Genomic DNA, 57,671 nt, shown 5'->3' with positions numbered 1-57,671 from the left:
ACACGGCTTGGGTGCGCGGCCTTGGCGAACGACAACACGGTCGGCTCGCGCAGGTAGGCCACGGCGTAATCTTCGATGCGCAGGTCTTCAGCGGTGAGGCCGGCGCGCAGCAGTTTGGTCAGGCCGAGGAAGGAGTTGGCGTCATATTCCAGATGACCGCCGTCCTTCTCGTCACGTACCACAAATTCTTCGTAGCCGAGGAAGGTGAAGTGGTTGCCCACCAGCCATTCCAGGAAACTTTTGATCTCGGCCTTTTCTTCACCGTCGATGGTCAACGGGCTGTTATCGATGCTGTCCAGCAACTCCTGGACCTTGGCTTTCATCGGCTCGAAATCAGCCACGGCCACCCGCACTTCGCCCAGTACCTGCTCAAGTTCCTTGCTCAGGACGTTCAGCTCGGCGGCGTTGGCGCAGCGGTCGATCTCCAGGTACATCAGGGATTCTTGCAGGACGTCTTCGCCCTGGGTGCCCTTGGGCAGGATTTCCAGCAACTCGCCCTTCTTGCCACGGCGCACGCTGAGTACGGTGGTTTGCAGGGTATGGATGCTGTAGCCGCGACGGTTCAGCTCAGTGCGCACCGAATCCACGAGGAACGGCAGGTCATGGTGCAAGACCTCGACCGCAGTGTGGGTCGACTGCCAGCCGTGGCGTTCGTAGTCGGGGTTGTAGACCCGCACTTGCGGCTGGGTGTGATCAAAGCGCTCAAGCAGGCGCCAGGCAGACAGGGTGCAACCGGCCAGGTCGGACATGCGACGCTGGGTCAGCTCGTCCAGGGAAATGATGCCGAAGAATTGTTCAGCGAACAGCGCCACTTGTGGCAGTGCCTGTTCACTGATGTGCTGCGCCAGTGCCGCTTGCAGTTGATGCTGGAAGTCGGCTTTGCTGGCTGCGGTGAAGAACGCCATCTGTGGTACTCCGCTTGGGCTTGTTATTGATGGAAGCGTCGCGTGTTGTCCCCTGATGGGGAGGCCGTCATGTCTGTTCGCAGGTGCTGATGATAAGCACCATAGACGAATCAGGGTGACAGGTGGGTGAAGCTGGACAAGACCCTGAGGTCACATTCGACGTCCACTGGATGCACCACCGGCGGATGACGACACGACGGGCAGGCCAGAGTCACGCAGAAGGTACACCCGTTGCGCAGCTTAACGAGTGCGGCGAGCAGGCTGCTTACTGCACTGCGACATATTCGGTCAACACCCGGCAATGGGCGGTTGCACCAAGAGCAACCCCTCCCGCCAGTAAAGGGGTGGCTAGCGATTGAAAGTGGGTGGCCATGCAGGCACGGCGAGAGTGCTGACAGGTAAATATTCATACACTCGTACAATCTAATTCCCAGCTCCACGCAGGAACCGTATTTCAAAATTCAGTCACTTAGTGTGCGTAGGCAGTCATACCCATAAAGGCCCTATTACCACTCAACGAGGCTCAATTGAACGTACACTCTTCCGCCCTTAACGTCCCACCCGGTGGGAACCGTGGCTCTTTCTTCCAGCCCACTGCACGATCAAGTTCGGACAATGCCCCCGTTGCCTCCACGCCGCACTTTCCGGTGCCCTATTTCAAAGCGCCCCTATCCAGCAACAAGGCCGTCGAACAACTCATCAGCCAGTACAAGCAGCCCAAGACGGCAGATGAAATTACATCCATGGAAGTAAAGCGTCAGATAAAGGAAAAGTTCGGTAAAGATATTGACCCCGATAACACCTACTTAGTGAGCATTCAGTATGATCACCGCACCAATACCCCACCTTACAGCGGGGTCATTGTTCAAAAAATATCCCTGACCCAGGCAGCGAGGCTCAACCAGCAGGAAGAGCCTGACTTCCACGGGGCGATACGTTCAAAAGAGGACGGCCCTTTTGAAATAAGGAAAAGTTCAAAACATACAGATAAGCCTGACGCCTTTGGTAGGTTCCCGCGCCCAAATGAGACAGGGTTCACCAGCCACTTTCAAGGGATTTACACGGAGCCGCAGCAGGGGTCTGCGAATACCTATGATGCGAGCAACAGGGTCGATATCCCGGCAACTGAGTTCAAACAGATGGTATGGGATAACAGTTATAAATCCCCTTATGACCAGTACCTTAACAATTACTGGAACGGCAACTCCCGCCATGCCTACTCCGAAGCGGCGAGAGGCGCGTTTTTGAAAGCGTCACACGTTCAACACCATGACAAGTCTCTTACCGAAAACGATCGCCAGATTGCCATGGGTGTCGCGGGCATGCCGGCCGACAAAAGTTACCTATCCCTTAATCAAAATGACCTGACACAGCCCTACAAGGCTGACCCGAATCTGGAAACCAAATTCCTCACATTCAAAGGTTTCCCCATGCGCGCTTTTTACACCCAGGATAAGACCACGGGCAGGGTCTTGTTGTATCTACCTGGCCAGGCGTCTCCGTTGAAAGGCTTCGACTCCAAGAAAGAAATGAATAAATGGCTGGCCGAGCAAATGAAAGATCCGCAATTCGTCGAGAGTTTCAAACTTTACTTCCGCCCCGAAGACCTCGGTAATGAATTCCTGTCCAAAGGCATTGATGCACTCGTAGACAACACCCGCAATGTACTTAACGGTGACCTTCCTGCCTCCACGCAAGAAAAGCTCGGTTATTTTGACGAGGGTGGCCTATTCGATGGCCAGGTTGTCCAGGGAAGTCCATTCGAGGAACTCCAGCATCGCACCGAGGTAGACCTGAAAAGCGCCACTCGTTTTCAATTCGTCCTCAATCGCGACGTCAACGCAAAGACTGCGTTCAAGTACTTGAACTGGGCAAAATATGGGCTACTTCTTTTAGCCCCACTCGGAATCGCTTTCCCGCCGCTGGGCATTGCCCTGACGGCCACAAGCACAGCGGTGGGCACCGCGCAACTCGGCATTGGCATAGACAGCTATATCCACAGGCGCCCTGGGGCAGACAAGCTCATTGGCGAAGGTTCCGTGAAAACCCTTCTTCCTGTGTTCACCAGTGGTTTGGGGAATGCCTTTAAACCGTTAAGCAGCGCAATCAGTGCCTGGGCCTCCAAAACCTGATGCCCGCTTGATACAAAAGCCGACACAAAGCCCGATGCAATGGCAGAATCAAGGCCTGCCGGCCTTGAAGCCGCCTTTCCAGACAGGACTCTACATGCAACTGACCACCACCCACCTGCTCGCCACCCCCTGCGACGACGAAGAAGACAACATGGCCATGCTCTGCTGCCACGGTACCCATGGCGAGATGTTCATGCTGTCGCGTTATCCAGATGAGGACGAGGTTGAACTGACCTGGGACTACGAGCCTTCGACCCTGGAAGGCTTGAAGATCACCCTGAGCGCGACCACCCTCCTGGTGGAAATCGGTGCGGCGGACAAGGACGCATTGGGCGGCAGCGACCACCTGCAGATCAATCACGGTACCGCTGAGGCGGACTTGGCCGAGGTAGAAGAAACCCTGCAGAACATTCTCAAGGGCACTGGCACTTATATCCGCACGCCTTGATGGGCACCTGCTAAATCGCCATCGCGGCGATGCGGCGACCCGACAAGCCCGCCCCCACCTGTGGGAGGCCGGGCTTGTCGGGTCGCCGCATCGCCGCGATGAGACCCTTATAAACGCCAAAAACCTCAGACCTTTCCTACAGATCGCAAAAAAATACCCCCTGGTTCATTAGTCGCCAGCCCCTCCAATGCATTAAAGTAGGCCCCCCAGGCCTTGGCATTTTTCCCAATCCCCAGGCTCATCTTTCCAGGAACCGTCCTTGATGGAACATCGTGAAGCGCTGCTCGCGCTGCGAACCTTTCTTTCTACGCAGATTCTCGGCCAGGAAAAACTCATCGAGCGTTTGCTCATTGCCCTGCTCGCCGACGGCCATATGCTGGTAGAGGGCGCTCCCGGCCTGGCCAAGACCAAGGCCATCAAGGAGCTTGCCGAAGGGATCGAAGCACAGTTCCATCGTATCCAGTTCACCCCCGACCTGTTGCCCGCCGACATCACCGGCACCGAGATCTATCGTCCGGAAACCGGCAGTTTCGTGTTCCAGCAAGGGCCGATCTTCCACAACCTGGTGCTGGCGGACGAGATCAATCGTGCTCCGGCCAAGGTCCAGTCGGCCCTGCTCGAAGCCATGGCCGAGCGCCAGGTCAGCGTCGGGCGCAGCACCTACGAGCTGTCGCCGCTGTTTTTGGTAATGGCCACGCAGAACCCCATCGAGCAGGAAGGCACCTATCCCCTGCCCGAAGCCCAGCTCGACCGCTTCCTGATGCACGTCAAGATCGGCTTCCCCGATGCCGCCGTGGAGCGGCGCATCCTGCAACAGGCCCGTGGCGAAGCGCTGAATGGCGAGACAAAGCCCGAGCGGCGGGTCAGCCAGCAGGCGATTTTTGCCGCGCGCAAGGAAATCCTCGGCCTGTACATGGCCGACGCCGTGGAGGAATACCTGGTGCAACTGGTCATGGCCACGCGCACCCCGGCCAAGTTCGACGCGGAAATGGCCGAGTGGATTGCCTATGGCGCCAGCCCCCGGGGCTCGATTGCCCTTGATCGCTGCGCCCGCGCCCACGCCTGGCTGGCCGGGCGTGACTTTGTCAGCCCGGAAGATATCCAGGCGGTGCTGTTCGATGTACTGCGCCACCGCATCATTCTGTCGTTCGAGGCCGAAGCGGCCGGCATCGACCAGGACCGCGTGGTGCAGCGTATTCTCGACGTCGTAGCCGTCGCTTGATCTCCATGAATGCCGGCGACGGGATCCATGTCAGCCTCAGCGAATTGATCGAGATGCGCCACCGCGTGCGCGAAGTACAGCTGTTTTCCACGCCCAGCCAGCGCAGCCCGTTGATCGGCCTGCACCACTCCAAACTGCGCGGGCGCGGTGTGGACTTCGATCAGGTGCGGGTGTACCAGGCCGGCGACGATGTGCGCACCATCGACTGGCGCGTCACCGCCCGTACCCAGGAGCCCCACACCAAGCTGTTCCACGAAGAGCGCGAACGGCCGATCTTTATCATGGTGGAGCAAAGCTGCCGGCTGTTTTTCGGCTCCGGACTGATGTTCAAGTCGGTCCTCGCCGCCCAGGCCGCCAGCCTCATCGGCTGGGCCGCGCTGGGCCACAACGATCGGGTCGGCGGCCTGGTGTTCGGCGATAACGAGCACTACGAAATCAAGCCCCGGCGCAGCAAGCAAAGCCTGCTGCAACTGCTCAACCGCCTGGTACGGGTCAACCAGAGCCTCAACACCGAGAGCCGCCCCGAAGCCGACGCCCTGGGCATGGCCCTGCGCCGAGGCCGCGAAGTGCTGCGCCCCGGCAGCCTGGTGATTGTGATTTGCGACGAGCGCGCCCTGACCGAGGGCGCCGAGCAGCAACTGAGCCTGTTGTCGCGCCATTGCGACCTGTTGCTGCTGCCGGTCTCAGACCCGCTGGACCACGCACTGCCCGCCGCCGGGCTGCTGCGTTTCGCCGAGCGCGGCGCGCAATTGGAAATCGACACCTTGAACTTCGAGCTGCGCCAGGCTTACAAGGCCCAGGCCGAAGCACGCATCGCCCGCTGGGAATTGCTCGCGCAAAAACTGCGGGTACTGCTGATGCCATTGAGCACCCAGAGCGAAATGGTCGAGCAACTGCGCGAATACCTCAACCCGCAACGCCCGGTGAAAAAGCCATGAGCAGCCTGGACCAGTTGCAACCGCTGATCGCCCCACCGGCCATTGGCTTCTGGCCGCCGGCGCCGGGCTGGTGGCTGTTGCTGGCGCTGATCCCCCTGGCGGGCTGGGGCTTGTGGTGGCTGCGGCGCTTCCTGCCGAGCAAACGCCCCCTGGCCCGGGCCGAACAGCCCCTGGACCCGCTGCGTATTGCCGCCCTCGCGGAACTGGCGCTGATGCCCAAGCCCTACGACGGCGCACCGGCCGGCGCCTGGCTGCAGCAGCTCAACGGCCTGCTCAAGCGCCTGTGCCGCAACGACTACCCCTACAGCCAGAGCCACACCCTCAACGGGCGCAAATGGCTGGCCTTTCTCGATAACCGCTGCCCCGCCGCCGGCCTCACGCGCTGGATGGTCCTCGTCGAGGGCGCCTACAAACCCGAATGCAAGCTCGACGACAAGGCCATCGCCGGCCTGACGCAAGCGGTCGACACCTGGATTCGCAAACATGTTTGAGTTCGCCTGGCCGTGGGTCTTTGCCCTGCTGCCCCTGCCCTGGCTGATGCGGCTGATCCTGCCGGTGGCCGACAGCGGCGAGCCGGCCTTGAAAGTCAGCTTTCTCGGCGACCTCGAAGGGCTGGCCCGGCGCCGCGCGCGCATCAACCTGCCAGGCTGGCGCCAACAAGCGCCGTTCGTGGTGCTGTGGTTGTTGCTGCTGACCGCCGCCGCCCGCCCGGAATGGCTCGGCGAACCGTTGCCGATTGCCGCCAGCGGCCGCGACCTGTTGGTGGCGGTGGACGTGTCCGGCTCCATGGACTTCCCCGATATGCAATGGCAGGACGAAGACGTCAGCCGCCTGAACCTGGTCAAGCACCTGCTTGGCGACTTTCTCGAAAGCCGCGAGGGCGACCGCGTTGGCCTGATCCTGTTTGGCAGCCAGGCCTACCTGCAGGCACCGCTGACCTTCGACCGGCGCACCGTGCGCACTTGGCTGGATGAGGCACGCATCGGCATCGCCGGAAAAAATACCGCGATTGGCGACGCCATTGGCCTGGCCCTCAAACGCCTGCGGCAACGCCCGGCACAAAGCCGGGTGCTGATCCTGGTCACCGACGGGGCCAACAATGGCGGCGAAATCGACCCATTGACCGCCGCCCGCCTGGCCGCCGAAGAAGGCGTGAAAATCTACCCCATCGGCATTGGCGCCAGCCCCGAACAGACCGGCAGCCTGGGCATGCTCGGCCTCAACCCCAGCCTGGACCTCGACGAGCCGGCGCTCAAGGCCATCGCCCAGACCACCGGCGGGCAGTATTTCCGCGCCCATGACGGCGCCGAGTTGCAAGCGATCAAACAAACCCTCGACCAGCTGGAGCCGGTGGCGCAACAACCAACCCAGGCCCGCCCGACCCAGGCGCTGTATAGCGGGCCGCTGGCCCTGGCGCTGTTTCTCAGCCTGCTGCTGGTGATCCAGGAACGCTGGCCGGACAACGCCCTGCAACGGCTGCTCAATAAACTCTCGACCAAGGGCCATTTCCTGCAACAGCACCCGCAATGGCGGCAACGCCTTAAACGCCTGCGCTTGCGGAGGCGTCGATGATCGCTTTATGGCCGCACTGGTTCCGCCCCTGGTGGCTGTTGCTGCTGCCCGTCCTCGGCTGGTTGCTGTGGCAACTGTGGCATCGGCAAAAACGCGCCGGGCGCTGGCAGATGATCCTGCCGCCGGCCTTCCACGCCGCCCTGCTCAGTGGCGGCAATGGCCGGGAAAGCAAGTCACCATGGCTGTTGCTGGGCCTGGCCTGGCTGCTGGCGGTGCTGGCCTTGCTCGGCCCCGGCTGGCAGCGGGTCGAGCAGATCAGCCAGAAGCCCGCCGACCCGCTGGTGGTGCTGCTGGAGCTGACCCCAGAGATGCTTGCCACCGACAGCCCGCCCAATCGCCTGGAGCAGGCGCGGCGCAAGCTGGTGGATCTGCTGCAGGCGCGCAGCGATGCGCAGACCGCCATCGTCGTGTATGCCGGCAGCGCCCACACGCTGGTGCCACTGTCCGACGACCTGGCCACCAGCCGCAACCTGCTGGAAGCCCTGCGCCCGTCGATCATGCCCGAGGCCGGCCATCGTGCCGACCTGGCAGTGGAAAAAGCCCTGGGCCTGCTCAAGCACGGCGGCCTGGGCCAGGGTCGCCTGTTGTTGATTGGCTCGTCGCTGTCCAAGCAGGAACGCCAGGGCATTCGCCTGCTGCTGCAAGGCCAGGCGCCGAGCCTGTCGATCCTCGGCATCGGCAGCCGCGAAGGCACGCCAGTGACCCAGGAAAGTGGCGAGTTCCTCAAGGACGAACAAGGCGCGATCCTGATCCCGCGCCTGGACAGCCCGACGCTCAAGGCCTTTGCCAGCGAAATGGGCGGCCGCTATCGCCAGGCCCGCCTGGACGACAAGGACCTGCGTGGCCTGGGCCTGCTGGACGGCCCGCAAAACCTGCGCGACGACGGTCAGCGCCTGCAACTGGACACCTGGGCCGACCAGGGTTACTGGCTATTGCTGCCCTTGCTGCTGCTTGCCGCCTGCGCCGGGCGCCGTGGCTGGCTGTTCTGCCTGCCGTTGCTGCTCCTGGCCGCGCCGCAGCCGAGCTACGCGTTCAGCTTTGACGACCTGTGGCTGCGCCCCGATCAACAGGGCCAGTACCTGCTCAAGCACAAACGCCCGGCCGAAGCCGCCGAACACTTTGAAAACCCGCAATGGCAGGGTGTCGCCCTGTACGAGGCGGGCAACTATGCCGAGGCGGCCCGGCGTTTTGCCGAAGGCAGTGATGCCTATTCCCACTACAATCGTGGCAATGCCCTGGCCCGCACCGGTGAGCTGGAAGCCGCGATAGACGCCTATGAGCAAGCCCTGGAAGCCCAGCCCGACTTGCAGCCCGCCCTGAAAAACAAAGCCCTTGTCGAGAGCCTGCTGCTGGAAGAGCCAGAACCTGAGCCGCCCGCACCGGAAAAAAACGAGGATGACGAATCCACCCAACCCGGCCAAACTACGCAATCGGGCGACAGCGGCCAACAGGCCAACGGCGGCGAGCAATCGCCCCAGGGCGCGGGCCAGGCAGGCACGGCTGACACACAAACCGGCACCCCGCCCGTTGCCGGCAACAACGAAGTACCCGGCAGCGAACTGGGCGACGAACAAACCACGACGCCGCCCTTGCGCCCCACCGAGAGCCACCTCGACGAGGAGCACCGCCAGGCCCTGGAACAGTGGCTGCGACAGATCCCGGACAACCCCGGCGAGTTGTTGCGACGCAAATTCTGGTACGAACAGCAACAACATCAGGACAAGACTCGATGAGCCGCTGCACCCCCTTTGTCTTATTGCTAGCGCTGTGGGCCGGTCACGCCCAGGCGGCCGACCTGGCCGCCAGTATCGACCGCAGCCGCGTCAATTCCGGGGAAACGGTGGAGCTGACAATCGAGTCCAACGACGTCACCCAGTTCGGCAAACCGGACCTGGCGCCCCTGGACCCGCTGTTCGACGTGCGTGGCACCCGCCAGATCAACCAACTCACCACCCTTGACGGCAGCAACCACGCCACCACTCGCTGGATCATCACCTTGCAGCCCAAGACCACCGGCACCGTGGTGATCCCGCCGCTGCAACTGGGCGAACTCAAGACCCAAGCCATCAGCCTGCAAGTGGACGAAACCCTGGGCCAGGACAGTGACAATCAACTGGAACCGGTATTCATCGAAGCCAGCCTCGATGAGGGCAGCGTCTATGTACAGGCCCAGGCCCTGCTGACGGTGCGCATCTACCACTCGGTGGCGCTGTATGACGACAGCAGCCTGACGCCGTTGCAGTTGTCTGACGCGCGGGTCGAGCAGGTGGGCGATTCGCGCACCTATGAAAAAGTCATCAACGGCGTGCGCCACGGCGTGATCGAAATGCGCTATGGGATCTACCCGCAACACAGCGGGCAACTGCTGATCCCGGCGCAAATATTCAGTGCCACCCAAGTCGAACCGCGCCCGGCCCAGGGCACCACGCCCCAGGCACCCAGGCCCGGCAAGCTGTTGCATGTCAATTCCACCGAAATCCCCCTGACGGTCAAGCCCAAGCCGGCCCTGTACCCCGCAGACGCCCCCTGGCTGCCGGCGCGCAGCCTGAGCCTGGGTGAAAGCTGGAACCCGGAACCTACGAACGTGCAGGTCGGCGACTCCCTGACCCGCATCCTCACCCTCAAGGCCGAAGGCTTGGCCAGTGCCCAGTTACCGGCGCTGCCGAGCACCGAAATCGCCGGCCTGCGGCGTTACCCCGACCAGCCGGTGTTGAGCAACCAGAGCAGCGAGCGCGGGGTGATCGGCAGCCGCGAAGACCGCGAGGCCCTGGTGCCCAACCGCGCCGGCGCCCTGGAGCTGCCGGCGGTGGAGGTGGTGTGGTGGAACACCCATGAAGACCATCTGGAACGCACCAGCCTGCCGGCCCGCACCCTGCAAGTGGCGGTCAACCCGAGCCTGGTGGTCGACACCCCGGCCACCCCCACCGTAATCACCGCACCGGACGATGGCCGCCTGTGGATCTGGCAACTTACCAGCCTGCTCCTCGCCGGCACCACCCTGCTCGGCTTCGGCCTGTGGTGGCGGGCCCGCTCCCGCCCGGCAATCCAGCGCGCCGCACAAACCGGGCCCAGCCCCCGCACCTTGCTCGACGACCTCAAGCGTGCGAGCCAGGCCAATGACCCCCAGGCCACACGCCAGGCGCTGGATGCCTGGGCACGCCAACAACCGGAAACCCTGGCGGACATGGCGGCGCGGTTTGTGCCCTTGTCCGATGCCCTGGATGGGCTGAACGGCGCGCTCTACAGCGAAACCGGCCAGTATTGGCAGGGTGAGGAGCTGTGGCGGGCGATCAAGGCCATTCCCATGGCCGAGCGCGAACAGGCGCCGGTGGCCGACAGCACCAGCTTGCCGCCGCTGTATCCCAAGTAACTGCCCATGCTGTAGCGACATTGGGCTCGGCGCAGGCATATTCGTTGGGGCATGCGTGGACTGCTGTGGGAGCTGGCTTGTTGGTGATGGCGGGGTTGTGTACATATCCGTTGCTGCGGTCACGGCGGCTATTGGTTCCGCCCTTACGGCGGCTCACTTTGGAAGAGCGCCAAAGTAAGCAAAGCGCTCTTGCCCCACCACTCGGCACCTCGCCTAGGCTCGGTGTGCCCGTCATCCGACATTGATTTGGGGGGCCGCCGCGATGGGCCATCCATGGCCCAGCGCGGCTAACCCGGCGTCCTGCCGGGTTACCCCCCAAATCAAAATCGGATGACGGCCAGCGTGGTTTAACGGGGCGCCTCAGATCAAAAGCAAAGCGAGGCGGCCTGACAGCCGACCTGATCGTCGAGGCGTACACATATACCTGTGGGAGCTGGCTTGTCGGGTCGCCGCATCGCTGCGATGGCGGTGTATCAATCGATAAATGTATTGGCTGATGAACCGCCATCGCAGCGATGCGGCGACCCGACAAGCCAGCTCCCACAGGGGAATGCAGCTTCGCGCTCTGGCTTTGCTGTTGCTCTGTTTTTGATCTGGCTTTTGATCTTGATCTCAGGCGCCCCGTTAAACCACGATGGCCGCAGGCAGGTATTGCGCAGTGGGTACCCCGCCATGGATGCCGGGGTAGCCGCGACACGGCCAGGGATGGCCGATCGCGGCGGGCCCACGGAGCAATGCCTGACTGCGGGCATGCCGAGCCTAGGCGAGGCACCGAGTGGTGGGGCAAGAGCCCTTTTGGTTACTTTTGGCTGGGCCGGCACTCCGGGCTCTTTTCCAAAAGTGACCCGCCGTAAGGGCGGAACCAATAGCCGCCGTGACCGCAGCAACGGATATGTACACAACCCCGCCATCACCGACAAGCCAGCTCCCACAAAGCCCCGTAGCTTCGCGCTCTGGCTTTGCTGTTGATCTTGGGCGCCCCATTACCATTTACAGGTAAACTCCCCTCCTTTCCCTATTCCCCACGGAGTTCGCCTTGCGTCTGTTTCACACCTCCGACTGGCACCTGGGCCAAAACCTCCACGGCCAGGAACGCGACTTCGAGCACGCCTGTTTTCTCGAGTGGCTGCTGGGCCAGATCAAGCTGCACTGCCCCGATGTGCTGTTGATTGCCGGCGATATCTTCGACACGGTCAACCCGCCGCTCAAGGCCCAGGAGCGTCTGTATGACTTCATCATCAACGCCCATGAACAAAACCCCGACCTGACGATTGTGATGATCGCCGGCAACCACGACTCCGGCTCGCGCATTGAGCTGCCGGCGCCGTTGATGCGGCGTTTGCGCACCCATGCCCTGGGCCGGGTGCTGTGGCTGGATGACGGGCAACTGGATGTGGAGCGCTTGCTGATTGCTCTACCGGACAAAACCGGGGCTGTGGCCGGCTGGTGCCTGGCGCTGCCGTTCCTGCGCCCGGCCGAGGTCACTGGCGCACTGCTGGGCGACGATTACCTCAAGGGCATCGGCCAGGTGCATGAGCGCCTGATCGCGGCGGCCAACGCCAAGCGCCAGCCGGGCCAGGCGCTGGTTGCCATCAGCCACGCGCATATGGCCGGCGGCTCGGTGTCGGAAGACTCCGAGCGCAGCCTGATCATCGGCAACGCCGAAGCGCTGCCGGCCAGTCTGTTCGATGCCAGTGTCAGCTATGTCGCCCTCGGCCATTTGCACAAGCCGCAGCGGGTCAATGGTGAGGAGCGCATCCGTTATTGCGGCTCGCCGATCCCGCTGTCGTTCTCCGAAATCGGCTATCAACACCAGATTCTCGACGTGCAACTGGACGGCGACACCCTGGTCAGCGTCGAATCGCGCCTGATCCCCCGCGCCGTGCATCTGCAACGCCTGGAAGCCGCACCCCTGGCCGAGATCCTCAAGCAACTGGCGGAGCTGCCCGATGTCGACCTGCTGGCCGAAACCCAGCGCCAGCCGTGGCTGGAGGTGCGGGTGCGCCTCGACGAACCCCAGCCCGACCTGCGCCAGCAAGTGGAAAACGCCCTGCTGGGCAAGGCCGTGCGCCTGGTGCGCATCGCCGCCGAGTACGCCGGCAGCGGCGCACGCCAGGACCATGGCCAAGAGCAGTTGATCGAACTCGACCAGCTCACGCCCCAGGAACTGTTCAGCCGTGCCTGGCAGGAAAGCTACGGCAATGACGTGGACGAACAGACCCTCAAGGATTTCGCCGTGCTGCTCCAGGAAGTACAACAGGAGGAGCAACTGCCATGAAGATCCTCGCCATCCGCCTGAAAAACCTCGCGTCCCTGGCCGGGCCATTCGAGATCGACTTTACCGCCGAGCCCCTGGCCAGTGCCGGCCTGTTTGCGATCACCGGGCCCACCGGCGCCGGCAAAAGTACCTTGCTCGACGCCCTGTGCCTGGCGCTGTTTGGCGCCGTGCCACGCCTGGGCGATACCGGCCAGGCGAAAATGCCCGATGCCGATACCGATATCTCCATCGGCGACCCGCGCACCCTGATCCGCCGCGGTACCGGCGGCGGGTATGCCGAGGTGGACTTTATCGGCGTCAGCGGCCGGCGCTACCGCGCGCGCTGGGAAGCCAACCGTGCCCGCGACAAGGCCAGCGGCAAGCTGCAGAACAGCCGGCAAAGCCTGATCGACCTGGACAGCGAGCAACTGCTGGCCAGCCAGAAAACCGAATACAAGACCCAGCTGGAACTGGCCCTGGGCCTGAACTTCGAACAGTTCACCCGCGCCGTGCTGCTGGCGCAAAGTGAGTTCAGTGCCTTTCTCAAGGCCAACGACAATGAGCGCAGCGAACTGCTGGAAAAGCTCACCGACACCGCGCTCTACACCCAGTTGGGCCAGCGTGCGTTCGTCAAGGCACGGGAGGCCAAGGAAGCCCACAAGCTGCTGCAAGACCAGGCTACCGGCGTCACGCCGTTGCCGGCCGAGGCCCGCGCCGAGCTGGATCAACAGTTGAGCGCAGCCCAGCACCAGCTCAAGACCCAGCAGGCCCAGCTCAAGCAACTGGAACTGCAGCACACCTGGCTCAAGGAGCTGCGCGAGTGGCAAGAGCGCCAGCACAGTGCAGTCGAACAGTTGCAGCAAGCCCAACAGCAATGGCACAGCCAAGGCCAGCAGCGCCAGGACTTGAACCACCTGGAGCAACTGGCACCGCAGCGTCATCATTTCGCGCGGCACAGCGAATTGACCGGCCAACTGGCCCCCCTGGCCGTGCAGATCCGCCAGCACCTTGAACAACAAAGCGCCCTGCACACGCGCCAGGAGCAGCTGCAACAGCAGCAAGCCAGCGCACACAGCGCCTTGGCCACAGCCCTGCAACAACAGACCGACGCGGTGCCGCTGCTGCGCCAGGCCTTCGAGGAACAAAGCAGCCTCGCCCGCCTGACCCGTGAGCTGGCCCAAAGCAACGAACAACTGCAACTGGGGCAAACCGCCTGCACCGAGGGCCAGGCCGCGCTCGATGCCTTGCACGCCCAGCAACAGCAGGTCGCCAGCCGCCTGCAACAACTGGCGGCACAGCTTGAGCGCAGCGCCGGGCTGGCGCCCTTGAGCGACGCCTGGAACGCCTACCGCGACCGCCTGCAACAACTGATGCTGATCGGCAATCGCCTGAACAAGGGCCAGGCCGAACTGCCGCAACTGGAAGAACGCGCCAACCGCGTCAGCGAGCAATGGACTCAGCAGCGCGCGGCCCTGGACCTGCTGTATCAGGAAGCCGGCGCCGAACCCCATGCCGTGGCCGAGCAGATCCAGTTGCTCGACAGCCTGCTCAAGGACAATCGCAAGCAGCAACGGGCCTTCGAAGACCTGACGCGGCTCTGGGACAGCCAGCAGCAGTTGGAGCAGCAACAACAGGAGTTGGCCCTCAAGCAGGCCACCGCCCAGCAACAACGCGAGCAGTTGAACCAGACCGGCCTGCAAGCCAAGGCCGAGCTGACAGTGGCCGAGCAGACCCTGAGCGTGACCAAGCAGTTATTGGAGCGTCAGCGGCTGGCACGCAGCGCCAGTGTCGAGGAGTTGCGCGGGCAATTGCAGGATGATCAGCCCTGCCCGGTGTGCGGCAGCGTCGAGCATCCTTACCATCAGCCCGAAGCCTTGTTGCACAGCCTCACGCGCCACGATGAAAACGAAGAGGCCACTGCACAGCTCGCCGTCGAGACCCTCAAGGAAAAGCTCACCGACCTGCGCGGCGAAGTTGGCGGCTTGATCGCCCAGCAGAAGGAGTTCCTGCAACAGCAGGAGCAGTTGGCGACCCAGCGCCTGGCCCTGGCGCCGAGCCTCGAGGCCCATCCGTTGAGCGCCACGCTGTTCAACCAGGACAGCGGCAAACGCAGCGCCTGGCTGGCGCAGCAACTGAGCCAGCTCAGTCAGAGCATCACCCAGGACGAACAGCGCCAGGGCGCCCTGCTCAACCTGCAACAAAATGCCGGGCGCCTGCAGCAACAACTGCAAGCCGCCCAGGATGCCAGCCAACAGGCCCGCCAGCAGTTGATCGACCAGCAACGGGAGCTGGCCAGCGACCGCGAGCGCCTGGATGAAGAGCTCAATGCTTTCGCCAGCCTGCTACCGGCCGAGACCCTCGAAGGCCTGCGCACGGAGCCCGCGGCCACGTTCATGCTGTTGGACCAACAGATCAGCCAGCGCCTGGAGCAGCTCGGCTACCAGAAGGATGAACTGGCCGAGCAGCAACAGCGCCAGCAAACCCTCGAAAAAGAACAGGACCGCCAGCAACATCGCCAACAACAGCTGGCCGTGTTGCAGCAACAATTGGTTGAACTGAGCGCCCAACAGCAGGCCGCCCAGGCACAACTCAGCGCCCTGGTGGGTGAGCACAGCAGTGCCGAGCACTGGCAGCAGCACCTTGAGCAGGCGGTGGAACAGGCGCGCCAGAGTGAGACCCAGGCCAATCAGCAGTTGCAGGACACCCGCAGCGAACTGATCCAATTGGCCGCCGACCTCAAGGCCCGCCAGGAGCGCCAGCAAGCCCTGGACAGCGAACTCCAGGCGTTGCACAGCCGTATCAGCGAGTGGCGCGCCCAACATCCGCAGCTTGACGACGCCGGCCTGGCGCACCTGCTGGCCTTCGACGAGGCGGCTGTCAGCGCACTGCGCCAGCAGGTGCAGCACAGCGAAAAAGCCATTGAGCAAGCCAAAGTTCTGCTGCAAGAGCGCGAGCAACGCCTCAAGGACCACCAGGCCCTGCACAACGGCAACCTCGACGCCGAACAGCTGGACGCGGCCCTGGCCGACCTTAATCAGCAATTGCACAACGCCGAGAAACACTGCGCCGAACTGCGCGCCCAACAAGCCGAAGACCAGCGACGCCAGGACGCCAACCAGAGCCTGGCACTCACCACCGCCAAGGCCTATGAAGAGTGGCAGCGCTGGGCGCGGCTGGATGCGCTGATCGGCTCGGCCACCGGCGACAAGTTCCGCAAGTTCGCCCAGGCCTACAACCTCGACCTGCTGGTGCACCACGCCAACGTGCAACTGCGCCAACTGGTACGCCGTTATCGCCTCAAGCGCGGCGGCAGCATGCTCGGCCTGCTGGTGCTGGACACGGAAATGGGCGATGAACTGCGCTCGGTGCACTCGCTGTCCGGCGGCGAGACGTTCCTGGTCTCCCTGGCGCTGGCCCTGGGGCTGGCGTCGATGGCCTCCAGCACCTTGAAGATCGAGTCGTTGTTTATCGACGAAGGCTTCGGCAGCCTGGACCCCGAATCCCTGCAACTGGCGATGGATGCCCTCGACGGCCTGCAGGCCCAGGGGCGCAAGGTGGCGGTGATTTCCCATGTGCAGGAAATGCACGAGCGGATACCGGTGCAGATCCAGGTCAAGCGCCAGGGCAATGGCCTGAGCACCCTGGAGGTCAAGTGAGCGAGACGCTGCTGTTTTCGTTCCGTCGTTGCCCCTACGCCATGCGCGCGCGAATGGCCCTGCGGTATTCAGGGGTGGCGCTGCGGATTGTCGAGGTCAGCCTCAAGGCCAAGCCGGCCGAGATGTTGGCGCTGTCACCCAAGGGCACGGTGCCGGTGTTGTGTGTGGGTGGCCAGGTGATCGACGAGAGCCTGGCGATCATGCACTGGGCGTTGGCGCAGAACGACCCCGAGGACTGGCTGCTCGAGGCTGATCCGGCGGCGCAGAGGTTGATGGCGCAATTGATTGGCGAGAATGACCAGGCCTTCAAGGTGTATTTGAATCGCTACAAATACGCCGAGCGCTACCCGGAGCAGCCGATGGAACACTATCGCGCCGAGGGCGAGGTGTTTTTGCGCCAGCTGGAGGGATTGCTGGCGCAACGTGATTACCTACTGGCCGATCACCTGAGCCTGGCGGACGTGGCGCTGATGCCGTTCATTCGCCAGTTTGCCCATGTGGATCGGGAGTGGTTTGCAACAACGCCGTATCCGCGTTTGCAGCAGTGGCTGCAGCGTTTTCTGGCGGCGCCGTTGTTTACCGCAGTGATGGCAAAAACCTGAAGCCGAGTGCTGCTCACTGCGGGGTCTTGTGATCCAGGGCGGCGTAGAAGTTGGCGCTCTGTTGCAGGTATTTCTGGGTGTAGGCGCTGGTGCTGGATTTTTTGCTGCTGATCTCCACGCTGGCGCTGGCTGGCAAGGCGACGGTGGCGGAAACAGCGGAAGCGGCAATGATCGAGAAGAGATTGAAGTTCATGGCGGTAACCCTTGTGTTCAGTTGGCTGGATGGCTTGTGAAGGCCTTGGAGCAAACTTACGCCTGGGTTCCGGCTCGCTGAAATGCTTTGAAACAGTAGCCGTTATCACTGGGATTAATACAAGGAGTCAGGCCCCGTACACCGGGGCCTGTGGCTTATTGACGCACCAGGAACTTGAGATCGCTGGGAGCATCAATCGGCAGTTTTTGTACCGTTTTGCCCAGTTGGCCGGTCTGGCTATCGCGCTCGATCACCACGATCTGGTTGCTCTTCTGGTTGGCAATCAACAGGAACCTGCCGCTCGGATCCAGGCTGAACTCACGGGGATGATCGCCGTCCACGGCGCGGCGCTGGATCTCTTTCAGCTGTGCGTTGGCCGGATCAATGGCGAACACCACGATCTGATTGGCGGTGCCACGGTTACTGACGTAGAGGAACCTGCCGTCGCTGGAGGCGTGCAATGCCGCGCCGGCCTTGTCCGACAGCGGTTGCCCGGCGGCAAAGTCCACCCGTTGGCGTTCGCTCAGTTTGCCGTCCTGGTAGTCGTACACCGCGACCTGCGCGCTCATCTCGGTGGTCAGCCAGGCATGCTTGCCATCGGCACTGAACAGCAGGTGACGCGGGCCACTGCCCGGCGGCAACTGCACGGAATCCGGATCGGCGGGGGTCAGCGGCCGCTCAGGGTTGGCCTTGGGGTCGTAGCGGTAGGCAAAAATCCGGTCCGCCCCCAGGTCCTGTACAAACACGTACTTGCCATCCGGCGACGACACCACCGAATGCACATGGTTGGACGCCTGGCGCTCGGGGTTGACGCCGCTGGCCGGGTGCCCGCTCAGTTGCACCGGTGGCGCCAGCCTGCCCTCGGCATCGACCGGCAGGGCCGCCAGGCTGCCGCCCGGATCTTGCAGCACCGAGTAGTTGGCAACAAACAGGTAACGCCCATCGGCGGCCAGGCTTGAGTGGGTGGGTTCGTTGCCCAGGCTCTGCACCTGGTTGATCAGGGTCAGTTGGTGGTTGGCCGGGTCAATGCGATAGCTGCTGACACGCCCGACTTCGTCCTGCTGGCCCGGGCCGTTTTCATTGACCACGAACAGGCGTTTCTGGTCCGGGGACAAGGTCAGCCAGGACGGGTTCTGCGCCTTGGCCGCCAGCACCGGCGGGCCGCTGAACTGGCCGGTACGGCTGTCGAACTGCAGGCGATAGATGCCTTCGCTGGTGCCGGCGGTGTAGCTGCCCACCAGCAGATCAAAGGTATCGGCCGTGGCGGCCTGGACCGACATCGCACCGACACTGCCGGCCATCAGCAGGGGCCAGAATTTACGCATCAGCATGTTCGTCGTCCTCGTCTTCGTTGCTGCCGGTGATGGCGCTCAGGCACACCAGGCGGTGCTCGCCCGAGTCACCGGTGAGCGTCCAGCTTTGCAAGGCTTCATCAAACGTCGCGGCCTGCACCTGGGCGATGCTGAACGTCCAACGTTTCTCGGCCCGACCGTCCATGCTCTTGATCAGCAACTGCCGGTCATCGAAGGTGAAATCAAAAGCATGCAGGCCATCGATTTCGAGCATGTCGCTGGTGTGGAGTGCAGTAGGCAGAGTGGCAGCAGTCATCAGGATCATTCATCAGTGGAAAAACGTTGATGATAGGCCAAACCGTGTTCGCCGTCGTGTCGCGATAACCGGCTACCACACTGCGGCCCCAGCGGCTTGCCATTCTGCGGAGGAACCCCATCGCGCAGAACGGAATCTTTTATGCCGGACACTTTACCCGCCCCACCCCCTGGCCCATCGCTGTTCACTCACCGCAGCAACACCCCGGCCCTGGCCGTCGCCCGCCAATTCGCCGATCGCCCGGGCTTGCGCCAGGTGCTTGAGCAACACCTGCAGGAACGCCTGCTGGAACACTTCCCGGTGCTGCGCCTGGATGTGTCTACGGTCAGGCTGGCCACCCCCAACCAACGGCGCGGCTGGGATCTCAAGCGCCTGATCGACGTCGTCCTCGATCACCTGGGCAAGGGCACGGCCCTGAACCTGACCCTGGTCATCGACGAACGCCGCTGCTTCCTGTCCCAACGACCGCCGTCGCGCCTGACCTATGAGGCCAATGGCCCCCGCGAGCCGGATATGACCGTCATTGAACGGGTGATTCTGGACCTCGCCTTTACCCTGCCTATCGCTTTGCAACACGCCCTGACGAGCTACTGGAACCTCGACGCAGAAACCGGCGTCAGCCGCTGGCAATGGCTTGGCGACCTGCTGTGCGACACCCTGAAAAACACCGCAAGCCTGCTGCCGAGCGGCCCCGCCCGGAACATGCTCGATAGCGTGACCGGCGAGCCCGATCGCCGCGAGCGCCAGGCCGCGCCCGCAGGTTTCGTGCATGCCTACTGCCTGCAAGCCTGCGTGAGCAACCAGGACCGCGAAGCGCGCCTGCTAAGCACCGACCTGCTGTTGGTGCAGGGCACCCAGATCCTGCTGTGCCAGGCGTCGGGCAATGTCGAGCCCTTTGCCTCAATCGAGGCCTTCACCCACACCTGGGGCCAACGCCTGGTCAGCCGCTTGCAAGCGGACACGCTGGTGGTCAAGCGTTACGAGCCCGATGGCAATCTCTTCGATACCCAGGCCGCCTTACTGCTCAACCAGCAACTGGACGACCTTCAAGCCATCCGTTTGCCGGCTACCGAAGGGGTACGCGCCCTGGAGCAGCAGGTCGCCGACGCCAGCGACCCTGTGCCCTTGTTTATCGCCGCCCCCGCGCCGGACCCGACGCTGCAGCCTGTCCTGCAGGCGGCGCTGCCCCCCTGGCTGCTGGCAGCCGATGCCGAGCAGCGCTTTGCCTATCGCCAAGGGCTGTTGGACCAGGCGCGCCTGCAACGGCAAACCGGCGGTGCATCCTTTCTGAGCGGCGTCGAAAACCTGCAAGCCTTCACCACCCGCACCCTGCGCGAGCAGATGCGCCGCGACCACCCCGAGTCCAGCGTGGAGCCGGACAACCTGGCGCTGACCTTCCATGTCCCAGTGGGAGACCTGCGTAGCGGCTATCTGGCACAGCAGACCATGAGCCTGAGCGAACTGGCGATCAACAACCTCGCCGCCGCGCCCCAGGGTCGCCTGACCCTGCGCGACACCTCGGGGGCGGACGTTCCGCAGTGGCTGACCGAAGACTACGTCCTGGGGGAAAAGGGCCTGCTCCATAGCACCCCAGGGCTGATCCGCCAGGTGGACATCGGCCGGCACTACCCGCAGATAATCCGCGAACAGCTGTTGGGAGACACCGCCCAAGCCCGTCGGCGTGAAGCGCTGTTCGGCCAGGAGCTGGCGGTACAGTTGCCGCGCCAAGCCCTGGAGTTGGCGATTCGCGGGCAACAGGGGTTTACCTTCCTGGGTTATCGCTACGTCAAGGCGGTACTGCACAGCAACCTGTCGGGGCGGGTGGTGGATGCCCAGGACATCGTGATCCGCCCTCTGGCCTTCGCCCATAAGCCCGGTGCCGTGCCGGATATCGTCAGCAACATGTTTATCATCGAACCGCGCGCTAGCGACGCCGGGCCGCCGATTCTCTACCGCCCGTTGTACCAGGACGCGCTGCAGCAATTCAGCAGCCGTGCGGCCCTGTTCGACGCCATCGCACAACCCGGCGCGCTACAAGACAGCGTATTGTCCTGGATGACGGACAAGGCCCGGCCGATCTACAGCCATAATGGCTTTCACAGCCCACATATCCTGCGCTTCGGCCAGGGTGACGACAGCGTGCAATGGCCTGCCCCACCGCCCGCCCAGTTGGCGCAGGACAGCCATGGCGGCGAAATCCCCGGTTCCCTGGCGCAGGCACTGGCCACGGGCAACCTGACCCAATACCTGTACGGCAGCAATGCCCGGGCACTGGTGGACCTGGCAGACCGGGACTCGGTGTCCAATGCCGAAAGCCGCTGGAAAGTGCTGCTGGAAGGTGGCTGGCTGCTGTTCAACGCTCTGCTGCTGCCGCTGCTGCGCGGGCCGGCAATGGCGGCGGGCTGGATGGCACAACTGGCGGTCAGCCTGCGCCACGATATTCTCGCCCTGCAAGGCAATGACGCCGCTGCGCGGGAACTGGCCTGGGTCGATGTGCTGCTCAACATCGGCCTGATTCTGTTGCACGTGGCCTCCCGGCCCACCCCTACCCTTGAGCAGGCGGCGCACACCACCGAGCCGGCCTTGGCGCTGACCCTCGCGGCACTGCGCCGCCCGGCGACGACGGCCCACCCGCCGACAGTGATCGAACAAGGCACGGTGGGCCTGCCCGCCGAGCCACCGGCCGGCGACCAGACCCTGGTGGACTTTATCCACTCCAACGCGCGGGACAGCAGTCGCCGACGCCTGCTGGAGGCCCTGCACGAACTGCATGTACCCTGGCCGGTGCCGCCGCCCTTACCGGTGAGCATCGGCGCCTTCAAGGGCCTGTACCGCATTGATCAGCAGTGGCATGCCTCGGTGGCCGGCCTGCTGTTTCGCGTGAATGTCCTGCCGGACCTGGGCCAAGTGTTCCTGGTTCATCCGCACAAACCGCAGCACCCCGGCTTCCAGCTGACACGCAATGCCCAGGGTCGCTGGAGCCTGGACCTGGGCCTGAAACTGCGCGGTGGCGGGCCGAAGAACCGGCTCAAGGCCAAGCTGGCGCAAATCGATCAGCAACGCAGCCAGGTGTCGGAGGAAATTAATCGCATCGGTGATCAGATCAGCGTCCTGATCAAGCGCCTGCAACCGATCGACCAGGTGCTGGATGCCGCCCGCTTGAAGTTCGAGCAAGCGCATAACGCCTTGGGCAAAACGCGCCTAAGCTTGCGCAGCAAACCGGACGACCCGGCGCTGATAGCCGAGCACCGCGACAAAGTCGCCCAACGCTCCCGGACCAGGACCGCCTTCCAGCTTTTTCAGGAGCGCTTCGATCAGGCCGCCGCCGAATTGCTGCAACAGCGGCGCGAGCTGATCACGGCCTATGGCCAAATGAAAGAAGTGGACAGTCGCTTCGACTACGAAGGGCAGTGCGTCGAGCAATATCAGTCGATTCTGGCCACCGATGAAATCCGCGTCAGCCAGTTGTCATCCCTCTACCTGGCAACATTCATTTCCGAACAGGGCGAGTCGCTGATCGAACTGCAAGGCGCAGCCCACGATGTCGGGGCGATGCGCTATGTCAAGGATCTGCTGGAGACCAACTTTGCGGTTTCCGAGCGCCACGCCCAGGCGATGACTGCCATTGAGAACACCCTGGAGGAAATGGCCGCACGCTTGAAGACCGGCCCCGCGCAACGCCTCAAGTACCTCAATGGTCACCCCAAGCGCCGGTTCTACAACCGCCTCAACGCCACCCTCGAATCCCTGGATGTGCTGACCGAGTTGAGCATCGACCAGACGATCCCGGCCACCACGCCCCAGGAACACTACTTCCTGGCGCGCCATGAACACCTGCAATCCTCGCTGTCGCCTCTGGAAGACTCACACCTGGAGTTACTGACCACCGAAGGCTTCACCCCAGCCGAGCGCAAGGCCGTGCTGAGCAACCTGATCAAGCATTACCGCCGCCGACTGCAGATTTACCAGAGCCTGCTGGAACTGGACTCACCTCTGGCACACCCACGGTATATGCCGCTGCTGATCGAGCGCCTGCACACCGCCCGTGACAGCGCCGAGACGGATCTGGCGGCCCTGTTGCGCGAGGATGAATTCCTGCCGCCACAACCGACGCCGTTTAAACCGGTACGCACGACGTCGCGAACCAAACGCGTATTCAAATCACGGGACAAGGGTGCCCTGGTCGGCGAGTTGGAACCCGCGCAAAGCGACATCCCCTTCCCCACCATCGTGACCCGCAACCCGATTACCCAGCAGGTCAGCGGGCGCTTTATGGAGCATCCCAATGAGGGCTGGGTAGAGATTGTCGACGCCCAGCCCACCGCGCCGGTCGAGCCATCTCCGGCGCCGTCCCTGGCGACCTTGCGCACCCAGGCACAACGGCTGCTGGAAGAAGTGCCCGGTATCGAGCGCTCTATCGAGTTCCAGAAAAAGAAGCTCAGCGACCCGACACGCCGCGATGAACTCAACCCGCAAGACTGGCGCGACATGCTCGCGCACCAGGCCGAGCGCCTCGAAGCGGTCGCGACCGAGTTGACCAACCACCATGGGGACAAGCCGGACATGCCGCAGACCGTGGAACGCTTGCGCCGGCGCGCCAGCGACTTGCGCAGCCAAGGCACGCAGCAGTGCATCGAGGGCTACAAGGCCCAGCGCCCGCGCCAGGAACACATCGAGTTCCTGCGTAGCCACGGCGCGATTGATATCGGCCTGGTCCACGGCGCCCAACGTACCGCGTCCAGGGACTACGTGTCAGAGTTCGCCGTGCGCGAGAAAAACAGCCTCACGGTGCTGTGGTACGCCCACTTCCACTACAGCCAGGCCGACAGTTTGCCCAGTGCCTACACCGCCGCCCATCTCAAGCGCCCCGAACAGCGCTTTGTGACCCTGCGGGACTTGATCGCCCAGGCCGGTGCAGACAGCCAGGCCATCGTGCGAGACCTGTACCACCCGATCACCGCGCCGTTTGACCAACGCCTGTTCCTCAGCCTGTTGCCCGCCTAGAACCCCGCCATGAAGGCATCTACTGCCAATAAAAAGGATGTTTATGCAAAACCTCACCCCCTCCTCCATCGCCCATGCCGTGAGCGCTCGATTTGCTGATCGCCCCGCGCTGGAAACGGTGATCCGCCAACAACTCGCCGCGGCCATCGGCGCCCGATACCCAACGCTGACGATAGACCTGAGTCGCACGCGCCTGGCCCGGCCGCAACGCCGCAGCTGGCTGTTACAGCCATTTATGCCAGTGGTACAGGATGCGCTGGCCAGTGGCATAGCGCTGGACTTCAGCGATGTGGACAACGTGCCCTGGTACCTCTCCGACGAGCCGCCAAAACGTCTGAAACTGCCCGGTTTGACCGGGGAACAACTCAATATGCAGGTCATCGCACGCCTGGTTGGCGAACTGCCCCAGACCCTGCCCATCGCCCTGCAAAATGCCTTGGCCGAGTATTGGGACGCCGGGCATTGGCGCTGGCTTGCGCACGTGCTGATGGACACCTTGCGCGTATCCGCCCTTCGCCACACAGGCCTGGATGCCCAGGCGCAGGAGGCGATCGACCAACTGGTGGCCATCCCCGACCGTGAAGCGCGAATCGCCCGCCATGGCCAGGGTGTGGTGTTCGCCTATGGCCTGGAAGTCACCCTCAAGAGCGGGGAACAGAGCAGCCACCTGCTGAGTCCGGAACTGGTGCTGGTCCGCGCCGTGAACGGCAAGATGCCGGTGCTGCTGTGCAGCCCCGGCGGCGGCATTGAAGTGTTCGCCTCCATGGATGGGTTGGTCCAGGCCTACGGCCAGCGCCTGGGCAGCCAATATCAGGTCGACGATATCCTCATCCAGCGCTACGAGCCCGACGGCGATATCTTCGAACACCAGGCGGCGATGATCCTCAATCGCCAGTTGGCAGACCTGGGCAACCTGCGCCTGCCCACGGCCCAGCCCTTCAGCGCCTGGCAGGCGCTGTATGCTGAACTCACCGATCCCGGCCGGTTTTTCCGCGACTCGCCGGCCGCCCCACCCCAGGCCCTGGACACCCTGCGCCCACACCTGCCGAGCTGGCTGCAACAGGCCAGCGCCGACGACCGCGCGACTTACCGGCGTTATGCCCTGGCGCTGGCCAGCGCCAAACAGCGCGGCGGCGGGCGCCACTTCCTCAGTGATCTGGACGATATCCGCACCTACACCGTCAAGACCCTGCTGCAAACGCTGCAACACGACGCCGTGAACTTCGATTCCCTGTTGCCGACGCCGCCGTCTGTCGCCGCGCTGCACCCCGACGACCTGCAACTGACCTTCGCCGTCACCGCTGGCTATCCGGGCACCGTCGGAATTATCCGCCACGAGCGCATGAGCCTCACGGACATGGCCATCGACAACCTGGCCAGCCGCCCCAGCGGCACCGTGACCCTGACCCATCGCCACGGCCTGGCGCTGCCGTCGTGGCTGACCGCCGACTATTTGATGGGCGCCGGTGGCCTCATTGAAAAGGTCGATATCGGCCAGCACTACCCCCGCCTGCTGGAGCAGCACCTGCTGGGCGACAGTCCCGAGGCGCAGCAGCGTGAAACGTTGTTTGCCGATCAGCAGGCCGCGCAACTGCCGTTGCTGGCGCTGGAGTTGTGCCTCAAACAACAGGCCGGCGTAAGCCGCCAGGGCACGCGCCTGGTGGCCGCGCTGATGCAGGGCAATGTTGCCGAGCAGCAGGTTGATAACCGCCAGGTGGTGATCCGTCATCTGGCGTTGGTGCGAGCCCCTGGCGCCTCTCCCGACAGCGTCAGCAACATGTACTTGATCGAAACGCGGGACGCCGAGGTCGGCCCTCATCTGCTGTACCGCCCGTTGTATGCCCAAGCGCTTCTGGAATTCGCCAGCCGCGAGGCGCTGTTCGAGGCCATCGCCCAGCCCGGCGAGCTACAAGACAGTGTGCTGACCTGGCTGAGCGACAGCGCCCGGCCGATCTATGCCCACGGTGGCTTGCGCGAACCGCATTACCTGCGCTTCGGCCAGGGCGATGAATTTGCCCCCCTGAATAAGCCGGTGCCGGCGCGCCTGTCCAGCGATGGCATCAACGATGAATTACAACAATGCCTGGTGACCGGGCGCCTGATGAGCTACCTGTTCAGCGACCACGCCCGTGGCTTGGTGCAACAGGCCAACCGCGAGTCGGTGTCCAACAGCGAGAGCCGCTGGCGGGTACTGCTGGAAGGCAGCAGCCTGTTGTTCGGCAACCTGCTGCTGCCGTTGCTGCGTGGTCGGGCGATGCTCACCGGCTGGTTGATGGCCCTGATGGCCAGCCTGGACCAGGACATACCGGCGCTGGATGCGCCCGACCGCCAGACCCGGGAACTGGCTGCCGTCGATCTGCTGCTCAACCTCGGCCTGCTGCTGTTCGAGGCGACGCCCGAGGTGACCGCGTCTTACCCGCCCCTGGCTGCCGGGCTCAAGGCGCGTGCACTGCCTTCGGCCCTCGCGCCGCGTATTGCCGAACAATGGCCGGTGCCCGCGGCGCCGACGGTTCGCGAGGGAGCCGTGGCCCTGCCAGGTGTGTTGCCGGACACCCGCCGCAATGTGCTGGACTTCAGCTTTGCCCAGACCCGTCAACGCCTGACGCCAGCCCAGCGCGTGCGGCTGAGCAGCTTCAAGGCCATCCGGCCGACGCCCCTGCCCCGCCCCGTGCTGAATGGGCCACGCAGGGGGCTGTACCTGGTTGAAAACATTTGGCACGCCGAGGCGAACGGCGAGTGGTTGCAAGTGAGCCTGGAGCCGGAGGGCGACATCAGGGTCGTCGCCCCTGGCGACCCCAACCGCAGCGGCCCTTACCTGCGCAGCGATGCCAACGGCGTGTGGTCGGTAGACACCCGCCTGCGCCTGCGCGGTGGCATGCCCCCCAGGCGAATCGCCGCCGAACGCCAGCGACGGGCTGAACGGGTCAGCCAACTGAAGCGTTCTTACGAACAGTTCATCCAGGGTCAGGTGGCCCGGCAAAACCGGATCGAGATTATCCTGGGGGTGATGACCAGGACCGCCGAAGACCCACGCTTCAGCGAAGCGCAACAGGCTGACAGTCGCCAGCGCTTCGATACGGCCCTGCAGGAACAGACATTGGAATACCAGCAGCAGTTGGACAGCCTGAAAGAACGCAGCGAGCTGGGGATTGCCTTGCCACCCGAATCGGTGGCGAGCTTGCTGGAAAACATCGTCAACAATACGCGCAAGCATGTGGTGGTGGCCGAGAAAGATCGCGGTGCGCTGTACCGCAACAACAGTCACTTCACGTCCCGAAGCACACGCCTGGCCGAGGCTGTGCTCAGTGACTTTGCGGCTTACCAGCGGTTCATCCGCGAAATGATTGCCATCAATGAGCGTTCGATCCACTGGCTGGAGCTGCGCGACCGCTACCTGGACCAACTGTTCAACCTGGGCACCGCCGGCAGCGAATACTACAACCGTCTGACCTGGGACCGTCCGCAGGAAATCAGCGCCCTGGCCGTCAAGGATTTGCTGATGCGCAACTACGAACTGATGACCCACAAGTACCCGGATCATCCACTGGTCGATGTACTGATCGACATCCTTGAGCCCCTGCAGGAACACTTGCGTACCCACAGTGAGCTGAACGACCTGGAACTGACGGCCGAGGACCGCGTCAGCGTGCTGGAAAGCCTGGTGGAACACTATGGCCGGGGCCTGGATTCGTTGCAGGGGCTGGGTATCGTCAATGCCGATGAGCTGGACAGCGAATATTTTGCCAAGCTGGTCACGCTGGTAGAGGGACTGTACCAGGACGCCGCCAAGCAACTGGCCGGCGAAATCAAGCCCGTCGCCCAGCCCCCCAGGCGCCCGAGCCGACGCAACCCGGCAATGATCGGCAAGCCTCTGAAAAAAGTGATCCGTACCCCGAAAAAGGGCACCTTTATCGGTGAGGTCAAGCCAGTGGGCTCGGTGGAAACGGTGGAGGTTCGCTCCCAGGTCAGTGACCAACTGCTGGCCATGTATTCACAACGGGGGGACCAGTGGATCGAATACAAGGAGTCGCGACCACCGGCCTCTGCGCCAGCACCGCGCAGTCTGAGCCTGGTCAAGGGTGAAGCCCGCAAGCTGCTGGCCATGCTCGAAGAACACCTGCGCCGTGGCGAGCAATACCGGAGAATCTCCCGGCACCCGCAAGAAGTGCAGGAAGTGCTGCAATTTGAAGCGGTGCGTTACGACAGACTGGCCAACGAACTGCATCTGGCGATTCAGGCCCAACCCGCCGAGGCGCGTACGTCAGCGGATCAAACCCTGGTTAACAACATGCGCCAGGCGGCGGTGCGCTTGAGTGAGCAAGGCCTGGCGCTGCGTACCCAGCTGTGCCTGGACCTGCCCCCGACCCACGGCAACCTCGAGTACCTGATCGAACAGAAGCGCGCCAACATAGGGTTGCTGGGGGAGCGTATCCAACTGAGTGGCGAGCGTCGGGATTTTGTCCAGGAGTATGCGGTGAACGACCAGGGCGGCTATCCGTTGTGGTATGCGCACTTGCACTACCCGGCGGCCGATACGCCCAAGGAACTGTATACCGCGGCCCACCTGAAAACCCGGGAGCAGCGCAAGCAGAGCTACTACTCGCAACTGGCCAGGGCGCAAAGCCCCCAGGCAGTCGTGGATGTCCATCGCGGGTTGATCGGCAAGGCGTTGGTGCAGCGCTGGTTCCTGCCGCTGGCTCCCTGACCGGCTGTGGCGAGCGGAATTGCCCGCTCGCCACAGGGGGGGGGTCTTGGGTCAGTGGGCGAACAAGGAGTTGCCCTTCTGCCCCGCCAGTTTCTCCGGTTTGATCAGGAACCGCGCCAGTGCCGGCAGCAGCCACAGTGCACCGAACATGTTCCACAGCAGCATGAAGGTCAGCATCAGGCCCATATCGGCCTGGAACTTGATGGCCGAGAAGATCCAGGTGCACACGCCGATCGCCAGGCACAGGCCGGTGAACAGTACTGCTTTACCGGTGGATTTGAGGGTCTGGTAATAGGCTTCCTGCAACGGCAGACCGGCGCGCAGGAAGCTTTCCAGGCGGCTGTAGATGTAGATGCCGTAGTCCACGCCAATCCCCACCCCCAGCGCCACCACCGGCAGGGTCGCGACCTTGACGCCGATGCCCATGAACGCCATCAGCGCGTTGCCCAGCACCGAGGTCAGTACCAGCGGCAGCACGATGCACAGGGTCGCCGCCCAGGAGCGGAAGGTGATCATGCACATGGTCGCCACGCACAGGTAGACCAGGATCAGGATGGTCAGCTCGGCTTCCTTGATCACTTCGTTGGTGGCCGCTTCGATCCCGGCGTTGCCGGCGGCGAGGATGAACTCCAGGCCTTCCTTGTTGTTTTCCTTGGCGAAGTCCTGCACCGCATGCACCGCACGGTCGAGGGTCTCGGCCTTGTGGTCGTTGAGGAACACCAGCACCGGCGCCAGGGAGCAATTGTTGTTGTACAGGCCATCGGCACGGGCGATGGAGTTGTTCAACACATCCGGGTTACGCGACAGGGTTTCCCATTTCAGGTTGCCCTCGTTCATACCCTTGATCATCTGCTTGGACACGGTCACCAGGGAGATCGCCGACTGCACCCCCTCGGTGTTCTGCATCTTCCACATCAACTGGTCGATGGGTGCCATGGCTTCGTAGCGCGAGCAGCCTTCTGCCTTGGTCTTGACCATCACCACCAGCACATCGGAGCTGGTGGAGTAGTTGCTGATGATGAAGTTGTTGTCTTTGTTGTAGCGCGAATCCGGGCGCAGTTCCGGGGCGCCCTGGTCGAGGTCGCCGATCTTCAGGTTCTGGCTGTACCACAGACCGCCACCAAAGGCGATCACGGCCAGGGCGACGGAGATCGGCGCGACTTTCGGGCTGGCGAAGTTCGACAACAGGCGCCAGAACGGATGGTCGCGGTTGGCGTCCTTTTTGCTCTTGGCAATCGCGCGTTTGCTGATGCCCACATAGGAGATCGCGACCGGCAGCAGGATCAGGTTGGTGAACACGATCACCGCCACACCGATGGAAGCGCCGAAGGCCAGTTCACGGATCACGCCGATGTCGATGATCAGCAGGGTGATAAAGCCGACCGCATCCGCGAGGATCGCGATCATCCCCGGCAGGAACAGTTGCCGGAACGTGCGGCGGGCTGCCGTCAGGGCGTTGTCGGCCTCACTGGATTGCAGGGCGATGCCGTTGATCTTCTGCACGCCGTGGGAAATGCCGATGGCGAAGATCAGGAACGGCACCAGCATCGAGTACGGATCCAGGCCGAACCCGAAAAAGTGCATCAAGCCCAGTTGCCAGACCACTGCCACCAGCGTGGTAATCAACACTGCGATGGTGCTGCGTACGCAGTTGGTGAACCACAGCAGCAGCACCAGGGTGATCACGAACGCGACACCGAAGAACAGCACCACCATGATCAAGCCGTCGATCAGGTCGCCGACCTTCTTGGCGAACCCGACGATATGGATCTGGACGTTGGGGTTCTGCTCCTGGAACTTGGTGCGGATCTTGTCTTCCAGTTCGTGGGAAAACTTCTGGTAGTCCAGGGCCAGCAACTTGCCCTGGTCCTGCGGGTCCGGGTAGGACTCCAGCAGCGGGATATCGACGATGCTCGACTTGAAGTCGTTGGCCACCAGGCGCCCGACCTGGCCGGACTTGAGCACGTTGTTGCGCAACTGGTCGAGGCTTTCCGGCGAGCCGTTGTAGCTCTGCGGGATCACTTCGCCGCCGGCAAAGCCCTCCTCGGTCACTTCGGTCCAGCGTACGCTGGGGCTCCACAGGGACTTGAGCCCGGAGCGGTCGACACCGGAGATGTAGAACACTTCGTCGTTGATCTGGCGCAGGGTCTCCATGTACTCCTTGGAGAAGATGTCACCGTCCTTGGCCTCCACCGCGATGCGCACGGTGTTGCCCAGGTTCGCCAGGTCGTTGCGGTGCTCCATCATCTTTTCGATGAAGGGGTGTTGCAGGGGGATCATTTTTTCGAAGCTGGTGGACGGGCGAATCAACGTCGCCTGCCAGAACAGGAAAATGCTCACCAGCAGGCAGATGACGATCACTGCCGGGCGGTTATTGAAGATCAGGCGCTCAAGAAAGGTCGCTTTATCGTTGTGATGACTGCTCATTCTGTCCCCGCCTTCTTATTGTTTTTTGCGTTCGGCGCCGGTTGGCTCGGCGACGCGCACGCCACCCTGCCCCACCAGAATCAAGTCGCCATTGCCCGCCGCCGTCACTGCCGAGAGTGAAATGCGGTCCGGGCGATTGAATACGCTGAACGTCAGGCCATCGTCGTGGCTGACCACCACGCTGCCGCCGTTACCCACCACCACCAGGGTGCCGTTGTCGAGCAAGGTCGCGCCCGACAGGCCGAACTCCAGGGCGCCACGGGCGGCCTTGAGCGCCACCGGCTCCCAGGTGTCGCCAAAATCGGTGGAACGGAACAGATTGCCGCGCAAACCGTAGGCCAACAGGGTCTTGGGCTGGGCGGTGCCGATCACGCCAAACAGCGAGCCCTCGTAAGGGCCTTCGAGTTTTTCCCAGGTCTGCCCCTCGTCGCTGGAGCGGAACATGCTGCCCTGCTCGCCGACGATAAACAGGCCGGCGTCCTTGACCCGGGCAATGGCGTTGAGGTGGTACTGGTCTTCGTTGTCGAGGCGGTCGCTGACATCCTCCCAGGTCTTGCCGGCGTCGGTGGTCTCGATCAGCGCACCGTAGGCGCCCACGGCAAAGCCGTGGTTGGGGTCGTTGAACAACACGTCCAGCAGCGGTGCTTCGCGGCTGAGGTCCTTGAACTGCTCGCTCCAGGTGGCCCCGGCATCGCTGCTGGCGAGGATCTTGGCGTCATGCCCGACCGCCCAGCCGTGCTGGTCGTCGATAAAAAACACCGCCGTGAGCAATTGCCGGGTCGGCACCTTGGCCTGCACCCAGGTGGCGCCCTGATCATCGGAATAGAGGATATGCCCGCGATCACCGACCGCCACCAGGCGCTTGCCGGCCTGCACGACGTCGATCATCAGGCCTTTTTCGGCCCTTGGCGATTCAATGGCAAATGCCGCAGGTTCTGCGGCGTCGGTTGCAGCCTGGGCAGCCGTCGACAACGCGACAACCCCCAGCAGCGAGAGCGCTGTAGCCAGCACCGCGACCTTGCGCGACGCGAGCGGGCGGCAAAAACCCACACCCATGACAGGCTCACTCATAGACCTTTCTCCCATTTATTATTGTTAGGTCGTAACACCTTCCAGGGTGTTCGCAGTGCGCAAACCTGCAATCTAGAGCCCCTTGAGGAAGCAGGGGCCATCCTATCGGGCTTTCGAATCGTCTGACAATCGGCGCTACGTTATCTTTTGTTAACTAAAGGCCTTTTGCCCTCGCGCTGAATATAGCTGCATTCGCTGAAATGATGAGTTGCCCGCATCCTCTAGGCGATATTTTTATTCCATATATTGATCATTGGGAATTTTTATTCTATTAATTGCGCTCCTGAAACAATAATTCAAAAGGACCACCGCCATGCGCTCACTCGGAATCGGCCTGATCGGTACAGGCTTCATGGGCCGTGCCCACGCACTGGCGTTCAATAACGCCCGTGCGGTGTTTGAGCTTCCCTTCAACCTGACGCTGGCGGCCCTGGCCGATGCCGATACCAAGCGCGCGCAACGTTGCGCCAGCGCCTGGGGCTTTGCCCAGGCCCATGGCGACTGGCAACAATTGATTGATAACCCGCACGTGGACCTGGTCGCTATCACCACCCCCAACCACCTGCACTACCCCATGGCCATGGCCGCACTGGCGGCGGGCAAGGCGGTGTATTGCGAAAAACCCCTGGCGACCAGCCTGCAGCAAGCCGACGCCATGCGCCTCGCCGCCTACGAGGCTGGAGTGGTGACTCGGGTCGGCTACAACTACCAGCACAACCCGATGATCGCCCTGGCGCGACAGATGATCGACGCGGGCGAGTTGGGGCAGATCATCAGTTTCCAGGGCGAGTTCAGTGAAGACTTTATGGCCGACCCGGCGTCGCCCTGGTCCTGGCGCTGTGAGGTGGAGCATGCCGGCGGCGCCCTGGCGGACCTGGGCAGTCATCTGCTGGCGATGGCGCGTTATCTGGTGGGCGATGTGAGCAAGGTGTGCGCCGACAGCCAGACCGTCCACGCCCAACGCCCGGCCAGCCCTGGCAGTACCGAGTGGCGTTCGATTGCGGTGGATGATCAGGTACATGCCTTGCTGCGTTTTGCCAATGGCGCACGCGGCACCGTCAGCAGCAGTTGGCTCAAGCACGGCTACAAGAATCACTTGAGCTTCGAGATCAGCGGCACACACGGCACCCTGGCGTTCGATCAGGAGCGATTGAATGAGTTGCGCCCTGTTTCGCGCCGGTGAACAGGGGTTCCAGCGTTTACTGGCGGGCCCCGCCCTGCCCGGCTATGCCGCGTTCAGCCCGGCGGCGGGGCATCAGTTGGGGTACAACGAACTGAAAACCCTGGAAGTGCAGGAGTTGATCATGGCCCTGGCCGGGCAAGGTGCCGCGGGTACTGATTTTGAAGCGGCGTGGGAGGTGGAGCGGTTGGCGACAGCGCTTCGGCTGGCGGCGCGGGAGGAGCGGTGGGTCAACGTGAGCGAAATTTAAAGACCTGCACCGATTGATGTGGGCTTGTTCGCGATGGGCATAGGTAGCTATACAACTCTCTTCTGGGGTTGTGTACATATCCGTTGCTGCGGTTACGGCGGCTATTGGTTCCGCCCTTACGGCGGCTCACTTTGGAAAAGAGCGCCAAAGTAAGCAAAGCGCTCTTGCCCCACCACTCGGCACCTCGCCCAGGCTCGGTGTGCCCGTCATCCGACATTGATTTGGGGGGCCGCCGCGATGGGCCATCCATGGCCCAGCGCGGCTAACCCGGCGTCCTGCCGGGTTACCCCCCCAAATCAATATCGGATGACGGCCAGCGTGGTTTAACGGGGCGCCTAAGATCAAAATCACAAGCAAAGCGAGGCGGCCTGACAGCCGACCTGATCGTCGAGGCGTGCGCGTGTACCTGTGGGAGCTGGCTTGCCTGCGATGGCGGTGTACCAGCCAATAGATTTATCGACTGATACACCGCCATCGCGGGCAAGCCCGCTCCCACAGGGGAAGGCAGCTTCGCGCTCTGGCTTTGCTGTTGCTCTGCTTTTGATCTGGCTTTTGATCTTGATCTCAGGCGCCCCGTTAAACCACGATGGCCGCAGGCAGGTATTGCGCAGTGGGCACCCCGGCATGGATGCCGGGGTAGCCGCGACACGGCCAGGGATGGCCGATCGCGGCGGGCCCACGGAGCAATGCCTGACTGCGGGCATGCCGAGCCTAGGCGAGGCACCGAGTGGTGGGGCAAGAGCGCTTTGCTTACTTTGGCGCTCTTCCAAAGTGAGCCGCCGTAAGGGCGGAACCCTAAGTGGCCGTAACCGCAGCAACGGATATGTACACATACCGAAAAGAGAGTTGTGTAGCTAATCATGCCGCAATGGCAGACTGTCAGTCAGCAAATGTACTGACTAGCACTCCGTCATCGCGGGCAAGCCCGCTCCCACATTAAACCGCATCAAGTCAGCGCAATGCGCGGCGCAGGACCTTGCCCACCGTAGTCTTGGGCAATTCCTCGACGCGAAACTCGACAAACTTCGGCACTTTGTACCCCGTCAGGTATTCCCGGCAATGCGCCAACAGCTGCTCCTGGGTCAGGCTGGGGTCGCGACGCACCACGACAATCTTCACCTTCTCTCCGGTCACCCCATCCTCCACGCCAATCGCCGCCACTTCCGCAACGCCCGGGTGCAACGCCACCACGTCTTCGATTTCATTGGGGTACACGTTGAAACCCGACACCAGGATCATGTCCTTCTTGCGATCCACCAGGCGGATGAAGCCCTGTTCATTCATCACCCCGATATCCCCGGTGGACAGCCAGCCCTCGGCATCCAGCACTTCGGCGGTTTCCTTGGGGCGCTGCCAGTAGCCCTGCATCACCTGCGGGCCGCGCACCTGCAGTTCACCCGGTTCACCGATGTCGGCGAGTTCACCGTCCTCGCGAATAAAGCGCACCCAGGTCGACGGCAGTGGCACGCCGATGCTGCCGGTAAATTCCATCTCGCGCATGCGCGAGATGTCGATAGGGCTGATGCTCACCACCGGCGAGCACTCCGTCAGGCCGTAACCCTCGATGATCGGCAGCCCGGTGACTTCCTTCCAGCGCTTGGCCACCGCGGTGTGCGTGGCCATGCCGCCGGCGATGACCAGGCGCAGGTCGGAAAAGTCCCGGGCACGGAACTCTGCGTTCTCCAGCAAGCCGTTGAACAACGTGTTGACCCCGGCAATGCCGTTGAAACGCTCCTTGCGCAGGATCATCTGCACCCGCTTCACGTCCCGTGGGTTGGCGATCAGGATATTGCGCCCGCCCAGGCACATGAACATCAGGCAATTCACGGTCAGGGAAAAGATGTGGTACAGCGGCAACAAGGTGACGTTGGTTTCCTGCTGGTTCTGGTCCAGTTGATCACCCACCCACGCCTTGGCCTGCAACAGGTTGGCGATGATATTGCGGTGGCTGAGCATCACGCCCTTGGCATCGCCGGTGGTGCCGCCGGTGTATTGCAGGAACGCCAGTTCTTCACGCGCCAGCGGCACCGGCGTATGGGTCAGGCCCCGGCCCTGCTTGAGCGTCTGGTTGAAACGCAGCGCACCCGGCAGGTTGTAGGCCGGCACCTGCTTCTGCACTCGGCGCAGGATGAAGTTCATCGCCGCGCCCTTGAAGGTGCCGAGCAGGTCGCCGATGGCCGCAATGACCACGCGCTTGACCGTGCTGCCGGCCACAACTTTTTCCAGGGTGTGCGCGAAGTTCTCGAAGATCACCACGGTCTCGGCGCCGCTGTCCTTGAGCAGGTGCTTGAGTTCGTGGGAGGTGTACAACGGGTTGACGTTGACCACCACCGCACCGGCAAGGATGGTGCCCAACAGGCAGATCGGATACTGCAAGCAGTTGGGCATCATCAACGCCACGCGATCGCCCTTGCGCACGCCCTGGGCCTGCAGCCAGGCGGCAAAGGCGATGCCCTGGGCCTGCCAGGTGGCGTAGGTCATTTCGGTGCCGATGCTGACGTAGGCCACGCGGTCGCGGTATTTGTGCAAATGTTCGAGAAACACCTCGCGCAACGACGGGTAGTCCTCGATGCCGGCGTCGATGTCGCTGGGCACCCCAGGCAGATAGGCGTTCAGCCAGATACGTTCGGTTTGGTCCAGGCTTACAGCGTTCATCGCAGTCTCCTTATTGTTGTTGTACGGCTACTTTTCAACGATGGCGGTAATGCCCAGGCCGCCGGCGGCACAGATAGAAATCAAACCGCGCCCGCCACCGCGCAGGTGAATGGCCTTGGCCAGCGCCGCCAACTGGCGGCCACCGGTGGCGGCAAAGGGATGACCGCAACCGAGCGAGCCGCCATTGACGTTCATCCTGGCGCGGTCGATGGCCCCCAGTGGCGCCTCCAGCCCCAAGCGCTCACGGCAGTAATCGGCATCTTCCCAGGCCTTGAGGGTGCACAGCACCTGGGCGGCGAAGGCTTCGTGGATCTCGAAGAAATCGAAATCGGCAAAACTCAGGCCTTCGCGTGCGAGCATGCGGGGCACGGCATAGGCCGGGGCCATCAGCAAGCCTTCGCTGCCGTCGACGAAGTTCACAGCGGCGGTTTCGCCGGTACGCAGGTAGGCCAGCACCGGCAGGCCACGAGCGGCGGCCCACTCCTCGCTGGCCAGCAGCACCACCGAGGCGCCATCGGTCAGCGGCGTGGAGTTACCGGCCGTGAGGGTGCCGTTCTGCCGATCGTAGGCCGGGGACAGGCTGGCGAGCTTCTCCAGGCTGGCATCGGCGCGCAGGTTGTTGTCGCGGGACAGGCCGCGATAAGGGCTGATCAGGTCGTCGAAGAAGCCATTTTTATAGGCCGCGTCGAGGCGCTGGTGGCTGGTCAGGGTCAGTTCGTCCTGGGCCAGGCGCTTGATCTGCCAGCGCTTGGCCATTTCTTCGCAGTGCTCGCCCATGGACAAGCCGGTACGCGGCTCGCCATTGCGCGGCAGCAGCGGCTTGAAAAACATCGAGGGGCGCACCTGCAACAGGCTGCGCAACTTGTTGCCGCTGCCCTTGGCGCGGTTGGCCGCCAGCAGCGTGCGGCGCAGGGATTCGTTGATGCCGATGGGCGCGTCGGAGGTGGTATCGGCGCCCCCGGCAACCCCCACGTCAATCTGGCCGAGGGCGATTTTATTGGCCACCAGCAACGCCGCCTCCAAGCCGGTGCCGCACGCTTGCTGCAGGTCGTAGGCCGGGGTCTCGGCGGACAGGGTGGTGGACAGCAGCGACTCGCGGGCCAGGTTGAAGTCCCGCGAGTGTTTGATCACCGCGCCGGCGGCGAACTCGCCCAGGCGCAGGCCGTGGAGGTTGTAGCGGTCCACCAGGCCTTGCAGCGCGGCCACCAGCAAATCCTGGTTGCTGTCGTGGGCGTACACCGTATTGGAGCGGGCAAACGGAATGCGGTTGCCGCCGACAATCGCCACGCGGCGCGTCGGGGCGGGGCTGAAGCTGTAGTCACTCATGAACGACTCTCATCAAAACGCGAGGTCCAGATAAACAGGCCACGCATGTGGGGTTTGTCCCCGGCCGGATTGCGCACCTCGAATGCACGGCGCGGGCCGTCTGCCGGGGCATTCCACAGGGCGACCTGGCCGGGCAGGAAGATCGGCAACTTGAAATCGCAATGGGCCTCGGCCACGTCCAGCCCGCCTGGGGGTTGCTGGGCGGCCAGGGCGCGGCCCAGGGTCCACATGCCATGGGCGATGGCCCGGCGAAAACCGAACAGCCGCGCGCCGATCAACGAGGTATGGATCGGGTTGAAATCCCCCGACACCTTGGCAAAACGCCGCCCCAGGTCCGCTGGCAACACCCAACGCTGGGTGCGCCGCACGCCCTCTTCGGGCAATGCCAGGCTGTCGCCCCATGGCTCGCCCACCGGGTTGGCGACATCGCGACGCAGGTACAGGCTTTCGCTTTGCCACACCAACTCGCCCGCGCTGTAAGCGTGGGTGGCAATACTCAAGGCCTGGCCCTTGGCATGGGCCACCCAGCGCTCGGCAAACACTTCCAGGCGCAGGGCCTGACCTTCCTGCAGGCGTCGATGTTGGCGAATGCGATTGGCCAGATGCACCATGCCGCTGGCCGGGTACGGAAAGCTCGGGCGCGTCAGCAACATCAAGTGCAAGGGGAACGCCAGCACATGGGGGTAGGACAGCGGCACCCCTTGCTCGCGCCGAAAGCCACAGGCCCGGCCATAAGCCGCAATAGCATGGGCGCTCAACTCCACCGCCGAGCGCACCAGGCGCTCCCGGGGCAACGTGGGAGCGCCTTCCAGCCTGGGTTTGCGCATCGCCAACAGGCCGTCCAGCAGCAGGCGATTGCGCGACGGTGGCGGGTCGATAATCTGCGTCACGTCGTCCATGCTCAGGCTCCCAACAGGCTTTGGCCGCACACGCGCACCACCTGGCCGTTGACCCCGCCCGAAGCCGGGTGCGCCAGCCAGGCGATGGTTTCGGCGACGTCGATGGGCTGCCCGCCCTGGGACAGGGAGTTCATGCGCCGCCCCGCTTCGCGAATCATCAGCGGGATTTTCGCGGTCATCTGGGTCTCGATAAACCCCGGCGCCACGCCGTTGACCGTGACCTGCTGCGACGCCGCCACTGGCGCCAGGCCCTGCACCAGGCCAATCACCCCGGCCTTGGAGGTGGCGTAATTGCTTTGCCCCAGGTTGCCGGCGATCCCGGAGATCGACGACACGCAGACAATCCGCCCACCGGCCTTGATCCCCTGCCCTTGCAACAAGGCTTCACTCAACTGCAACGGCGCGTCGAGGTTGACCGCCAGCACACTGCGCCAGGCGGTTTCGGTCATCTTGGCGATGGTCTTGTCGCGGGTGATCCCGGCGTTGTGCACCACCACATCAAACGCGCCATGCTCGGCCACATAGGCCTGCAACTGCTGCTGCGCATCGGCGCCGGTGATGTCCAGCGCCCAGGCCTGGCCGCCGACGCTGCTGGCCGCCTGCTCCAGGGAGGGCAGCGCTTGCGGCACATCCACGCACACCACGTGCGCGCCGTCACGGGCCAGCACCTGGGCGATGGCCAGGCCGATGCCACGGGAGGCCCCAGTGACCAGGGCGCGGCGGCCGCTGAAGGGTTTGTCCCAGTTGATGGCGGGGGCGGCATCGACCGGTTTTTCCAGGCGCACCACCTGCCCCGAGACATAGGCCGAACGCCGCGACAGGAAGAAGCGCAGGCTGCTGTCCAGGGCCTGCTCGGCACCCGGCGCGACATAGATCAACTGCACGGTGATCGCCCGCCGCAGCTCCTTGGCCAAGGATCGCACCAAGCCCTCCAGGGCTCGCTGGGCGATGGCCTGGGGCAAGTCCTGGCAGTGTTCGGGCGCGGTGCCCAGCACCACCACCCGCGCGTGCGGCCCCAGGCGCCGGGCGTTGGCATGGAAAAATTCGTAGAGTTCGTCCAGTAGCTTGAGGTCGACCACGGCGCTGGCATCAAACACCGCGCCCTGGACCTTGACCGTTGACGGCGCCTTGAGCGTGGCGGCCTGGGCCGGCACAGTGTCGGTGGCCTTGAAGAGGCGCCGCACTTCGTCCGCCAAGCGCCCTGCCCCAGCGATAATCACCGGGTTGGCCAGGCCCTGCTGGCCGCTGCGGTGACGTTGCAGGGCCAAGGGTTGCGGCAAGCCGATAGCCTGGGCCAGACGACGGCCCCAGGCAGAATTAACAAAAGAAAGGTAGCTGTCGCTCATAAATCAATCCGTTTTCTTGACCTGCAAATCCAACCCCTTGTGGGAGCTGGCTTGCCTGCGATGGCGGTGGATCCGATTGCATCTGTGGCGCAGATACACCGCTATCACAGGCAAGCCCGCTCCCCCGTTGAGCGCGCTCGTTTCTAGTTCACCGGGGCGTTTTCACGTTTTTTGCTGCTGGGTTTGGCCGCTTGCTCCAACGTTTGCTGGCGCTTTTGCAAGGCCTCCAGCAACCCGAAGTCCTGTGGGAAGTCGTCCACCTGGATGCCGTGATCGGCGTATTCCACATAGCGCGCCAGCAAGGCGTCTTCGTCGGCGCTGATCAAATCCAGGGCGCGGGCCTTGATGCGCCAGGCGGTAAAGGCCGTGCTGCTGATCGGCATCGGGCCGAGGGTGCCTTGCTTGACCGCCGCCTTGAGCCGCCCTTCGATCAACTCCACCTGGGGTAGCAGGCGGAACGCCAGTTCGCCATAGGCCAGCTTGTCGACTTCCGGACGCGGGATGTAGGAATTGGCCAGCAAACGGTCGCGGCTTTCGCCCGGGATCTGCACCAGCTCGGCCACCTGGGCCAGCAGGCGGTCGGAGGGTTTGCGCTGGGGAATGCCGAACGGGAAGCTCAAGCCACGCATCACTGCCGCAGCCGGCGTCGAAGGATAATTGTCGAGCACCTCGGCCAGGGCTTCATGGGCCCGCAACAAGGCATCCTGGGCCGACCAATGCACCAACGGCAGGTCGGCCTGGGGCCGGCCATCGTCCTCAAAGCGTTTGAGCACGCAGGACAGGATGTAGAGCTGGGACAGAATATCGCCCAGGCGCCCGGTGATGCTTTCCTTGCGCTTGAGCGCGCCGCCCAGCACGCCCATGGAAATATCGGAAATCAACGCCAGCACCACCGACAGCCGATTGGCCTGGCGGTAGTAGGACGCCAGCGCCGGATCCGTCTTGGCCGGTACGCCAATCAGCCGTCCGCCTGTCAGGGAGTGCACTGCCGCACGTACGGTGTTGGCCAGCACAAAACTCAGGTGACCGAACATGGCGCTGTCGAACTCGAGCAACGCCTGGCGATTATCAGTGTTGCGCGCCGCTTCCATTTCTCGGAACACGTAGGGGTGGCAACGGATCAGGCCCTGACCGTAGATGATCAGGCAGCGGGTCATGATATTCGCGCCTTCCACCGTGATCGCGATGGGGCTTTGTTGATAGGCACGGGCCAGGAAGTTGTTGGGCCCCATGCAAATACCCTTGCCGGCGACGATGTCCATGCCATCGTTGACGATGATCCGCGCACGCTCGGTGACGTGGTATTTGGCAATTGCCGAGATAACCGAGGGTTTCTCGCCGGCATCCAACGACGCCACCGACACTTTGCGTACCGCATCGCAGGCATACAGGTGCCCGGCCATACGTGCCAGGGGCGCCTGCACCCCTTCAAACTTGCCAATCGGCAGGCCGAACTGCTTGCGCATCGCCGCGTAGGCCGTGGTACCGCGTACCGCCACCTTGCCCAGGCCGACGTTGGCCGACGGCAGGGAAATCGCGCGCCCGGCGGCCAGGCATTCCATCAGCATGCGCCAGCCGTTGCCCACTTGCTCGCGGCCGCCGATCACCCACTCCAGGGGGATAAACACGTCCTTGCCGGTGGTCGGGCCGTTCTGGAACACCGCATTGAGGGGCCAATGGCGGCGACCACTGTTCACCCCGGGATGGGAAGTGGGGATCAACGCGCAGGTGATGCCCAGCGAGCCGGGCTGGCCCAGCAGGCCGTCAGGGTCTTCGGCGCGAAAGGCCAGACCCAGCACCGTGGCGATGGGGCCGAGGGTGATATAGCGCTTGTCCCAGGTCACGCTGAAGCCCAACACTTCCTGGCCTTCATGCATACCCTTGCAGACGATGCCCAGGTCGGGAATCGCCCCGGCGTCGGAGCCGGCATAGGGGCTGGTCAGGGCAAAGCACGGGATGTCTTCGCCACGGGCCAGGCGCGGCAGGTAGTAATTGCGCTGGGCGTCGGTGCCGTAATGCAGCAACAGTTCGGCGGGGCCCAGGGAGTTGGGGACCATCACCGAAATCGCTGCCGCCGAGCAACGGGTCGACAGCTTCATCACCACTTGCGAATGGGCATAGTGGGAGAAGCCTTTGCCGCCATATTGCTTGGGAATGATCATGCCGAGGAAGCCGGCGTCCTTGGTGTACTGCCAGCCTTCGGGCGACAGGTCCTGCCAGACCTGGGTGGTTTCCCAGTCGTTGGCCATGTCGCAGAGGGTTTCTACTTCGTTGTCGAGAAAGGCCTGTTCTTCGGCGCTCAAGCGTGCCGGCGCGGCTTGCAGCAGGCGCGGCCAATTGGGTTTGCCGCTGAACAACTCGGCGTCCCACCACACGGTGCCGGACTCGATAGCCGCGCGTTCAGTGTCGGACATGGCCGGCATGATCGTGCGAAACAGGCCCAGGGCCCTGCTGGTCAACAGTGTGCGACGCAGGGGCTTGATGCTCATCAGCAGCGCCGGTACCACCACCAGCAACGCCGCAACGCTCAGGCCAAACCCTGCAACCACATTGAACAGATAGCCGCCCGCCAACCAGGCCAGGCCAGCACCCAGCCACAGGGTGGCTGCCGCTTGTCGATACGCCAGGGCAGTCGCCACAGCGAGTCCCGCCAATAACCAGATAACCATGGAGATACCTCTACTTATTATTCAGGGCACGGCACGCACAGCAGCAGGTCGGTACGGCCTGCGACTGATCACCACACTACAAACTTGAAAAGCCAAATTCAAATTTTGTTTTGAAATTTTTATTTAATGTCTTTGCGAAATAATTCTCGGCCGAACGCGTCAGCCGAAGTGTTAAAGGGAGAAGGAAATCACCAGGGGTCGCGTGGGCGCCCCACAGGTGGAGCACCGGGTAAACGCAGTAGAAAGATGCGCTGACTACGCGTTTACCCAGGCACTACGCAGATACAACCCCAGGTCAGAAGGCGTAGGTAGCCGACAGGCTGACCACTTCGCCCTTGGCCTCGGATTTGCCATCCAGCGACGCTGCGCCAAGACGGTCAACGTTCTTGGTCTTGAGCTTGACGGTCTCCACAAACTGGCGGGAATACGCGCCGTCGATGCTCAGGCCCGGAATGGCGCGGATGTTGTAGCCAAAGCCCAGGGAAGCGAAGGTGCGATCCCCATCCGGGATACGCGGGTCACGGGTGGAGTTGCGGGTTGGGGTCTGGTCGAAGGCCACACCGGCACGCACGGTAAAGTCATCCGTGAGTTTGTAGTCACCGCCGAACGAATACATCCAGGTGTTCTTGTACTTGTACGGGATCGACACGATGGTGCTGCCATTGGACTTCAAGGTCAGCGCCTCGAAGGAGGACCATTGGGTCCAGGTCACACTGGCGCCCAGGGTCAGGCGGTCAGAGAAGTCGTGTACCCAGTCCAGGGACGCGTTGGCAGGGATATCCAGTTGCGTGGAGGCATTGGCACCGCCCGGATACAGTTTCAGCCCAGGGTAAGCCAACTCGACCAGGGTTTTACCGTCGACCACCGGGGTGGTCATCAGCCCTTCCGAGCCTGGATCGGCGTACATGTTGTACTTGCCCTCCAGCTTGTTCTTGATCTTGGCGTGATAGTTCAAGCCCAGGGTGTCCTGCGCCGTGGGTTTCCAGGTCATCCCCGCAAACCAACCCAGGGAGTTATTGTCGACTTTGACCCGCATCAAGGCGAAGCCCTGGCCGGCCGGGAACGGAATCATCCCGAAGTCCGGCGACTGCGCAGCAGCGGCATACAGATCGACGTTCTGGCTCACAAAGCCTTTGGTGTGCTGGAGAATCGCACCACCACCGATGGAAAACTCATCATTGACCTTGAACGACAGGGAGCCGGTCAGGCCCACGGTTTCGATGCGGGTGTCCACCGCGAAGTCGCGACCTTTCCAATCCTCATCCCAGGTTGTGCGCGCGCCCATCGGCACCACTTGGCTCAAACCAAAGGCAAAACGATCGTTGATCGGGATCACCATGAAGCCAGTGGGTACCCACGCTTCGAAGCCGCCTTGGCCGCCATTACCGGTGCGAGGTGTCGATGTTAACTCGCCAGTATTGGGATCATAGACCGTGTTGGACGTCGGATTGCCAGCGTAGTCATACGCCGACCCTTTGTATTTGATGTCGATGTTTGCGTAGTTGATGGTGAACTGCGAAATGGTCTTGTCAATGAAAGCCATGGCAGCAGGGTTGTTGTACGCCGATGACGGGTCGTTCTTGAACATCGACCCCCCACCAAACGCCCGGCCCCAACCAGCAGTGTTTGCGGTTGGCGTCATGAAACCACCCGCCTGAACGGTTCCCGCTGAGGCGATCAGCCCGCCCAACAATGCCAGGCCTAACAACGCCTGGGCCTGCTGCTTCATATTATTCATGCGTCACTCCTTATTGTTTTTATTTGTCACAGCCGGTTGGACCGAACGGCTTTACCTCAACAGATGCCTCTGACGAGGCACCTGTTTTTCACCGGGTGATCAAGCCTATTTCCGAAGTCCCGGCATCAAGGAACAATGGTGACGCCGGTAGCGCCTACGTTCAGTGTCACCACCGTGCAACTGCCGCTAAGCGGCTGGTTGGTCGCAGCAAGAGTGATACTTGGAGACGGAGCTGGGGTTGAGGCCAGCGCTACATCGATAGCCGTAGGGCCGCAGTTGGTTGGAGGGAACGAAGTGATCGTGTAACCAACGTTGTAAGCTTTACCGGCACTTGTGCTGGTGGCTTCCAGCAACCAAGGCAAACCAGTGATATTGGGTAGGTTGCACAGCACGCTTGATCCTGGAGAGATCGTTACTTTGGTGATATCTGCCTTACCATCAGGGCGCACCTTGCCTTCGAATACAGCCTTACATGTTACGGGCTGCTGAAACGACGAAGGTGATTTAACAACAATGCTCCCAGTCGCCCCTGTAGTAAACGTCGCTCCAATTGGACTAAAAGACGCCGCACTGGCCATCGAAGCCGCGCCAAAGCACAGAGCAAACGAACTTACACAAACGAGGGTTTTCAAACTTTTCATTATTTTTCCTCACATGTATGGCGAGTCATTTCGCCGGGGTAATGGCCATGATCGAGAGGTCACGGAGAAACAGCAGAACTTCCCTTTCCAGCCAAATTTCAATTCATTTACCGCTACAAATTCGGGGGTTTACTCGACGACTTTGAACGTCGGCGGCATCTTGATCGACACGGTTTTGATCTTGCAGTCTTCGCCAATCGGCACATTGACCGCTTCCAACTTGCCGGTGGCGTTATCCCAGGTGCCTTCGGCAGTGGACGGGCCACACTTGCCGCCCAGGCCAAAGGCGTGCACATCGACGCTGATCTTCGACATGGAGCCGCTCCTGGCATCCTTGGCCACTAATATCCACGGCAGGTTGATGGCTTCGACGCGGCTGCACTTGAGGCCACCGTCGAACTCGACTTTGTCGACATTGACTTGCGAACCATCGGCCGCGACCTTGCCGGCCACCTTGATGGTGCAGTCGGCGCTGATCAGCGCGCCCTTGGAAAAGCTGATGGGGCCCTGGGCAGTGAAGGCGCTGCCGGCGGGTTCGATACGGGCGGCCTGGGCCTGGTGATAGGCAATAAGCCCCAGTGCAGCGAGCACGATATGCGCAGTGAACTTGGCAGGTGTTTGCATGGTGTACGTCCTTCCCTTGATTTTATTTTTGTTAGGGTCAAACAACTTTCTTGCAACTAAGCAGCACTCGAAACCGGCAAACCGTGGGCGATGAAAACCTGCGCGATACACAGATCCCGAGTGCGCCCTACAACAGTTAATTCACATTAGAAGGTGCTGGTCTTGCCGTACTTCTCCAGTATCTTCAAGCGTTTGGATGGCTGGATATTGGCCAGGGTGACATCCCCCGAATAATGCCGTAGTACCCGGTGATCCATACGCCGGCGCCATAAGTAAGGGATATAGGCCCAGACAATCATGCTGGCGTAGCCATACGGCAGTTGCGGCGATTCATCAAAGTGGCGCAACGACTGATAACTGCGAGTCGGGTTGGCGTGATGATCAGAGTGGCGCTGCAACTGGAACAGAAAGATATTGGTGACAATACGGTTACTGTTCCACGAGTGGCGCGGCGAACACCGTTCATAACGGCCGTTAGGCAACTTCTGGCGTTTAAGCCCGTAGTGCTCGACATAGTTCACCACTTCCAGCAACGAAAAGCCGTAGATGCCCTGGATCAACAGGAAGGGAATCACCGCCATGCCCAGCCAGGCGATCATCGCGCCCCACAACACCACGCTGTACATCCAGGCGCTGAGTACGCCGTTCTTCCAGTGCCACGCCGGCAGGCCGAGCTTGCGCAGGCGTTCGCGTTCCAGGTTCCAGGCCGAGCGCGCACTGAACCACACCGAGCGCGGCAGGAAGGCCCAGAAGCTCTCCCCCAGTCGCGAGCTGGCCGGATCTTCCGGGGTGGCAACGCGTACGTGATGGCCACGGTTGTGTTCGGTGTAGAAGTGCCCGTAGAAGGTCGGCGCCAGGGTGATCTTCGCCAGCACAATCTCCAGCAGGCGCGGCTTGTGCCCCAGTTCATGGGCGGTGTTGATCGCGATACCGGTGGCAGCGCCGGTGGACATGGCCATGCCCAGGTAGGTAAACCCACTGACCTCACCGTGCAACTGCACCCGGGCCGTCAGGAAGCTGGCGGTTTGCGCCATCCAGCTCGAAGGATCGAGGGAGGCGGTAAGTTGCAGCAGCCCGCCGCTGATCATCCAGTCGATGCCGCTGACGGCCAGCCAACCGGTGATCACCACCGAGGAAATAACGAACAACACCCCGGTGTAGACGATCCAGCGGTAGTACTTCTGCGATTCAAGGCCGCTGACAGCGGATTCCGGCGGGTTGCTGACGTCTTCGCCGAGCAGGCCGTCGATCAGCGGGATCAGGCCGAAAATCACCAGTACACCGACCCACCACAGTTGTTGTACGCCGGTAGTGATAGCCAGGGCGCCGGACAGCAGCGGGGTCGCCAGAGGCATGATGCCGAGCCACCACAGGTGGCGCTTGCCGTCGGTCCAGACGTGGGGGGCGGCCAGGGTCTGATTCATGGCAACCTCCGGGCGCACTGCGCGGCAGAGAGTGAGAGCGAAGCAAAAGAGGCAGAAAAGCGGTTCAGGCGGCACTGACGGCCACTTGAAACAAACCATGCGATAAAAGGCGTTTTTTTCATTATTTTATTCGCTCTTAGGCATTTCAAAAATCATTTCAAAATAAATATTGAAATATTTTTTTTTAAATAAATAGCGCGGAATCGATAGGTCGTCAACTACTTTTTCGGGGCCTTTTTTACGTGACCGGCCAGTCTCTTTTTCATCCGTTCGGTCAGGTGTCTAGGGCAAGCGTCAGCGACTTTCGACCACGCCGTGGGGTTCACGATTATTTACTCGCCAGCGCAAACGGCGGGTGCAACACCGTGGCGCTTGCCACCGGCTTGCTGCGCTTGGCCACCTGCTCGACCAGTGCCGCCACGCGCTCGGTGGCGGTGATTGGCAGCATATGGCCACGGCCTTCGACCAGCTGCAGCTTCAGCCCTGGCACCTTGTCTGCCAGGGCCTGGCCGTGCTTGCGAAAGTCCAGCACCTTGTCCCGCGAGCCATAGATCAGGCCGATGGGCAGGCGCAGTTGCGGGTAGCGTTTGACCATCTCGGGCAGGTAATCGTTGACCAGACTGATTTCGGTGGAAGCGGCATAGAAGTTATCGGGGCGCATCCCCAGCAGGCCGCCGCCACGGGTGGCGAAGTCGGCCGGCGCCGGGTCGGGAGCGAACACGCCCTTGACCACCGCACCACTGGTGAGCATGCCGATGGGCACCGTCAGCGTGCGCGACACCCAGCGCCGCAGCCAGGCCGGGCGCACCGCCAACGACAGAAACACCAGGGGGAGCATGCGCTGGGGATGGGTCAGGGGTGCCACCAGCACCAACCCGGACACCGCATGGGGATGGTCCAGGGCCAGGGCCAGGGAGATCGCCCCGCCCAGGGAATGCCCCAGCACCAGGGGCTGGCCCAGGTCCAGGGTCTGGATAAAGGTCGCCACTTGCCGGGCCTGGCTTGGCAGGTCGGCACCGGTGCCTTTGCGGCGGGTGGAATAGCCTGAGCCGGGTCGGTCCAGGGTGATCACCCGAAAGTGCTCGCGCAATTGTGCGGCCAAGGCATAGGTCAGGTTACGACTGCTGCCCATCAGGCCGTGGATCATCACCAGCGGCGGGCCCTTACCCTCGTCTACATAATGAAAGCGCTCGCCATCCACCTCCAGAAAGCGCCCGTTGCTTGGAACAGCCACTTCGATACGGCGCGTCATCCAGGCACTCAAGCCCCATAACGCCGCACTGGCAGCCATAAACACACCCGCAGCGACAACCCATTCGACAGCCATAGCTCGGTCCTCTGCTTCCCTGCTGCTGGCGATCTGACCGGTATTGGTCAAGACCTCAGCCATCGTCCACACCCTGGACTTCAACTGCGCGCGTCAAGCGTTCGTCCGTCGGACAAATCGCACATAAAGGACAAGGGTCTAGCGTAGACGACATTTTCAGGTAGATTATTTAAAATTTTTTTTAAAATAATAAATACAATTTTTCTTTGCAATGGTGTTCTATCTAAAAGCCAAAACAAAAAAGGAGCACATCCGATGTCAACACCCGTAAGGCGCCCACAGCCCACGAGGGACACCCTATGAATGCCTCTACCCAGCCAAGCGGCCCGGCAGATTGCGTCGATATCGCAATCATTGGCTCAGGCTTCGCCGGCCTGTGCATGGCGATCAAACTCAAGCAAGCCGGGCTCGACGACTTCTTTATTGCCGAACAGGCCGACTCCCTGGGCGGCACCTGGCGCGACAACCACTACCCGGGCTGCGCCTGTGATGTGCAATCCCACGTCTATTCGTTTTCCTTTGCGCCCAACCCCGACTGGACCCGCCAGTTCGCCCCCCAGGCGGAAATCCGTGCCTACCTGGAACATTGCGCACAGCGCTTTGAGTTGGCGCCGTACCTGCGTTTTGGCATGGGCCTGCAACAGGCGGTGTTCGACGAGCAACTGCAACGCTGGCAATTGCAGTTCAGCAATGGCCGCCGCGTCAGTGCACGGGTACTGGTGTCGGGGATGGGGGGACTGTCCCGCCCGGCACTGCCGGAAATTCCGGGGTTGGACAGTTTCAAGGGCAAGCGCTTTCACTCCCAGCACTGGGACCACGACTATTCACTCAAGGGCAAGCGTGTGGCGGTGATTGGCACCGGCGCCAGTGCGATCCAGTTCGTGCCGCGTATCGCCCCCCAAGTGGCGCACCTGGACCTGTTCCAGCGCACCCCGCCGTGGATCATGCCCAAGCCGGACCGCCCCATTTCAAGTTTTGAGCGCTGGGTGTTCAAGCATCTGCCGTTCACCCAGCGCCTGGTGCGCGGGGCTTTCTACTGGGCTCTGGAAGGTCGGGTGGTGGGCTTTGCGCTGCACCCGCGCCTGATGAAAGTGGTGCAGAAAATCGCCGTGCGCCATCTGCACAAACAAGTGGCGCGCCCTTCCCTGCGCAAAGTCCTGCGGCCGGACTACACCATCGGCTGCAAGCGCGTACTGATCTCCAACGACTACTACCCAGCGCTCTCACGCAGCAATGTTGAAGTGGTCACCGACGCTGTACTGCGAATCGAGGCCGACGGGGTCGTCACCGCCGATGGCATCAAGCACCCGGCTGATTGCCTGATCTTCGGCACCGGGTTCCAGGCTACCGATCCCCTGCCCCGCGACTGCATCATCGGGCGCGGCGGCATTGACCTGATGGAGGCCTGGAGCGATGGCGCCCATGCGTACAAGGGCACCACCGTACCGGGCTATCCGAACCTGTTCCTGATCGTCGGGCCCAACACCGGGCTGGGCCACAACTCGATGATTCTGATGATCGAGGCGCAGGTCACCTACATCCTCGATGCCCTGCAACAGATGCGCCGCCAGCAAATCGCCACGGTCGAGGTCAAGCCAGCCGTGGAAAGCGCCTACAACCAGCAAATCCAGGCAAAACTTCAGCGCACCATCTGGAACACCGGCGGCTGCCGCAGTTGGTACCTTGACCCGCGCACCGGCAAAAATACGACGTTGTGGCCCGGCTCGACCTGGCGCTTCAAACAGGTCACCCGCCAGTTCGCCCTGCGCGATTATCAGGTCACGCCACTATTGACCGGCGCCACACCGCGTCCCGTCGCGCCACCCCATGCCACCGCAGAAGGAAGCCTGTCATGAAGTCATTCAATGGCCGCGTGGCGGCCATCACCGGTGCCGCGTCCGGCATGGGCCGCGCCTTGGCCCTGGCCCTGGCGCGCGAGGGTTGTCACCTGGCCCTGGCGGACAAGAACCAGGCCGGCCTGCAACAAACCGTGGAGCTGATCCAGCGCAGCAGCCTGGCGCCGATCCGCGTGACGTCAAGGGAGGTGGATGTTGCCGACCGCCAGGCCATGGAGGATTGGGCCGCCAGTTGCGCGGCAGAACACGGCCAGGTGAATTTGGTTTTCAACAATGCCGGGGTGGCCCTGTCGAGCACCGTGGAAGGTGTGGACTACGCCGACCTGGAGTGGATCGTCGGCATTAATTTCTGGGGCGTGGTGTACGGCACCAAGGCCTTTCTGCCCTACCTCAAGGCCAGCGGCGAGGGGCATGTGGTCAACACCTCCAGCGTGTTCGGCCTGTTCGCCCAGCCCGGCATGAGCGGCTACAACGCCACCAAGTTCGCGGTGCGCGGCTTTACCGAGTCCCTGCGCCAGGAGCTGGATTTGCAACGCAGCGGCGTCTCGGCCACCTGCGTGCATCCCGGTGGGATCCGCACCGACATCTGCCGCAGCAGCCGGATCGACGCGAACATGACCGGGTTCCTGATCCACAGCGAACAACAGGCCCGCGCCGACTTCGAAAAACTGTTTATCACCGACGCCGACCAGGCCGCCAAGGTCATCCTGCAGGGCGTGCGCAAGAACAAGCGCCGCGTGCTGATCGGCCGCGACGCCTACGCCCTGGATCTGCTCGCGCGCTGGCTGCCGGCGGCCTATCAAGGGCTGGTGGTGTTCGCCAGCCGGCGCATGGCACCGAAACAGCGCAAGGCCCTGCCACCCTCCCCCCTCTCTGAACAGGAGTCGCCATAATGCTGCCCATTCGCCGCGACCTGCGTTTTACCCTGCCTGCCGAACGCATCAAGGACTGGCACGAGCAAGGCCCGTTCATCACGCACTTTTTCAATGCCCTGTCGTTGCTGTTTCCCCAGGGCGAATTGTTCTTCATGGACAGCGTGCGCCACTATCGCCAGCGCATCGACGACCCGGCGTTGAAAAAGGAGATCCAGGGTTTTATCGGCCAGGAGGCCATGCACAGCCGCGAGCACGTGGCCTACAACGAGCTGCTGCAAGCCGCCGGGCTGCCGGCCCACCTGCTGGACCGCCGCTTGAAATTTATGCTCGACCTGCAAAAGAAGCACTTGCCGCCGTCCTTCAACCTGGCGGTGACCATCGCCCTGGAACACTACACGGCGATGCTCGCGGAAATCCTGCTCAGCGACCCCACGCGTTTTGGTGATTCGCTCAAAGGCTACCAACAGATGTGGTACTGGCACGCCCTCGAAGAAACCGAGCACAAGGCCGTGGCCTTTGATGTGTGGAACAGCGTGATCAAACCAGGGCCCAAGCGCTATCTGCTGCGCACCGGGACCATGCTGTTCACCACGGTGTTTTTCTGGCTGGTGGTGTTTGATTTCCACCTGCGCCTGCTGATCGCCGATCGCCGCGCGGGCGGGCATCTGAAGGGTTTCTGGCGGATGCTGAAGTTTCTCTACGGGCCCAAGGGCGTGTTCCCGCGCATGGCGCGGCCGTGGCTGCATTATTTCAAGCCGGGGTTTCATCCTTGGGATCACGACAACCGGGCACGGTTGGAGGGGATTGATAAGCTGGTGGAAGAGATTGAGCGCACCAACGGCGCGGCAGGCGCCTATACCTGAGCCGTGGTGAGGGGGGGCTGTGGCGAGGGGGCTTGTCCCCTCGCCACATGGGTGGATTCGGTGGTCAGACCGTGCGGGAAAACTGCCCCTTCTGCTGCCCACCCAGGTACGCATCAAACGCCATCGCCACGCTGCGCACCATCAGTTGCCCCTGGGGCAGCAACTGCACCCCATCGTCCTCGACATGCAGCAAACCATCCGCCACTTGCTCATCCAACTGTGACAACGCCTGGGCAAAGTATTCGGTAAAGCGGATCGCATGCCCCGCCTCGACCCCGGCAAAGTCAATGCGCCCATGGCACATCAGGCCGTTGATCACGTCCCGGCGCAACACGTCATCGGCGTTCAGGCGGTAGCCGCGCTGCACCGGCAACAACCCGGCGTCGATCCGCGCGTAGTACTGGGACAACTCCTTGACGCTCTGGCTGTAGCTGTCGCCCACCTTGCCGATGGCCGACACGCCCAGCCCGATCAGGTCGCAATCGGCATGGGTCGAGTAGCCCTGGAAATTGCGCTGCAAGGTGCCATTGGCCCGGGCCAGGGCCAGTTCGTCGTCGGGCAAGGCAAAGTGGTCCATGCCGATGTACACATAACCCGCTTCGGTCAGCCGGCGAATGGTCAACTCCAGCAGCTCCAGCTTGCGCTCCGGCGGTGGCATGTCTTCGGGGCGGATCATGCGCTGGGCGCGGATTTGCGTGGGCAAATGCGCGTAGCTGTAGGCCGCCACACGGTCCGGGCGCAGGGCAATCAGCTTGCCCAGGGTCACGTCGAAACTGGCCACGGTCTGCAATGGCAGGCCGTAGATCAGGTCCACGCTGATGGACTTGAAGCGTGCCTGCCGGGCGGCCGCGACCAACTGCACAATCTGCTCTTCGCTCTGCACGCGATTGACCGCCGCCTGCACATCGGCATCAAAGTCCTGCACGCCAAAACTCAGGCGATTGAAGCCCAGCCCGCGCAGGTTATGGATGCGTTCCACGCTGATGGTGCGCGGGTCGACCTCAATGGAAAACTCATGGTTGTCGCTGGTATCCAGGCTGAAGCCCTGCGCCAGGCTTGCCATCAACTCGGCCAGTTGTGCATCGTCCAGGTAGGTCGGCGTACCGCCCCCCAGGTGCAACTGGGTCAGGGGCCGCGTGCGATCGAACAGCGCGGCCTGCATCTGGATTTCGCGCTTGAGGTAGCTCAGGTACTCCACGGCGCGATGGGTCTTGCGCGTGATGATCTTGTGGCAACCGCAGTAGTAACAAAGGCTCTGGCAGAAAGGTATGTGGATGTACACCGACAACGCCTTGGGGGCCGCCCCCTGGTTGCTGGCCGCTACTGCCTGCCGGTAGTCATCCAGGGCAAACGCCGAATGAAACTGCGGCGCCGTCGGGTACGAGGTGTAGCGCGGCCCCGGGCGGTCGTATTTCTGCACCAGGGCCCGGTTGAACTCAAACGCTTTCATGGTCGATGGTCTCATCGTTGGAGCAAGGGGGAACCGCGCTGCCTGCCCGGTCAAACAGCGCGCAGAGGGCTTCGACCCGCTGCCGGCCCGCAGGCAGCACACAGAGGAAGCGCTCGGACAAGTCGATCAGGCCGTCCTGGTGCAGATGCTCCAGCAACGGCCAGATCGCCGAAAAGTAGCGGGAAAAAATCACACCATAACGGCGCTCCAGCGCCTGGATATCCAACTCCAGGTCACAGGCCAGGCGCTCCATGACATGCTGACGGATCTGATCGCCCGCCTCGCAGCGCCAGCCGCGGGCGGTGGGCAACAGGTCGCTGTCCAACTGCTGACGATAGCGCGCCAGGTCGTCGGTGTTTTGCGCATACAGGTTGTCGAGCTGGCTGATGGCGCCCAGGCCAAAGCCGATATGGTCGCAGTAACCATGACGGGTAAAGCCCTGGCAATTGCGGCTCAGGCGTCCGTGTTCCTGGGCCAGCGCCAGGTCATCGTCAGGGCGTACGAACTGGCCCAGGCCAATGTAGTGATAACCGGCAGCTTCCAGGTGCTGGAAGGCGATCGCGCGCATCGCGCACTTGTCGGCATTCGACGACAGCGCCCGCGCCCGTTGCTGCTGGTAGCGCCGGGGGGCCTGGGCATAGTCGAACACTTGCAGGCGGTCCGGCTCGAGGGCGATCAGGCTGGCCAGCTTGGCTGCAAAGCTGTTGCAGGTCTGCCAGGCGTGGCCATACCCGAGGTCGACATTCACCGAGCTAAAACCCAGGGTGCGCGCCGCGTCGATCAGCGACTGGATGGGCGCCGGGTCTTGATAGCCGGCCACCGAAGGTGTGACGTCGCTACTGGCATCCGACACGCCGATATTGATGTGATTGAAGCCCAGTTCACGCAGGCGGCCCATGGTCGCCCAGTCGGTGTGCAGCGGGTCGAGGTCGAGGCTGTAGTCACCCTGGTCATGCTCGAGAAAATGCAGGCGACTGCGCAGGTGCGCCATCAACCGCTGCAGGTCGGCCATCGCCGGGGTAGCGCCGCCCAGATGGAATTGATCCACCGGCTGGCGCCCGCCCACGTGGCAACCGACCAGGTGGATTTCCTGCTCCAACGCGTCCAGGTAGTCATCGGCCACCAGGCCCGCCGGCCATTGCAGGTTCAGCGCCAGGGGGCGTTGGCGTTGGCGACTGCTGCGCATGGCGCGCAACAGGTCGAGGGAGCCGATCCCCGTATGAAATTTGCCGATGTCGACCTGGCCCTGGTCCAGCACGCTTTGGTCACGGCGCAGGCGCCACTCGCGGGCGGGATGAATGACAGTGAGCATGACGGCCTCCGGGTCTGGCTACGGTGGATCATTGTGCGGTGCGACCGGACAGCGCACCTTGATATGCATCAAGGCCAGGGAATACGAGGGGGGTTACCAGGTGATGTAGAACATGCTTTTGGCCAGCAACACAATGGCGACCATATGGCAGAACAGGCTCAGATGAACGAAGCGCAAATAGGCCGCGCTGACCCGCCCACGCCGCATCAGCCACACCGTCAGCAAAAAATGCATCAGCACACTGGCGGCGAGGATCAACTTGAGGGTCAGCAAGGCGCCGAATGCCGAACTCGATGGCGCCGCCAGCACCGGCAGATAGCGCAACCAGACCATGCCGATACCCGCGCCGAACAGCACCAGCAGCACCCATGGCATCAAGGCCCTGGCACGGTTGCCGATGCCCTGCTCCACCAGCAGCATGACGCGGGCCGGCAGTTGCTTGTGCACGCTGGCGAGGATCAGTACTTCAAAGAACACCGTGCCGATAAACATCAGCGCCGCGAACAGATGGGCCAGCAGAAACAGGAGATAGAGCATCAGCGCCTCACAGTGGGCCGGTCCGTATGGCGTGACTGTGCCCCAGGCCGGGGGGACGCTGCCTTGATGCGGGTCAAGAGCCCTGATAATCGTTGAAACATTTGCCCAAAGCCTTGTACGCCGGGCGTTTCAAGGCGTCTGCGACAGTGTGCCACAGACGCAATCGCCCCCTCGGCTGGTAAGGTGGCGACCGCCCCTGTGGCAGAACGTCGCAGATTATCAAGCGTGATCAACACCGGTAGACTACCCACCCTGCTTGTTCACCGCTTTTCAAAGCCTGACTGACCTGTTATGCGCAGCCGTCAGGCGCTTCACGGGACGCCCACTTCATGAATACGTTACTCACCCGCCGCAAGGTCCTCACCGGTATGGGCCTGCTGGGCCTGGGCCTGCTGAGCGGCTGTGACACCGGCCCCAAGCTGAATTTCAAGTACGGCAAGGATCTGAGCAACAAGATCATGGGCCGCACGTTCAAGCTCAAGAATACCGCCGGCGAAACCGTGACCCTGACTTCGTTTCGCGGCTTGATGCCGGTGGTGTTCTTCGGGTTCACCCAGTGCCCGGCCGTGTGCCCCACCACCCTGGCGCGCATGGCCCAGGCCAAGAAGCTGATGGGCCGCGACGGCGAAATCATGCAGGTGATCTTTATCACCCTGGACCCGGAACGCGATACGCCCGAAGTGCTCGACGCCTACGTCAAGGCCTTCGACCCCAGCTTCGAAGCGCTCTACGGCACGCCGGAAGAAATCGCCGTGGCCGCCAAGGAGTTCGGGATCTTTTATGAAAAGATCCCCGCAGGCGACACCTACACCCTGTCCCACACCGCCACCAGTTTTGTGTTCGACACCCGCAGCAACCTGCGCCTGGGCCTGTCGGCATCCCTTAACGCCAAAGAGTGCGCAGAAGACCTGCTCACCGTCATGGAGGTCTGCTAATGACTGCTGTCCACACCCTCAAGCGCATCGCCCTCGGCCTTTCCCTGCTGGGCCTCGCCGCCCACGCCAGCGCCCAGGTCCAGGTCAGCGATGCCTGGGCCCGCGCCACCGTACCGGGGCAGCATTCGAGCGGGGCATTCATGACCCTCACCGCCGACAGCGACAGCAAGCTGCTGAGCGTCAAGTCGCCGGTGGCCAAGGAAGTGCAGATTCATGAGATGAGCATGAAAGACGACGTCATGCGCATGGGCCCGGTGGATGCCGTGGCACTGCCGGCCGGCCAGGCGGTGAAGCTTGATCCCGAGGGTTATCACGTGATGCTGATGGGCCTGACGGGCCAGATCAAGGAAGGCGACCAGGTGCCGCTGACCCTGACGGTGGAAGATGTCAAGGGTGACAAGCAGACCCTCGAAATCCAGGCCCCGGCCCGCAGCCTGGGTAGTGCTGGTGGTCATCATATGAACCATTGATCCTGAGGGTGGGAGCTGGCTTGCTCGCGGTGGCCATCGGTATCCTCTTCTGGGTATGTGTACATATCCGTTGCTGCGGTTATGGCGGCTATTGGTTCCGCCCAACGGCGGCTCACTTTTGGAAAAGAGCCCCAAAAGTAACCAAAAGGGCTCTTGCCCCACCACTCGGCACCTCGCCCAGGCTCGGTGTGCCCGTCATCCGACATTGATTTGGGGGGCCGCCGCGATGGGCCATCCATGGCCCAGCGCGGCTAACCCGGCGTCCTGCCGGGTTACCCCCCAAATCAATATCGGATGACGGCCAGCGTGGTTTAACGGGGCGCCTCAGATCAAAAGCAAAGCGAGGCGGCCTGACAGCCGACCTGATCGTCGAAGCGTGTGCGTACCCCTGTGGGAGCTGGCTTGCCTGCGATGACGGTGCATCAGCCAATACATTTATCGACTGATACACCGCCATCGCAGCGATGCGGCGACCCGACAAGCCAGCTCCCACAGGGGGGAATGCAGCTTCGCGCCCCGGCTTTGCTGTTGCTGTTGCTCTGCTTTTGATCTGGCTTTTGATCTTGATCTCAGGCGCCCCGTTAAACCACGCTGGCCGCAGGCAGGTATTGCGCAGTGGGCACCCCGGCATGGATGCCGGGGTAGCCGCGACACGGCCAGGGATGGCCGATCGCGGCGGGCCCACGGAGCAATGCCTGACTGCGGGCATGCCGAGCCTAGGCGAGGCACCGAGTGGTGGGGCAAGAGCGCTTTGCTTACTTTGGCGCTCTTCCAAAGTGACCCGCCGTAAGGGCGGAACCCTAAGTGGCCATAACCGCAGCAACGGATATGTACACATACCCAGAAAAGGATACCGATGGCCACCGCGAACAAGCCAACTCCCACAGGGGATCTTTGCCGAGTGCAGAGCTTTGTGCCACACCGCCCATCAAATACGGGAGTTGTGCCGAGACACCAAACTCTGAAAACCCCACGATGGATCCATCTCAGCCGATGGACGACTAATCAATCCACAATAAACAGCCTGGCCCCGGTGGCTGTGCTCGACCGGTGCCCGTCCCTGTCGTTGCCCACCTGATAACTCATCCCCGCCGTCAGGGTGAACTGGCGGCCATCCTCCAGTTCAGTCTGCAACTCCCCCTCCAGGCACAACAACACATGACCGCGCCAACACCAGTGGTCAG

38 protein-coding genes and 1 pseudogene (2 of these 39 running past the window's edge) are annotated in these 57,671 nt (G+C 62.6%); 19 read left to right on the top strand and 20 right to left on the bottom strand.

The window, feature by feature from the left end; genetic code table 11:
* Positions 1 to 905, bottom strand: the 5' portion of a protein-coding gene (locus PSH80_RS10920; RefSeq protein ID WP_305420187.1) for an NAD-glutamate dehydrogenase. 3,955 nt of this gene lie to the left of the window's left edge; only the first 905 of its 4,860 coding nucleotides appear in the window; its start codon is at positions 903 to 905; its stop codon lies off the left edge, out of view.
* Positions 906 to 1,432: 527 nt separating this feature from the next.
* Between PSH80_RS10920 and PSH80_RS10915 the strand changes: the two genes are divergently transcribed.
* The 11 genes from PSH80_RS10915 (at position 1,433) to PSH80_RS10865 (ending at position 17,102) form a co-directional block, all read left to right on the top strand.
* Positions 1,433 to 3,037 (top strand): dermonecrotic toxin domain-containing protein, encoded by a 1,605-nt coding sequence (locus PSH80_RS10915; protein ID WP_128593917.1) that lies wholly within the window; start codon positions 1,433 to 1,435, stop codon positions 3,035 to 3,037.
* A gap of 94 nt (positions 3,038 to 3,131) precedes the next feature.
* Positions 3,132 to 3,485 (top strand): hypothetical protein, encoded by a 354-nt coding sequence (locus tag PSH80_RS10910; protein WP_057959831.1) that lies wholly within the window; start codon positions 3,132 to 3,134, stop codon positions 3,483 to 3,485.
* A 262-nt stretch (positions 3,486 to 3,747) separates the two neighbouring features.
* On the top strand, positions 3,748 to 4,707 hold the full coding sequence (locus PSH80_RS10905) for a MoxR family ATPase (RefSeq protein ID WP_057959832.1): 960 nt from the start codon (positions 3,748 to 3,750) through the stop codon (positions 4,705 to 4,707).
* Positions 4,708 to 4,712: 5 nt separating this feature from the next.
* The gene (locus PSH80_RS10900) at positions 4,713 to 5,645 is read left to right on the top strand and encodes a DUF58 domain-containing protein (RefSeq protein WP_057438643.1); all 933 of its coding nucleotides are present in this window, start codon (positions 4,713 to 4,715) and stop codon (positions 5,643 to 5,645) included.
* A complete protein-coding gene (locus PSH80_RS10895; protein WP_169961171.1) occupies positions 5,642 to 6,136 on the top strand; it encodes a DUF4381 domain-containing protein in 495 nt (164 codons plus the stop codon). Before PSH80_RS10900 ends, PSH80_RS10895 begins: the two co-directional genes overlap by 4 nt.
* Positions 6,129 to 7,217, top strand: coding sequence for a VWA domain-containing protein (locus tag PSH80_RS10890; protein WP_057959833.1), 1,089 nt, complete (start codon positions 6,129 to 6,131; stop codon positions 7,215 to 7,217). The genes PSH80_RS10895 and PSH80_RS10890 overlap by 8 nt, the downstream gene beginning before the upstream one ends.
* Positions 7,214 to 8,950 carry a tetratricopeptide repeat protein gene (locus PSH80_RS10885; protein WP_200657283.1) on the top strand — a complete coding sequence of 579 codons (1,737 nt, stop codon included), beginning with the start codon at positions 7,214 to 7,216 and terminating at the stop codon, positions 8,948 to 8,950. Before PSH80_RS10890 ends, PSH80_RS10885 begins: the two co-directional genes overlap by 4 nt.
* Positions 8,947 to 10,587, top strand: coding sequence for a BatD family protein (locus PSH80_RS10880; RefSeq protein WP_057959835.1), 1,641 nt, complete (start codon positions 8,947 to 8,949; stop codon positions 10,585 to 10,587). Before PSH80_RS10885 ends, PSH80_RS10880 begins: the two co-directional genes overlap by 4 nt.
* Before the next feature lie 1,036 nt (positions 10,588 to 11,623).
* Complete coding sequence (locus tag PSH80_RS10875; protein WP_057438646.1) at positions 11,624 to 12,865, top strand: exonuclease SbcCD subunit D C-terminal domain-containing protein; 1,242 nt, start codon at positions 11,624 to 11,626, stop codon at positions 12,863 to 12,865.
* On the top strand, positions 12,862 to 16,500 hold the full coding sequence (locus PSH80_RS10870) for an AAA family ATPase (protein WP_305420177.1): 3,639 nt from the start codon (positions 12,862 to 12,864) through the stop codon (positions 16,498 to 16,500). Before PSH80_RS10875 ends, PSH80_RS10870 begins: the two co-directional genes overlap by 4 nt.
* Positions 16,497 to 17,102, top strand: coding sequence for a glutathione S-transferase (locus PSH80_RS10865; RefSeq protein ID WP_076965179.1), 606 nt, complete (start codon positions 16,497 to 16,499; stop codon positions 17,100 to 17,102). Before PSH80_RS10870 ends, PSH80_RS10865 begins: the two co-directional genes overlap by 4 nt.
* A gap of 13 nt (positions 17,103 to 17,115) precedes the next feature.
* On the opposite strand, the gene PSH80_RS10860 is transcribed toward PSH80_RS10865, so the two are convergent.
* The 3 genes from PSH80_RS10860 to PSH80_RS10850 form a co-directional block, all read right to left on the bottom strand.
* Positions 17,116 to 17,295, bottom strand: coding sequence for a hypothetical protein (locus PSH80_RS10860; RefSeq protein WP_076965178.1), 180 nt, complete (start codon positions 17,293 to 17,295; stop codon positions 17,116 to 17,118).
* Positions 17,296 to 17,450: 155 nt separating this feature from the next.
* Positions 17,451 to 18,626: a lactonase family protein gene (locus PSH80_RS10855; RefSeq protein ID WP_057438650.1), complete on the bottom strand. Its 1,176-nt coding sequence runs from the start codon at positions 18,624 to 18,626 to the stop codon at positions 17,451 to 17,453.
* Positions 18,613 to 18,903 (bottom strand): DUF5629 family protein, encoded by a 291-nt coding sequence (locus PSH80_RS10850; protein ID WP_057959839.1) that lies wholly within the window; start codon positions 18,901 to 18,903, stop codon positions 18,613 to 18,615. Before PSH80_RS10850 ends, PSH80_RS10855 begins: the two co-directional genes overlap by 14 nt.
* 141 nt (positions 18,904 to 19,044) lie before the next feature.
* Here PSH80_RS10850 and PSH80_RS10845 point away from each other — a divergent pair, with 141 nt between their 5' ends.
* The gene (locus PSH80_RS10845) at positions 19,045 to 23,907 is read left to right on the top strand and encodes a DUF6543 domain-containing protein (protein WP_200661178.1); all 4,863 of its coding nucleotides are present in this window, start codon (positions 19,045 to 19,047) and stop codon (positions 23,905 to 23,907) included.
* 43 nt (positions 23,908 to 23,950) lie between these two features.
* A complete protein-coding gene (locus tag PSH80_RS10840) occupies positions 23,951 to 28,612 on the top strand; it encodes a hypothetical protein (protein WP_198792531.1) in 4,662 nt (1,553 codons plus the stop codon).
* Between the two features lie 51 nt (positions 28,613 to 28,663).
* Here the strand turns inward: PSH80_RS10840 and PSH80_RS10835 are convergent, their stop codons facing one another.
* Both PSH80_RS10835 and PSH80_RS10830 read right to left on the bottom strand, forming a co-directional pair.
* Positions 28,664 to 31,039 carry an RND family transporter gene (locus PSH80_RS10835; RefSeq protein WP_200661180.1) on the bottom strand — a complete coding sequence of 792 codons (2,376 nt, stop codon included), beginning with the start codon at positions 31,037 to 31,039 and terminating at the stop codon, positions 28,664 to 28,666.
* Between the two features lie 15 nt (positions 31,040 to 31,054).
* Positions 31,055 to 32,095 carry a YCF48-related protein gene (locus tag PSH80_RS10830; RefSeq protein WP_200661189.1) on the bottom strand — a complete coding sequence of 347 codons (1,041 nt, stop codon included), beginning with the start codon at positions 32,093 to 32,095 and terminating at the stop codon, positions 31,055 to 31,057.
* Positions 32,096 to 32,423: 328 nt separating this feature from the next.
* On the opposite strand from PSH80_RS10830, the pseudogene PSH80_RS10825 reads away from it, so the two are divergent.
* Positions 32,424 to 33,540: pseudogene (locus PSH80_RS10825) on the top strand (Gfo/Idh/MocA family protein).
* 951 nt (positions 33,541 to 34,491) lie between these two features.
* On the opposite strand, the gene PSH80_RS10820 reads toward PSH80_RS10825, so the two are convergent.
* From PSH80_RS10820 to PSH80_RS10775, 10 genes are all read right to left on the bottom strand, one after another.
* Positions 34,492 to 36,195 (bottom strand): AMP-binding protein, encoded by a 1,704-nt coding sequence (locus PSH80_RS10820; protein ID WP_057438654.1) that lies wholly within the window; start codon positions 36,193 to 36,195, stop codon positions 34,492 to 34,494.
* 27 nt (positions 36,196 to 36,222) lie between these two features.
* Positions 36,223 to 37,521 (bottom strand): acetyl-CoA C-acetyltransferase, encoded by a 1,299-nt coding sequence (locus PSH80_RS10815; protein ID WP_200661184.1) that lies wholly within the window; start codon positions 37,519 to 37,521, stop codon positions 36,223 to 36,225.
* Positions 37,518 to 38,420, bottom strand: coding sequence for a MaoC/PaaZ C-terminal domain-containing protein (locus PSH80_RS10810; RefSeq protein WP_057438655.1), 903 nt, complete (start codon positions 38,418 to 38,420; stop codon positions 37,518 to 37,520). The genes PSH80_RS10815 and PSH80_RS10810 overlap by 4 nt, the downstream gene beginning before the upstream one ends.
* 2 nt (positions 38,421 to 38,422) lie before the next feature.
* Positions 38,423 to 39,766 (bottom strand): 3-oxoacyl-ACP reductase, encoded by a 1,344-nt coding sequence (locus PSH80_RS10805; protein ID WP_305420169.1) that lies wholly within the window; start codon positions 39,764 to 39,766, stop codon positions 38,423 to 38,425.
* A gap of 143 nt (positions 39,767 to 39,909) precedes the next feature.
* The gene (locus tag PSH80_RS10800; RefSeq protein WP_289142217.1) at positions 39,910 to 42,435 is read right to left on the bottom strand and encodes an acyl-CoA dehydrogenase; all 2,526 of its coding nucleotides are present in this window, start codon (positions 42,433 to 42,435) and stop codon (positions 39,910 to 39,912) included.
* 295 nt (positions 42,436 to 42,730) lie between these two features.
* Positions 42,731 to 44,173: an outer membrane protein transport protein gene (locus PSH80_RS10795; protein WP_057959848.1), complete on the bottom strand. Its 1,443-nt coding sequence runs from the start codon at positions 44,171 to 44,173 to the stop codon at positions 42,731 to 42,733.
* Between the two features lie 125 nt (positions 44,174 to 44,298).
* Entirely contained in the window at positions 44,299 to 44,814 is a 516-nt protein-coding gene (gene praB, locus PSH80_RS10790; RefSeq protein ID WP_076964898.1) for an alkane oxidation protein activator PraB, read from the bottom strand.
* Between the two features lie 129 nt (positions 44,815 to 44,943).
* Entirely contained in the window at positions 44,944 to 45,438 is a 495-nt protein-coding gene (praA, locus tag PSH80_RS10785; RefSeq protein WP_057959849.1) for an alkane oxidation protein activator PraA, read from the bottom strand.
* Between the two features lie 146 nt (positions 45,439 to 45,584).
* Entirely contained in the window at positions 45,585 to 46,862 is a 1,278-nt protein-coding gene (locus PSH80_RS10780; protein ID WP_057959850.1) for an alkane 1-monooxygenase, read from the bottom strand.
* Positions 46,863 to 47,190: 328 nt separating this feature from the next.
* Positions 47,191 to 48,189 (bottom strand): alpha/beta fold hydrolase, encoded by a 999-nt coding sequence (locus PSH80_RS10775; RefSeq protein ID WP_233100866.1) that lies wholly within the window; start codon positions 48,187 to 48,189, stop codon positions 47,191 to 47,193.
* A 299-nt stretch (positions 48,190 to 48,488) separates the two neighbouring features.
* Between PSH80_RS10775 and PSH80_RS10770 the strand changes: the two genes are divergently transcribed.
* Genes PSH80_RS10770 through PSH80_RS10760 form a run of 3 tightly spaced genes read left to right on the top strand, consistent with a single transcriptional unit; the run spans position 48,489 to position 51,783 of the window.
* Positions 48,489 to 50,045, top strand: a complete 1,557-nt coding sequence (locus PSH80_RS10770) for an NAD(P)/FAD-dependent oxidoreductase (RefSeq protein ID WP_169990650.1) — start codon at positions 48,489 to 48,491, stop codon at positions 50,043 to 50,045.
* The gene (locus PSH80_RS10765) at positions 50,042 to 50,938 is read left to right on the top strand and encodes an SDR family oxidoreductase (RefSeq protein ID WP_305420162.1); all 897 of its coding nucleotides are present in this window, start codon (positions 50,042 to 50,044) and stop codon (positions 50,936 to 50,938) included. The genes PSH80_RS10770 and PSH80_RS10765 overlap by 4 nt, the downstream gene beginning before the upstream one ends.
* Positions 50,938 to 51,783 (top strand): metal-dependent hydrolase, encoded by an 846-nt coding sequence (locus tag PSH80_RS10760; protein WP_057959854.1) that lies wholly within the window; start codon positions 50,938 to 50,940, stop codon positions 51,781 to 51,783. The genes PSH80_RS10765 and PSH80_RS10760 overlap by 1 nt, the downstream gene beginning before the upstream one ends.
* A gap of 64 nt (positions 51,784 to 51,847) precedes the next feature.
* On the opposite strand, the gene hemN is transcribed toward PSH80_RS10760, so the two are convergent.
* From hemN to PSH80_RS10745, 3 genes are all read right to left on the bottom strand, one after another.
* Positions 51,848 to 53,233 (bottom strand): oxygen-independent coproporphyrinogen III oxidase, encoded by a 1,386-nt coding sequence (gene hemN, locus PSH80_RS10755; protein ID WP_225923855.1) that lies wholly within the window; start codon positions 53,231 to 53,233, stop codon positions 51,848 to 51,850.
* Complete coding sequence (locus PSH80_RS10750) at positions 53,220 to 54,545, bottom strand: coproporphyrinogen III oxidase (RefSeq protein ID WP_305420160.1); 1,326 nt, start codon at positions 54,543 to 54,545, stop codon at positions 53,220 to 53,222. Before PSH80_RS10750 ends, hemN begins: the two co-directional genes overlap by 14 nt.
* Before the next feature lie 93 nt (positions 54,546 to 54,638).
* Positions 54,639 to 55,082, bottom strand: a complete 444-nt coding sequence (locus tag PSH80_RS10745) for a CopD family copper resistance protein (protein ID WP_057959857.1) — start codon at positions 55,080 to 55,082, stop codon at positions 54,639 to 54,641.
* Positions 55,083 to 55,411: 329 nt separating this feature from the next.
* On the opposite strand from PSH80_RS10745, the gene PSH80_RS10740 reads away from it, so the two are divergent.
* Together PSH80_RS10740 and PSH80_RS10735 are read left to right on the top strand one after the other, a co-directional pair.
* Positions 55,412 to 56,017, top strand: a complete 606-nt coding sequence (locus PSH80_RS10740) for an SCO family protein (protein ID WP_057959858.1) — start codon at positions 55,412 to 55,414, stop codon at positions 56,015 to 56,017.
* Positions 56,017 to 56,487, top strand: a complete 471-nt coding sequence (locus PSH80_RS10735; RefSeq protein ID WP_305420157.1) for a copper chaperone PCu(A)C — start codon at positions 56,017 to 56,019, stop codon at positions 56,485 to 56,487. Before PSH80_RS10740 ends, PSH80_RS10735 begins: the two co-directional genes overlap by 1 nt.
* 1,005 nt (positions 56,488 to 57,492) lie before the next feature.
* Here the strand turns inward: PSH80_RS10735 and PSH80_RS10730 are convergent.
* Positions 57,493 to 57,671, bottom strand: partial view of a DHCW motif cupin fold protein gene (locus tag PSH80_RS10730; protein ID WP_057959859.1) — the 3' portion only. Its footprint extends 151 nt past the window's final position; only the last 179 of its 330 coding nucleotides appear in the window; its start codon lies beyond the right edge, outside the window — the gene reads right to left on this strand; it ends in the stop codon at positions 57,493 to 57,495.

The organism is Pseudomonas sp. FP818, from assembly GCF_030687335.1.
Lineage (GTDB): Bacteria > Pseudomonadota > Gammaproteobacteria > Pseudomonadales > Pseudomonadaceae > Aquipseudomonas > Aquipseudomonas shahriarae.
This window is presented reverse-complemented; position numbering and strand designations above follow the sequence as displayed.

Bases quoted from the DNA above. Each gene is read 5' to 3' on its own strand.
- PSH80_RS10780 (WP_057959850.1), bottom strand. From the start codon at position 46,862: ATGAATCAGACCCTGGCCGCCCCCCACGTCTGGACCGACGGCAAGCGC.
- PSH80_RS10900 (WP_057438643.1), top strand. From the start codon at position 4,713: ATGAATGCCGGCGACGGGATCCATGTCAGCCTCAGCGAATTGATCGAG.
- PSH80_RS10885 (WP_200657283.1), top strand. From the start codon at position 7,214: ATGATCGCTTTATGGCCGCACTGGTTCCGCCCCTGGTGGCTGTTGCTG.
- PSH80_RS10890 (WP_057959833.1), top strand. From the start codon at position 6,129: ATGTTTGAGTTCGCCTGGCCGTGGGTCTTTGCCCTGCTGCCCCTGCCC.
- PSH80_RS10740 (WP_057959858.1), top strand. From the start codon at position 55,412: ATGAATACGTTACTCACCCGCCGCAAGGTCCTCACCGGTATGGGCCTG.
- PSH80_RS10855 (WP_057438650.1), bottom strand. From the start codon at position 18,626: ATGCTGATGCGTAAATTCTGGCCCCTGCTGATGGCCGGCAGTGTCGGT.
- PSH80_RS10760 (WP_057959854.1), top strand. From the start codon at position 50,938: ATGCTGCCCATTCGCCGCGACCTGCGTTTTACCCTGCCTGCCGAACGC.
- PSH80_RS10745 (WP_057959857.1), bottom strand. From the start codon at position 55,082: ATGCTCTATCTCCTGTTTCTGCTGGCCCATCTGTTCGCGGCGCTGATG.
- PSH80_RS10775 (WP_233100866.1), bottom strand. From the start codon at position 48,189: ATGGCTGTCGAATGGGTTGTCGCTGCGGGTGTGTTTATGGCTGCCAGT.
- PSH80_RS10860 (WP_076965178.1), bottom strand. From the start codon at position 17,295: ATGAACTTCAATCTCTTCTCGATCATTGCCGCTTCCGCTGTTTCCGCC.
- PSH80_RS10815 (WP_200661184.1), bottom strand. From the start codon at position 37,521: ATGAGTGACTACAGCTTCAGCCCCGCCCCGACGCGCCGCGTGGCGATT.
- PSH80_RS10800 (WP_289142217.1), bottom strand. From the start codon at position 42,435: ATGGTTATCTGGTTATTGGCGGGACTCGCTGTGGCGACTGCCCTGGCG.
- praA (WP_057959849.1), bottom strand. From the start codon at position 45,438: ATGCAAACACCTGCCAAGTTCACTGCGCATATCGTGCTCGCTGCACTG.
- PSH80_RS10810 (WP_057438655.1), bottom strand. From the start codon at position 38,420: ATGGACGACGTGACGCAGATTATCGACCCGCCACCGTCGCGCAATCGC.
- PSH80_RS10750 (WP_305420160.1), bottom strand. From the start codon at position 54,545: ATGCTCACTGTCATTCATCCCGCCCGCGAGTGGCGCCTGCGCCGTGAC.
- PSH80_RS10820 (WP_057438654.1), bottom strand. From the start codon at position 36,195: ATGAACGCTGTAAGCCTGGACCAAACCGAACGTATCTGGCTGAACGCC.
- PSH80_RS10870 (WP_305420177.1), top strand. From the start codon at position 12,862: ATGAAGATCCTCGCCATCCGCCTGAAAAACCTCGCGTCCCTGGCCGGG.
- PSH80_RS10850 (WP_057959839.1), bottom strand. From the start codon at position 18,903: ATGACTGCTGCCACTCTGCCTACTGCACTCCACACCAGCGACATGCTC.
- PSH80_RS10910 (WP_057959831.1), top strand. From the start codon at position 3,132: ATGCAACTGACCACCACCCACCTGCTCGCCACCCCCTGCGACGACGAA.
- praB (WP_076964898.1), bottom strand. From the start codon at position 44,814: ATGAAAAGTTTGAAAACCCTCGTTTGTGTAAGTTCGTTTGCTCTGTGC.
- PSH80_RS10795 (WP_057959848.1), bottom strand. From the start codon at position 44,173: ATGAATAATATGAAGCAGCAGGCCCAGGCGTTGTTAGGCCTGGCATTG.
- PSH80_RS10845 (WP_200661178.1), top strand. From the start codon at position 19,045: ATGCCGGACACTTTACCCGCCCCACCCCCTGGCCCATCGCTGTTCACT.
- PSH80_RS10735 (WP_305420157.1), top strand. From the start codon at position 56,017: ATGACTGCTGTCCACACCCTCAAGCGCATCGCCCTCGGCCTTTCCCTG.
- PSH80_RS10770 (WP_169990650.1), top strand. From the start codon at position 48,489: ATGAATGCCTCTACCCAGCCAAGCGGCCCGGCAGATTGCGTCGATATC.
- PSH80_RS10765 (WP_305420162.1), top strand. From the start codon at position 50,042: ATGAAGTCATTCAATGGCCGCGTGGCGGCCATCACCGGTGCCGCGTCC.
- PSH80_RS10880 (WP_057959835.1), top strand. From the start codon at position 8,947: ATGAGCCGCTGCACCCCCTTTGTCTTATTGCTAGCGCTGTGGGCCGGT.
- PSH80_RS10805 (WP_305420169.1), bottom strand. From the start codon at position 39,766: ATGAGCGACAGCTACCTTTCTTTTGTTAATTCTGCCTGGGGCCGTCGT.
- PSH80_RS10895 (WP_169961171.1), top strand. From the start codon at position 5,642: ATGAGCAGCCTGGACCAGTTGCAACCGCTGATCGCCCCACCGGCCATT.
- PSH80_RS10840 (WP_198792531.1), top strand. From the start codon at position 23,951: ATGCAAAACCTCACCCCCTCCTCCATCGCCCATGCCGTGAGCGCTCGA.
- hemN (WP_225923855.1), bottom strand. From the start codon at position 53,233: ATGAAAGCGTTTGAGTTCAACCGGGCCCTGGTGCAGAAATACGACCGC.
- PSH80_RS10835 (WP_200661180.1), bottom strand. From the start codon at position 31,039: ATGAGCAGTCATCACAACGATAAAGCGACCTTTCTTGAGCGCCTGATC.
- PSH80_RS10905 (WP_057959832.1), top strand. From the start codon at position 3,748: ATGGAACATCGTGAAGCGCTGCTCGCGCTGCGAACCTTTCTTTCTACG.
- PSH80_RS10830 (WP_200661189.1), bottom strand. From the start codon at position 32,095: ATGGGTGTGGGTTTTTGCCGCCCGCTCGCGTCGCGCAAGGTCGCGGTG.